This window comes from Halegenticoccus tardaugens (assembly GCF_004116405.1).
Lineage (GTDB): Archaea > Halobacteriota > Halobacteria > Halobacteriales > Haloferacaceae > Halegenticoccus > Halegenticoccus tardaugens.
The window spans coordinates 439,907-493,924 of the sequence record NZ_SDIC01000004.1 but is presented as its reverse complement, the minus strand read 5'-3'; the positions used below and the strand labels follow the sequence as shown (position 1 = coordinate 493,924).

General features: G+C 66.8%; 59 protein-coding genes, 3 tRNA genes and 1 other RNA gene (2 of these 63 only partly in view). 36 read left to right on the top strand and 27 right to left on the bottom strand.

Translation table 11 applies throughout. The features are described 5' to 3' along the window. The 4 genes in view from C3L37_RS13475 to C3L37_RS13460 are tightly spaced (at most 34 nt apart) and all read left to right on the top strand, a layout consistent with a single transcriptional unit that may run on beyond the window. On the top strand, positions 1-1,373 hold the 3' portion of the coding sequence (locus C3L37_RS13475; protein ID WP_129115124.1) for a chemotaxis protein CheA. Its footprint begins 568 nt before the window's first position; 1,373 of the gene's 1,941 nt are visible here — the last part of the coding sequence; its start codon lies off the left edge, out of view; the stop codon is at positions 1,371-1,373. Continuing rightward, entirely contained in the window at positions 1,370-2,200 is an 831-nt protein-coding gene (locus C3L37_RS13470; protein ID WP_129115123.1) for a CheR family methyltransferase, read from the top strand. Before C3L37_RS13475 ends, C3L37_RS13470 begins: the two co-directional genes overlap by 4 nt. Position 2,201: 1 nt before the next feature. Next, on the top strand, positions 2,202-3,428 hold the full coding sequence (locus tag C3L37_RS13465) for a HEAT repeat domain-containing protein (RefSeq protein WP_129115122.1): 1,227 nt from the start codon (positions 2,202-2,204) through the stop codon (positions 3,426-3,428). A gap of 34 nt (positions 3,429-3,462) precedes the next feature. Further along, the gene (locus C3L37_RS13460; RefSeq protein WP_129115121.1) at positions 3,463-4,326 is read left to right on the top strand and encodes a CheF family chemotaxis protein; all 864 of its coding nucleotides are present in this window, start codon (positions 3,463-3,465) and stop codon (positions 4,324-4,326) included. Positions 4,327-4,362: 36 nt separating this feature from the next. Here the strand turns inward: C3L37_RS13460 and C3L37_RS13455 are convergent, their stop codons facing one another. The 13 genes from C3L37_RS13455 to C3L37_RS13395 all read right to left on the bottom strand — a co-directional run bounded on the left by C3L37_RS13455 (position 4,363) and on the right by C3L37_RS13395 (position 16,028). Beyond that, positions 4,363-5,232 (bottom strand): CheF family chemotaxis protein, encoded by an 870-nt coding sequence (locus C3L37_RS13455; RefSeq protein ID WP_129115120.1) that lies wholly within the window; start codon positions 5,230-5,232, stop codon positions 4,363-4,365. A 194-nt stretch (positions 5,233-5,426) separates the two neighbouring features. Next, on the bottom strand, positions 5,427-7,172 hold the full coding sequence (flaJ, locus tag C3L37_RS13450) for an archaellar assembly protein FlaJ (protein ID WP_129115119.1): 1,746 nt from the start codon (positions 7,170-7,172) through the stop codon (positions 5,427-5,429). A gap of 4 nt (positions 7,173-7,176) precedes the next feature. Further along, positions 7,177-8,841 carry a type II/IV secretion system ATPase subunit gene (locus tag C3L37_RS13445; protein WP_129115118.1) on the bottom strand — a complete coding sequence of 555 codons (1,665 nt, stop codon included), beginning with the start codon at positions 8,839-8,841 and terminating at the stop codon, positions 7,177-7,179. A gap of 11 nt (positions 8,842-8,852) precedes the next feature. Then, positions 8,853-9,608 carry an ATPase domain-containing protein gene (locus C3L37_RS13440; RefSeq protein WP_129115117.1) on the bottom strand — a complete coding sequence of 252 codons (756 nt, stop codon included), beginning with the start codon at positions 9,606-9,608 and terminating at the stop codon, positions 8,853-8,855. Further along, positions 9,605-10,051, bottom strand: coding sequence for a flagellar protein G (locus C3L37_RS13435; RefSeq protein ID WP_129115116.1), 447 nt, complete (start codon positions 10,049-10,051; stop codon positions 9,605-9,607). Before C3L37_RS13435 ends, C3L37_RS13440 begins: the two co-directional genes overlap by 4 nt. After that, positions 10,052-10,483 carry a hypothetical protein gene (locus tag C3L37_RS13430; RefSeq protein ID WP_129115115.1) on the bottom strand — a complete coding sequence of 144 codons (432 nt, stop codon included), beginning with the start codon at positions 10,481-10,483 and terminating at the stop codon, positions 10,052-10,054. Continuing rightward, the gene (locus tag C3L37_RS13425; protein ID WP_129115114.1) at positions 10,473-11,861 is read right to left on the bottom strand and encodes a FlaD/FlaE family flagellar protein; all 1,389 of its coding nucleotides are present in this window, start codon (positions 11,859-11,861) and stop codon (positions 10,473-10,475) included. The genes C3L37_RS13430 and C3L37_RS13425 overlap by 11 nt, the downstream gene beginning before the upstream one ends. 84 nt (positions 11,862-11,945) lie before the next feature. Then, positions 11,946-12,443, bottom strand: a complete 498-nt coding sequence (locus C3L37_RS13420) for a chemotaxis protein CheD (RefSeq protein WP_129115113.1) — start codon at positions 12,441-12,443, stop codon at positions 11,946-11,948. Positions 12,444-12,451: 8 nt separating this feature from the next. Next, positions 12,452-13,672 (bottom strand): chemotaxis protein CheC, encoded by a 1,221-nt coding sequence (locus C3L37_RS13415; protein WP_129115112.1) that lies wholly within the window; start codon positions 13,670-13,672, stop codon positions 12,452-12,454. 3 nt (positions 13,673-13,675) lie between these two features. Continuing rightward, positions 13,676-14,038: a chemotaxis protein CheY gene (gene cheY, locus C3L37_RS13410; protein ID WP_129115111.1), complete on the bottom strand. Its 363-nt coding sequence runs from the start codon at positions 14,036-14,038 to the stop codon at positions 13,676-13,678. Positions 14,039-14,152: 114 nt separating this feature from the next. Continuing rightward, a complete protein-coding gene (locus C3L37_RS13405; RefSeq protein ID WP_129115110.1) occupies positions 14,153-14,761 on the bottom strand; it encodes a DUF7500 family protein in 609 nt (202 codons plus the stop codon). 102 nt (positions 14,762-14,863) lie between these two features. Continuing rightward, a complete protein-coding gene (locus tag C3L37_RS13400; protein ID WP_129115109.1) occupies positions 14,864-15,481 on the bottom strand; it encodes an archaellin/type IV pilin N-terminal domain-containing protein in 618 nt (205 codons plus the stop codon). Positions 15,482-15,746: 265 nt separating this feature from the next. Continuing rightward, on the bottom strand, positions 15,747-16,028 hold the full coding sequence (locus C3L37_RS13395; protein ID WP_228546226.1) for a DUF7521 family protein: 282 nt from the start codon (positions 16,026-16,028) through the stop codon (positions 15,747-15,749). A gap of 129 nt (positions 16,029-16,157) precedes the next feature. On the opposite strand from C3L37_RS13395, the gene C3L37_RS13390 reads away from it, so the two are divergent. Then, positions 16,158-16,493, top strand: coding sequence for a helix-turn-helix domain-containing protein (locus C3L37_RS13390; RefSeq protein ID WP_129115108.1), 336 nt, complete (start codon positions 16,158-16,160; stop codon positions 16,491-16,493). 6 nt (positions 16,494-16,499) lie between these two features. Here the strand turns inward: C3L37_RS13390 and C3L37_RS13385 are convergent, their stop codons facing one another. Together C3L37_RS13385 and C3L37_RS13380 are read right to left on the bottom strand one after the other, a co-directional pair. Next, the gene (locus tag C3L37_RS13385; RefSeq protein ID WP_129115107.1) at positions 16,500-17,225 is read right to left on the bottom strand and encodes an RAD55 family ATPase; all 726 of its coding nucleotides are present in this window, start codon (positions 17,223-17,225) and stop codon (positions 16,500-16,502) included. Positions 17,226-17,388: 163 nt separating this feature from the next. Beyond that, complete coding sequence (locus C3L37_RS13380) at positions 17,389-19,020, bottom strand: methyl-accepting chemotaxis protein (protein ID WP_129115106.1); 1,632 nt, start codon at positions 19,018-19,020, stop codon at positions 17,389-17,391. 271 nt (positions 19,021-19,291) lie between these two features. Between C3L37_RS13380 and C3L37_RS13375 the strand changes: the two genes are divergently transcribed. The 8 genes from C3L37_RS13375 to C3L37_RS13340 all read left to right on the top strand — a co-directional run bounded on the left by C3L37_RS13375 (position 19,292) and on the right by C3L37_RS13340 (position 26,514). Next, a complete protein-coding gene (locus tag C3L37_RS13375) occupies positions 19,292-19,858 on the top strand; it encodes a response regulator (RefSeq protein WP_129115105.1) in 567 nt (188 codons plus the stop codon). A gap of 124 nt (positions 19,859-19,982) precedes the next feature. Beyond that, positions 19,983-21,002 (top strand): NAD(P)/FAD-dependent oxidoreductase, encoded by a 1,020-nt coding sequence (locus C3L37_RS13370; protein WP_129115104.1) that lies wholly within the window; start codon positions 19,983-19,985, stop codon positions 21,000-21,002. Between the two features lie 174 nt (positions 21,003-21,176). After that, positions 21,177-21,247 (top strand) — tRNA-Gly (locus C3L37_RS13365). A 472-nt stretch (positions 21,248-21,719) separates the two neighbouring features. Then, positions 21,720-22,076 (top strand): winged helix-turn-helix domain-containing protein, encoded by a 357-nt coding sequence (locus C3L37_RS13360; RefSeq protein WP_129115103.1) that lies wholly within the window; start codon positions 21,720-21,722, stop codon positions 22,074-22,076. Continuing rightward, positions 22,076-22,672: a restriction endonuclease gene (locus tag C3L37_RS13355; protein ID WP_129115102.1), complete on the top strand. Its 597-nt coding sequence runs from the start codon at positions 22,076-22,078 to the stop codon at positions 22,670-22,672. The genes C3L37_RS13360 and C3L37_RS13355 overlap by 1 nt, the downstream gene beginning before the upstream one ends. Before the next feature lie 857 nt (positions 22,673-23,529). Beyond that, complete coding sequence (locus C3L37_RS13350) at positions 23,530-23,730, top strand: hypothetical protein (protein ID WP_129115101.1); 201 nt, start codon at positions 23,530-23,532, stop codon at positions 23,728-23,730. 172 nt (positions 23,731-23,902) lie between these two features. Further along, the gene (locus tag C3L37_RS13345; RefSeq protein WP_129115100.1) at positions 23,903-24,463 is read left to right on the top strand and encodes a hypothetical protein; all 561 of its coding nucleotides are present in this window, start codon (positions 23,903-23,905) and stop codon (positions 24,461-24,463) included. After that, on the top strand, positions 24,460-26,514 hold the full coding sequence (locus C3L37_RS13340) for a hypothetical protein (RefSeq protein WP_129115099.1): 2,055 nt from the start codon (positions 24,460-24,462) through the stop codon (positions 26,512-26,514). Before C3L37_RS13345 ends, C3L37_RS13340 begins: the two co-directional genes overlap by 4 nt. 38 nt (positions 26,515-26,552) lie before the next feature. Here C3L37_RS13340 and C3L37_RS13335 read toward each other — a convergent pair whose 3' ends face one another. The 3 genes from C3L37_RS13335 to C3L37_RS13325 form a co-directional block, all read right to left on the bottom strand. Next, positions 26,553-27,005, bottom strand: a complete 453-nt coding sequence (locus C3L37_RS13335) for a DUF488 family protein, N3 subclade (protein WP_129115098.1) — start codon at positions 27,003-27,005, stop codon at positions 26,553-26,555. 3 nt (positions 27,006-27,008) lie between these two features. Next, positions 27,009-27,815, bottom strand: a complete 807-nt coding sequence (locus C3L37_RS13330; protein WP_129115097.1) for an HD domain-containing protein — start codon at positions 27,813-27,815, stop codon at positions 27,009-27,011. 73 nt (positions 27,816-27,888) lie between these two features. Beyond that, entirely contained in the window at positions 27,889-28,365 is a 477-nt protein-coding gene (locus C3L37_RS13325; RefSeq protein ID WP_129115096.1) for a redoxin domain-containing protein, read from the bottom strand. Positions 28,366-28,560: 195 nt separating this feature from the next. Here C3L37_RS13325 and C3L37_RS13320 point away from each other — a divergent pair, with 195 nt between their 5' ends. Continuing rightward, positions 28,561-28,887: a Sec-independent protein translocase subunit TatA/TatB gene (locus tag C3L37_RS13320; RefSeq protein ID WP_129115095.1), complete on the top strand. Its 327-nt coding sequence runs from the start codon at positions 28,561-28,563 to the stop codon at positions 28,885-28,887. 81 nt (positions 28,888-28,968) lie between these two features. After that, positions 28,969-29,041: transfer RNA gene (locus C3L37_RS13315), tRNA-Arg, on the top strand. A gap of 304 nt (positions 29,042-29,345) precedes the next feature. On the opposite strand, the gene C3L37_RS13310 is transcribed toward C3L37_RS13315, so the two are convergent. Further along, on the bottom strand, positions 29,346-29,564 hold the full coding sequence (locus C3L37_RS13310; RefSeq protein WP_129115094.1) for a hypothetical protein: 219 nt from the start codon (positions 29,562-29,564) through the stop codon (positions 29,346-29,348). Between the two features lie 77 nt (positions 29,565-29,641). Then, positions 29,642-30,343, bottom strand: a complete 702-nt coding sequence (locus C3L37_RS13305; protein ID WP_129115093.1) for a DUF2270 domain-containing protein — start codon at positions 30,341-30,343, stop codon at positions 29,642-29,644. A 319-nt stretch (positions 30,344-30,662) separates the two neighbouring features. Between C3L37_RS13305 and C3L37_RS13300 the strand changes: the two genes are divergently transcribed. From C3L37_RS13300 to C3L37_RS13270, 7 genes are read left to right on the top strand one after another with little or no spacing between them, the layout of a single operon-like run. Then, on the top strand, positions 30,663-33,638 hold the full coding sequence (locus tag C3L37_RS13300; protein WP_129115092.1) for a type II/IV secretion system ATPase subunit: 2,976 nt from the start codon (positions 30,663-30,665) through the stop codon (positions 33,636-33,638). Then, positions 33,635-35,668, top strand: coding sequence for a type II secretion system F family protein (locus C3L37_RS13295; RefSeq protein WP_129115091.1), 2,034 nt, complete (start codon positions 33,635-33,637; stop codon positions 35,666-35,668). Before C3L37_RS13300 ends, C3L37_RS13295 begins: the two co-directional genes overlap by 4 nt. Beyond that, a complete protein-coding gene (locus C3L37_RS13290; protein ID WP_228546225.1) occupies positions 35,665-36,231 on the top strand; it encodes a DUF7287 family protein in 567 nt (188 codons plus the stop codon). Before C3L37_RS13295 ends, C3L37_RS13290 begins: the two co-directional genes overlap by 4 nt. A 1-nt stretch (position 36,232) precedes the next feature. Continuing rightward, entirely contained in the window at positions 36,233-36,829 is a 597-nt protein-coding gene (locus C3L37_RS13285; RefSeq protein ID WP_129115090.1) for a DUF7288 family protein, read from the top strand. Further along, on the top strand, positions 36,817-37,806 hold the full coding sequence (locus C3L37_RS13280) for a hypothetical protein (RefSeq protein ID WP_129115089.1): 990 nt from the start codon (positions 36,817-36,819) through the stop codon (positions 37,804-37,806). Before C3L37_RS13285 ends, C3L37_RS13280 begins: the two co-directional genes overlap by 13 nt. Further along, complete coding sequence (locus C3L37_RS13275) at positions 37,799-38,317, top strand: DUF7266 family protein (protein ID WP_129115088.1); 519 nt, start codon at positions 37,799-37,801, stop codon at positions 38,315-38,317. The genes C3L37_RS13280 and C3L37_RS13275 overlap by 8 nt, the downstream gene beginning before the upstream one ends. Continuing rightward, positions 38,314-39,054 (top strand): DUF7289 family protein, encoded by a 741-nt coding sequence (locus C3L37_RS13270; RefSeq protein WP_129115087.1) that lies wholly within the window; start codon positions 38,314-38,316, stop codon positions 39,052-39,054. Before C3L37_RS13275 ends, C3L37_RS13270 begins: the two co-directional genes overlap by 4 nt. Positions 39,055-39,098: 44 nt before the next feature. Here C3L37_RS13270 and C3L37_RS13265 read toward each other — a convergent pair whose 3' ends face one another. Together C3L37_RS13265 and C3L37_RS13260 are read right to left on the bottom strand one after the other, a co-directional pair. Then, positions 39,099-40,586: a DUF7289 family protein gene (locus C3L37_RS13265; protein WP_129115086.1), complete on the bottom strand. Its 1,488-nt coding sequence runs from the start codon at positions 40,584-40,586 to the stop codon at positions 39,099-39,101. Between the two features lie 201 nt (positions 40,587-40,787). Further along, the gene (locus C3L37_RS13260) at positions 40,788-40,982 is read right to left on the bottom strand and encodes a cold-shock protein (protein ID WP_129115085.1); all 195 of its coding nucleotides are present in this window, start codon (positions 40,980-40,982) and stop codon (positions 40,788-40,790) included. A 191-nt stretch (positions 40,983-41,173) separates the two neighbouring features. On the opposite strand from C3L37_RS13260, the gene C3L37_RS13255 reads away from it, so the two are divergent. From C3L37_RS13255 to C3L37_RS13225, 8 genes are all read left to right on the top strand, one after another. Then, the gene (locus C3L37_RS13255; protein WP_129115084.1) at positions 41,174-41,971 is read left to right on the top strand and encodes a TrmB family transcriptional regulator; all 798 of its coding nucleotides are present in this window, start codon (positions 41,174-41,176) and stop codon (positions 41,969-41,971) included. Positions 41,972-42,134: 163 nt separating this feature from the next. Then, entirely contained in the window at positions 42,135-42,341 is a 207-nt protein-coding gene (locus C3L37_RS24390) for a DUF7835 family putative zinc beta-ribbon protein (RefSeq protein ID WP_449267285.1), read from the top strand. Positions 42,342-43,060: 719 nt separating this feature from the next. Beyond that, positions 43,061-43,561 (top strand): hypothetical protein, encoded by a 501-nt coding sequence (locus C3L37_RS13250; RefSeq protein WP_129115083.1) that lies wholly within the window; start codon positions 43,061-43,063, stop codon positions 43,559-43,561. Between the two features lie 291 nt (positions 43,562-43,852). Next, on the top strand, positions 43,853-44,830 hold the full coding sequence (locus tag C3L37_RS13245) for a substrate-binding domain-containing protein (protein ID WP_129115082.1): 978 nt from the start codon (positions 43,853-43,855) through the stop codon (positions 44,828-44,830). Beyond that, positions 44,830-45,537, top strand: coding sequence for an ABC transporter permease (locus C3L37_RS13240; RefSeq protein ID WP_129115081.1), 708 nt, complete (start codon positions 44,830-44,832; stop codon positions 45,535-45,537). Before C3L37_RS13245 ends, C3L37_RS13240 begins: the two co-directional genes overlap by 1 nt. Further along, positions 45,534-46,307, top strand: a complete 774-nt coding sequence (locus C3L37_RS13235) for an amino acid ABC transporter ATP-binding protein (protein WP_129115080.1) — start codon at positions 45,534-45,536, stop codon at positions 46,305-46,307. Before C3L37_RS13240 ends, C3L37_RS13235 begins: the two co-directional genes overlap by 4 nt. 409 nt (positions 46,308-46,716) lie before the next feature. Then, the gene (locus C3L37_RS24855) at positions 46,717-47,073 is read left to right on the top strand and encodes a TOBE domain-containing protein (RefSeq protein ID WP_228546237.1); all 357 of its coding nucleotides are present in this window, start codon (positions 46,717-46,719) and stop codon (positions 47,071-47,073) included. Positions 47,074-47,289: 216 nt separating this feature from the next. Continuing rightward, positions 47,290-48,129 (top strand): lamin tail domain-containing protein, encoded by an 840-nt coding sequence (locus tag C3L37_RS13225; protein WP_129115078.1) that lies wholly within the window; start codon positions 47,290-47,292, stop codon positions 48,127-48,129. A 115-nt stretch (positions 48,130-48,244) separates the two neighbouring features. Here the strand turns inward: C3L37_RS13225 and C3L37_RS13220 are convergent. Further along, positions 48,245-48,316, bottom strand: a tRNA-Ala gene (locus tag C3L37_RS13220). Positions 48,317-48,451: 135 nt separating this feature from the next. Between C3L37_RS13220 and C3L37_RS13215 the strand changes: the two genes are divergently transcribed. The 5 genes from C3L37_RS13215 (at position 48,452) to C3L37_RS13195 (ending at position 51,688) form a co-directional block, all read left to right on the top strand. Then, positions 48,452-48,877, top strand: coding sequence for a GNAT family N-acetyltransferase (locus tag C3L37_RS13215; RefSeq protein ID WP_129115077.1), 426 nt, complete (start codon positions 48,452-48,454; stop codon positions 48,875-48,877). Positions 48,878-49,029: 152 nt separating this feature from the next. Then, positions 49,030-49,494: a 30S ribosomal protein S15 gene (locus C3L37_RS13210; RefSeq protein WP_129115076.1), complete on the top strand. Its 465-nt coding sequence runs from the start codon at positions 49,030-49,032 to the stop codon at positions 49,492-49,494. Between the two features lie 39 nt (positions 49,495-49,533). Further along, positions 49,534-50,808: an exonuclease RecJ gene (locus C3L37_RS13205; protein WP_129115075.1), complete on the top strand. Its 1,275-nt coding sequence runs from the start codon at positions 49,534-49,536 to the stop codon at positions 50,806-50,808. Then, positions 50,805-51,038: a KEOPS complex subunit Pcc1 gene (locus C3L37_RS13200; protein ID WP_129115074.1), complete on the top strand. Its 234-nt coding sequence runs from the start codon at positions 50,805-50,807 to the stop codon at positions 51,036-51,038. Before C3L37_RS13205 ends, C3L37_RS13200 begins: the two co-directional genes overlap by 4 nt. Further along, positions 51,035-51,688: a 30S ribosomal protein S3ae gene (locus C3L37_RS13195; RefSeq protein ID WP_129115073.1), complete on the top strand. Its 654-nt coding sequence runs from the start codon at positions 51,035-51,037 to the stop codon at positions 51,686-51,688. The genes C3L37_RS13200 and C3L37_RS13195 overlap by 4 nt, the downstream gene beginning before the upstream one ends. A gap of 113 nt (positions 51,689-51,801) precedes the next feature. Here the strand turns inward: C3L37_RS13195 and C3L37_RS13190 are convergent, their stop codons facing one another. Next, on the bottom strand, positions 51,802-52,221 hold the full coding sequence (locus tag C3L37_RS13190) for a cupredoxin domain-containing protein (protein WP_129115072.1): 420 nt from the start codon (positions 52,219-52,221) through the stop codon (positions 51,802-51,804). A gap of 94 nt (positions 52,222-52,315) precedes the next feature. Between C3L37_RS13190 and C3L37_RS13185 the strand changes: the two genes are divergently transcribed. Then, positions 52,316-53,005 (top strand): protein sorting system archaetidylserine synthase, encoded by a 690-nt coding sequence (locus C3L37_RS13185; RefSeq protein ID WP_129115071.1) that lies wholly within the window; start codon positions 52,316-52,318, stop codon positions 53,003-53,005. An 8-nt stretch (positions 53,006-53,013) separates the two neighbouring features. On the opposite strand, the gene C3L37_RS13180 is transcribed toward C3L37_RS13185, so the two are convergent. The 3 genes from C3L37_RS13180 to C3L37_RS13170 all read right to left on the bottom strand — a co-directional run. Continuing rightward, complete coding sequence (locus tag C3L37_RS13180; protein ID WP_129115070.1) at positions 53,014-53,298, bottom strand: DUF7111 family protein; 285 nt, start codon at positions 53,296-53,298, stop codon at positions 53,014-53,016. A 79-nt stretch (positions 53,299-53,377) separates the two neighbouring features. After that, positions 53,378-53,689, bottom strand: an RNA gene (gene ffs / locus C3L37_RS13175) — signal recognition particle sRNA. A gap of 138 nt (positions 53,690-53,827) precedes the next feature. Then, a protein-coding gene (locus C3L37_RS13170) for a DUF7548 family protein (RefSeq protein WP_129115069.1) crosses the window boundary here: on the bottom strand, positions 53,828-54,018 show its end. Its footprint extends 229 nt past the window's final position; the window shows 191 of its 420 coding nt (coding positions 230-420); its start codon lies off the right edge, out of view; it ends in the stop codon at positions 53,828-53,830.

The window sequence follows — 54,018 nt, the reverse complement described above, 5'->3', positions numbered from 1 at the left end:
GCGGCGTCGAGACCGTCCCCGACGCCGACGCGATCGAGGCGGGCGAGTACGACGGCGGGTTCGACCTGTTCGTCGTCGCCGACGACGACGCCGCGGTCGAGTCCGCCGTCGCCGGGGCGGGCCCCGTCGATTCGGTCGTCGTCGAGGACGTGACCGACGTCGAGGGCGACGGTGCGGACGGGGACGGGCCGGCGACCGCACCCGCCGCCCGAGCCGCGTCGAGGACCGCCGGGGGCAAGAGCGAAATCGCGTCGATCCGCGTCGACGTCGGCCAACTCGACACGCTGTACGGGCTGATCGAGCAGCTCGTCACGAGCCGGATCAAGCTCCGGCGGGAGCTGGCCGACGCGGGGGTGAAAAAGAGCGACAACCTCGACGAACTCGACAAGATCTCCTCGAACCTCCAGAACACGGTGATGGACATGCGCCTCATCCCGCTCTCGAAGGTCGTCGACAAGTTCCCGCGGCTCGTCCGCGACGTCGCCCGCGAGCAGGGAAAGCGGGTGAACTTCGTCGTCGACGGCGAGGACGTCGAACTCGACCGGACGATCCTCACCGAGATCCGCGATCCGCTGATGCACGTCCTCAGGAACGCGGTCGACCACGGCGTCGAGCCGCCCGGCGAGCGCGAGCGGGCGGGCAAGCCGGCGGCAGCGACGGTGTCCCTGACCGCGACCCGCGAGCGCGATCACGTCACCGTCGAGGTCGCCGACGACGGTCGGGGACTCGAACTCGACGCGATCCGCGAGAAGGACGCGGAGAAAGGGGTGAAAACGCGGTCGGAGCTCGACGCGATGTCCGATTCGGAGACGTACGACCTCGTGTTCCACCCCGGCTTTTCGACCGCCGAGGAGGTGACCGACATCAGCGGCCGCGGCGTCGGCATGGACGTGGTCCGCAGCACCGTGACGCGGCTGGACGGGACCGTGTCGGTCGACAGCGAGCCCGGCGGGGGGACGACCGTCCGGATCCGCCTGCCGGTCACCGTCGCCATCGTGAAGGTGATGTTCGTCCGCGTCGGCGACGCCGAGTACGGCATCCCCGTGAAGAACGTCGACGAGATCGCCCGACGGTACGACGTTCGCACCGTCAACGGGACCGAAGTGGTAGAGCACGACGACGAGGTCTACCCGATCGTCCGACTCGGCGACGCGCTCGACGAACCGGCCGCCTCGACGAACGGCGACGGGATGTTGCTTCGGATCCGTCCCGAGCGGCGCAGGGTCGCGCTCCACTGCGACGAGGTGCTCGATCAGGAGGAGGTGGTCGTGAAGCCGCTGGAGGGCGTGCTGAGCGGGATCCCGGGACTGAGCGGCACGGCCGTTCTCGGCGACGGGGACGTCGTGGCGATCCTCGACGTGGTGACGGTATGAACGGTCGAAACGCGCGGGACGGCGACGAGCCGGACCCGGGCTTCCGTCGGGTCGTCCGCCACGTCGAGGACGCGGTCGACTTCGAGCCGAGCTACTACAACGAGGCGTACCTCGCCCGCCGGATCACGGCGCGGATGCGGCGGCGGCGCGTCGAGAGCTACGACGAGTACCTCGACCTCCTCCGAGGGGACGAAGCGGAGCGGGCGGAGCTGCTCGACGCGCTCACGATCAACGTCACGAACTTCTTTCGAAACCCGGCGATGTGGGAGGCGCTCCGCGAGCCGCTGCGCGCGCTGGCCGCCGAGTCGAGGCGCGTCCGCGCGTGGAGCGCGCCCTGCGCCGACGGCCGGGAGCCGTACTCGCTCGCGATGCTCGCGCGCGACGACCCCGAGATCGACGCGGAGCGGATCGAGATCACCGCGACCGACATCGACGAGGATGCGCTCGCGGCCGCGCGCCGCGGGGCGTACGAGACGACCCGGACGACGGACGTCGGCTCGGAGCTTTCGCCCCTGTCGGAGCCGGAACGGTACGTCGAGCGGGACGGGAACCGTTACGAGATCCGCGAGCGCGTCAAACGGATGGTGCGCTTCGAGCGACACGACCTCATCCGCGACGGCCCGAAGGGGGGGTTCGACCTGCTCATGTGCCGGAACCTCCTGATCTACATCGACGCGGCGTACAAGCTCCCGATCTTCGAGACGATCGCGGCGTCGCTCCGACCGGGCGGCCACCTCGTCGTCGGGATGACCGAGTCGATTCCCCGCGAGTGCCGCGACGCGTTCGAGCCGGTCGAAAAGCGACGACGGATCTACCGGAGGGTGTGAGGTGTCGCTGTACCAGCTGGAACGCGAGGGCGACGTCGACGAGCTGCTTTCCCTCCTGTGGGAGAGCGACAGCCCCGCCGTCCGTCGACGCGCGGCGGAGGTGCTCGGCCGGACCGGAACCGACGAGAGCGCCGAACTCGTCCGCGGCGTCGTCAGGGCGGCCCGGACGGACGACGAGCCGGCCGTCCGCGCCGCGGCCATCGACGCGCTCGACGAACTCGGACCGTCCGCGATCGACCGGCTGCTCGTCGAGATGACCGGCGCGGAGGTCGGCGACGAGGCCGACTGGGTGACCGCAAGGCGGTACGTCCGCGCGCTGTCGGCGGACCCCCCGGAGCTTCGGATGGCGGCGGCGAACGCGCTGGGTCGGCTCGGCGACGAGCGGAACGTTTCGGGACTGGTCGACGCGCTCTGCGACGAGGACGCCCGCGTCAGGGCGCGCGCGGCCGACGCGCTGGGGCGGATCGGCGATCCCCGGGCGGTCGACGGACTCGTCGCCCTCCTCACGGATCCGGACGCCGAGGCGAGGCGGGCGGCGGCGGACGCGCTCGCGGGCGTCGGGACGGACCGGGCGCTCGCGGCCCTGCTCGGCCTGCTGGACGACGCGAGCGAGCCGCTGCGGGTGATCGCGGCGGGCGCGCTCGGCGACGCGGGCGACGAACGACCGGTGAGCCGCCTCGCCGCCGCGCTGGCGGACGAGAGCGACGCCGTCCGCCGGGCCGCCGCCCTGTCGCTGCTCGAACTGCTGTCGAACGCCCCGCGGGAGCGGAGCCACGCCGTCCGGGAGGCGGTCGTGGCCGAACTCGCCGACGCGGGCGACGAAGCCGTCGTCTCGCCGCTCGTCGACGTGCTCTCCGAGGGAACGCGTCGACCCCAGCGGCGGAACGCGGCGTGGCTCCTCGGACGCGTGGCCGTCGCGGACGACGTGGCCGAGCGGGTCGTCGACGCGCTCTGCGACGCGCTCGCCGACGAGGACGCCTCGACCGCCCAGTTCGCGGCGACGAGCCTGGCGACGCTCGGCGGCGACGCCGTCGAACGTCGGCTGCTCGGCGTCGTCGGCGACGCGAGCGCGCCCCCGACGGCCCGGTCGAAGGCCGCGTTCGTCCTCGGACGGATCGGCGGCGAGCGCTCGCGGGAGACGTTGGGGAAGGTACGGGACGAGGCGACGGACGAGGAGGTTCGACGGAGCGTGTTCGCCGCGCTCGCGAAGCTCGGAGGGCCGGCGTGAGGGCGAGCGCGCGCCGTTCGGGCGGTGACGGTTCGTGAGCGACGGCGAGTACAAGATCGCGGACGTGAGGGGCAAGTTCATGCAGGCGGTCCGCGATGGGCGGAAGCTAACCGACGCCGACTGGCAGACCGGCCGCATCGTGCTCTCGAACCGGCGGCTCGTGCTGGCCGGCAACGACGGCCGGCGGACGATCCCGCTCGCGTCGATCCGGCACCTCGACGGCCGCCACGACGTCAATCAGGCCGTGGCTCGCGTGTCGGGGTACGTCAGCCTCCGGTTCGACGACGACGTCGTGCTGGTCGCCGCGTCCGACCACGACGAGTTCGAGACGGCGGTGTATCGCGCGCTGCTCGACGGCCGGGTGCTCCTCGCGAAGCACCCGGCCGTCGCGGGCGGCGTCGTTCGGGACTCGAAGTGGGAGAAAGCGCGGCTCAAGGTCGGCGACGGGACGGTCAACCTCGCGCTCGAACGCGGCGCGTTCGTCCCGCTCGAACTCGCCGACGTCGGCACCGTGTCGGTCGCGGAGCGGACGGTCGGGGGCGAGAAGAAACCCGTCGTCGAGGTCGAACACACGGAAGAGGGAACGAGCGTCCAGACCCACCTCTCGGGGTCCGAGCGGCGCTGTGCGATCCTCGAGTCGCTGCTCCGGGCGGACGAGAACCGACGCACCGGGGAGCTCGAGCTCTCACAGTCCGAGCGTGAGGTGCTGATGGCGCTTTACACCGGGGTTTCGCCGTTCGAGATCCCGGGATTCCTCGGCGTCGAGGTGGACGAGATCGAGGAGATATTCGAACGCCTCGCGGAGTTGGAGGTCGTCGACGTCGTCAGGGTCCGACGCGAGGTCGCCCTGCGACCGCGCGGGCGAAACATCGCGAGCGAGGCGATGAACGACCAGTGAACGCCGCCGCCCTCCGTCGGTGACCGACGGCGACCGTCAGGCGTTGACGCGTTCGAGGTGCGCGCCCACCGCGATCCGCCCCCTCGGCGTCAGCGTCGTCTTCCCGTCGGCGTCGACGACGAGCCCGGCGTCGCGCAGCGAGTTCAGCACCATCGTGATCCGGGAGGGGTCGGCGTCGAGAACGGTTCCGAGGCGCGCGTCGCCGCCGGTCGAGTACAGCGCCACGAGCACCTCCAGCTCCGCCTCCGTGTGCGACAGCGCTTCGACCTCCTCGACGAGTCTGCCGTACTCGATTCGGACGTACCGGCCGAAGAGGTTCGTCCTCCGGTGCGCGTCGAAGCCGACGATCGACGTGAGCGCCGCGCCGCCGTCGAGGTGGGTGAGTTCGAGCATCCGCCGCCGCGCCCCCTCGACGTTCCGCACCCGTGGTTCGACCTTCGAGACTGCCCCGAGATCGACGGCGAAGGGGGTCGAACAGCCGGCGAACGCGACGGCCCGGTCGCGGAGCGAAAGCCGGGCGGATTCGGCCGACGCGTCGGTCACCCGTCCCCCGACCCGCGCCGGGTGGACGACCGTCGCCGACGCGCCGTTCAGGAGCGCCTTGAACAGGACGGTCGCGAACCGGTCGACGTTCCCCCCGTCACCCTCGACGACCGCCGCGCGCTTCTCCCCGCGCCGCTCGTACGCGATCGTCACCGTGTCGTTGAAGAAGTCCGTGAGGTCTGGCGGGACGAAGCCGACGGAGACGTCGAACACGGCCGAGAGCGGGATCGTCGTCTTCGTCCTCCGAGCGGCGAGAACCAGCCGCTTCCGGCTCAACAGGATGCGACCGCGTACCGGTCTCTCGCGGTCGAGGGCGTCCGCGTGAAAGCGACCGACGAAGTCGGCGACGATCGATTCGCTCATCGGGATCCCCGTTACCGAGGCGGACTCGCGGAACCGACATGACGCTTGCGTAAGGTATCAGGCGCGATAATCGGGGTCCGAGCCCGCTCGGGCCGAACCGGGCGAACCGGACCGAATTGGGCCGGGTCGAGTTGAACTGAACCGAACCGAGTCGAGTCGAGCCGAGGGCGCGGGCGCGGCGTCCGTCGACGCCGCTAGATGGTCAGGATCGCCGAGACGAGTTCCTTCGTCCCGACGGCGGTGAGGCAACCGAGCCACGTCAGCAGGACGAAGTGGAGGTAGGCGTTCGCCTTGTTGCCGCCGTCGATCGTCCGGATCATGATCGACGAGAGGAGGGCGTTAAAGAGGATGACGAGGAGGAGGAGGTACTCGATGAGCGGGATGTCGTAGACGCCCGCGTAGATGAGCTGGCCGAAGTCGAACTGGTCGACGGTCAGCTCCTCGGAGATGTCCGCGAGGATGGAGACGACCTGCAGCCCGATGAAGAAGGCGAACGTCGACGCGGCGGTGATCCCGTACAGGAGGCCGACGAGCGTGACCGTCGCCTGCCGGCGCTTCTCGCGGAGCTGATTCACCGTGTTCATGTTCGCGCTGATGAGCTCGCCGAGCTGCTTCGGGTCGCCGCCCATCCCCCGGCCGATCACGTACATCTCGCTGAACTTCTGGATCAGGTACGACCGCGAGTCGACGGCGAACAGCCGCCACGAGTCGACGGGCTCGATCCGGACGTTCAGCCGCCGGTACAGCCGGTCGATGTCCGGCGTGAGCGGTCCGAAGTCCTTCTCGCGGAGCGTCCGCAGCACCGCGGTCGTCGTGCTCTGTTTCGCGCTCTCCGTCGCGCCGAGCGCGCGGACGAAGCTCGGAAACTCCTCGTCGCGCGCGCCGATCATCCGCTCCTCCGCGCGGACCAGGACGCCCGAGACCGCGAGCGGCGTGACCGGCACCGCGAGGTACAGCGGCAGCGGGACCGGATCGACGAAGAACAGCAGGTCGTCGAGCCCGTACGGCGACAGCCCGAGCAGGCCGCCGGCGGCGAGACAGATCAGGCCGCCCGCGAGCAGCGCGCTCGCCCAGAGAGTCGCGCGGACCCGCCGGTCGGTCGGCGCGGTCCCGTCCTCGGGGTGGTACCAGACCGGATCGTACGGCGCGAGCGCCCGGACGACGAGGTAGAAGCCGAGCTGGACGAAGACGAACATGACGATGACCGCCGCGACCGTCGTCGTCGGGTCGTTTCCGGTGAGGATCGGCAGGACGATGGCGAACACGAGCGCGAACGTCATCGAGAGGATCATCGACATGTAGAGGTCCTTCATGACTTCGAGGTTGTCGAGCGCCCCCTCGTAGGCGGTGACGTAGCGTTCGAGCATCACGTGCTGTTCGGAGAGGAGGAAATCCGACAGCGCCTGCCCGGCACCGAGCGTGTACCCGAGGCGATCGAAGAAGTCCGACAGCGCTGGACTGGGGACCTCCTTCGCCCGCCGCCGACAGGCGTCGTCGAGGCTCTGGTTCCACGTGTCGACGAGGTGGACGACGTGGGCGATCTCCTCGGCGAGCGCGCCGTACTCCTCCTCGGCCCCGAGCGTCCGGAACACCTCCATCCGGTCGATGTTCGTCGTCGAGAGCACCGTCATGTGCGTCATCGCGAGGTGCAACTGCCGCTCGATGGCCGCCCGGCGCTGGCTCAGATAGAGCTTCGGGTACAACACGGCGCTCGCGAGCGTCAGCGCGCCGAGCAGCGGCACCGGCACCCGAACCGAAAGCGGGAGCGGTGCCGTCCACGCGACGCCGATCGTCAGGGCGAAAAACAGCGCGGACGGAACCAGGATGGAGAGGACGTACCGTTGCTTCGAGACGTGGATCCGGTCGTACGACTCCGCGAGCGACCCGAGAAAGCGAATCGACGTCGAGACGGCCCCGCCGAGAGATTGCGCTGCGGCCATGCGTTCACCGGTGCACGTCGAACGGCAGCCCCTCGACGCCGTCCCGCTGGAACGCGTCGATCGTCTCGTTCACGTCGTGGTAGCCAACGAGCCCCTCCTGGATCATCCGCTCCGTGAGGTCGGCGCGAAAGCGCAGGTCGTCGTAGATCTCCCGGGTGTCCGCGTAGCCCAGCAGGGTCGCGATCTGCTCTTCGAGGACGTAGGAGTTGTTCATCCCCTGGAAGACGATCTCGTCGTCGACGGGGTCCCAGTTGAACACCTCGCGGGTGACGACGCCGTCCATCTCCTTCGAGTACCCCTCGATCTCCTGGACGCTCGTGACCCGCCGGAGCACGTCTTCTCCCCGCTTGACCCGGTTTTGAAACAGCGCCACGTCCGCGTTGTCCATGAACGTCTCCGGGACGTTGATCGGATCGCCGGTGAACCGCTGGATCATCGAGACGATGTCGCTCGCGTGGAAGGTGAGCATCACGGGGTGGCCGGTCTGGGCCGCCTGGAACGCCATCCGTCCCTCCGCGCCGCGGACCTCCCCGACGATGATGTAGTCGGGGCGCGACCGGAGCGCGGCGGCGACGAGGTCGAACATGTCCACGTCGGTGGTACCCCCGCCCCGTCCCTCGCGCGTCAGAAGCTGCTGCCACGTGTCGTGCGGCGGCAACACCTCGGCGGTGTCCTCCGCGGTGTAGATCTTCGAGTCCCGGGGGACGTACGAGAGGATGGAGTTGAGCGTCGTCGTCTTCCCGGACGCGGTCTCGCCGACGACGAACACCGTCTGCTCGTTCTCCAGGCAGAGCCACAGGTACGCCGCCAGTTCGGGGCTGAGCGTGCCCCAGTTCGTGATCTGGTTGACAGAAAGCGGCGTCTCGACGCCCTGTCGGATGGTGAGGCTCGATCCCTTGACGCTCACGTCGTCGGAGTAGATGATGTTGATGCGCGACCCGTCCGGCAGGGTCGAGTCGACGATGGGTTGCGAGTCACTCACGGGATCGCCGATACGCTCGCCCATGTTCCGCAGCCAACTGTCGAACTGCTGGGGCGTCCCGAAGTCGACCGTCGTTTCGAGCATCCCGTACACCTCGTGGTCGACGTGACACTCGTGGGGGCCGATGACGTGGATGTCCTCGTTCGCCGGATCACGCATCACCGGTTCCAGCGGCCCGAAACCGATGATGTCGCGGTTCAGCCGGTAGCGGACGCTCTCGTACGTCTCCCTCGTCACCTCGATCGTGCCGACGTTCCACAGCCGCGAGAGCCGATCGAACGTCCCGCGGACGCCGTCCCTGATGCGGGTCGTCTCCTCCAGCAGCTCCTCGATGAGGTCGTCGTACTCCGATTCCTCGGTCGGCGCGCGCCTGTGTCCGCTCTTCGAGAGGAGCTTCCCCTTGATCTTTTCGAGGACGGCGGTCTGGGCGGGCGAGAGCGTCGGCTCGATGGCGTAGTACTTCGTCGCCCGCCCGAGGTCGCCGTAGACGTGACAGAAGATCGGGCCGCCCACCGGGTAGATGACGTTCGGCCGCCGGGACTCGTACTCGTCCGACGCCTCCTCGACGAGCAGCGGAAACTCCCCGGTGATCTGCTTGAACTTCCGCAGGTGGTCGAGCAGGTGCGGCAGCTTCGCGGCGACGCGGCGGAGTTCGGCGGACGGCTTCGCGGTTCCGTGGTCGGTCATTCGGTGGTGGATCAGGCGACGCTTCTGCTCTCGACGACGATTCCGATGCCCGAGCGGACGGAGTAACCGACGACGTCGCCGACCTGTCCGCCCATGCCGGCGAACCGTTTGACGGAGATCTGTCGGCGGACGTCGCTCCCCACCTCGATCATTTCGAGCTGGAGGAACACGTCGGCGATGGCCCGAAACGGGCCGATCGCCTCGTCGTCCACCGCCGACGGGTCGACCGTGAGGACGATCACCTTCCCCCGCGAGACGACGTCGCGGAAGAAGGAGATGATCTCCAGCGCCGCCTGTCGCTCCTCGTTCTGCCGAACGAGCGCCTCGAACGTCGGGTCGTTGCGGAGGATCGCGTCGAAGGTGTCGATGACGATCACGTCGGGCCGCCACATGGCCTCGGCTTCCATCAACCGCCTGAGCAGTTCCTTCCGCTCCGTCTCCTCTTCGGCTCCCCGGAACGTGCTCCCGGCGTCGAGGTCGGCGTGCAAAAAGAGCAGCCGTTCGTCGAGGATCGGGTCGACCACGTCGTACGACAGCGAGTGCATCTGGTCGATGAAGCCGCGGACGGTGAGTTCCGTCGAGAGGTACGTGACCGTCGTCCCGCCCCGAGTGAACCCGTAGGCGAACCGCTGCGACATGGCGCTCTTTCCGGCGCCGTAGTCGCCCTCGACGAGTACGATGCTCCCGCGGGGGATGCCGCCGCCGAGTTCCGTGTTCAGCCGGTCGTGGTCTTCCAGTCCGAGCGAGAGGAGGTTCGTGGCGCTCATACCCGGAAGCGGAACACCTCCTCGTCTTCGGTCACGATCAGCTTCGCCCGGTGGTCGCCGTCTGCGAGCGCGCCGGCGTCCACGTGGACGCGAGCGACGTCGTCCGGGCCCCAGTCGTCGCCGATCGGTTCGACCCAGACGTCCGTCTGGTACTCGCCGTCGATCAGCACGTCGAGGCCGGTGCCGTCCGTCGGGAGCGTCCGCGACCCGGTGTTCTTCACGAGCAGCGTGACGTTCTCGTCGCCTTCGCGGTCGTACACTGGACTTCCGGCATCGCTCACGATCTCGACGTCCGTCCGCAGCTGCGTGCTCACGTCGTGACTCTCGTCGCTCAGCGCGCCGTTCAGCCGGTCGACGCCGCTCGTGACGGTCCCCGCGACGCTCGCGGCGACGAGGAGGCTCGCGATGAAGAGGATCAAATGGGAGACGGAGACGCTCGCCACTCAGATCGCCTCCGACCTGCTCACGCCGTGCGCCGACACGACCGTGACGCGGTCCGGTTCCTCCCCGGTCGAGATCTCCGCGCGCAGCGACTCGTCCGGAAGCCACAGATCCGTCTCCGCGTCTCCGTCGACCGTTCGAGCGTCGAACGCCGTCCGATACTCGCCGTCGATCAGCACGTCGGTGTCGTTCACCGCGAGTTCGGTCGCGCCGGTGTTCTCGGCGACCACCGTGAGCGTCCCGTTATCCGAGTCGTACTCGGCGTCCGTGATCTCGAAGTCGGTGTTCTTGAGGCCGAGTTCCCGGTCGCTAGCGTCGGCTCTTGCGTCGTCGACCCGCTCGAACCCGTTCGAAACCGCCGGGTACAGTATTCCGAGCGAGATGAACATGCCCGCGAAGACGATCGCGGCCGAGCCGCTGACGCTAAATCCCATCGTCACCCTCCGGCGGTTCCGTCCACCGATCGAGCACGGCGGATTCGACGGTCGCGTCGGCGAGTTGCGTGACGTACCGCAGGCTCCGCGCGTGGTGCGTGAGCGTCAGCCGCTCCGTCCCCTCGCGGTCGATCTCGTTCCTGTCGACGTCGCCGAGCCCCTCCAAAAGCGCGCGGAGGCGCGCCGCGACCGAATCGTCGATCCAGCCGATCGCCTCGTAGTAGCGGACCGCGCGAACCGCGTCGGTCGCGTCCGACCGCTCGACGAGGTAGTCGACCCACTCCAGGACGAGAAAGTCCGCGACGAACCCGTCGGGCAGCGAGCCGAGGTACGGCTTCGAGCGGGCGTCGAGCGCCCGCGGATCGACGAACTCGAACTCGTCTTCGTCCGTTTCGGATCCTTCGATCTCGCGTCCGTCGATCTCGCGTCCGTCGATCTCGCGTCCGGCGGCTCCGTCGGCGAGGAATCCCTCCTCGTCGGCGGTCTCCTCGCCGAGGGCGGGCGAACCGATCGCGTCCGGATCGGTGGCGGAGCCGTCGTCCGTCCAGTCGGCCTCGCCCGCGTCGTACTCGGCCTTCAGTTCGTCGAACGACTTTCCCCCGCCGTCGTCGACTTCCGTCTCCACGCCGTCGTCCGCGATCGCCGGATCGCCGAACGCGTCGTCCGCGATGCTGACCGTCCCGTCCTCGTCGGCGTCGACGCCCTCCTCGTCCGGTTCGAGCAGCTCCTCGTCGAAAAAGCCCTCCGCGTCGGCGTCGGCGATCTCCTCGTCGAGCCCGTCGTCCCCGTCGGTCCCCTCGTCGTCGAACAGCCCGAGAGCGCCGCCGCCCGGCGCGTCGACCCCACCGGCGGCCGGCTCGTCGACGAACGGGTTGATCCCGCGGGTGACCATCTCGTAGATGTCGAGGAGCTTGCGGACGTTCTCGCCGACGTCGTCGACCGTCTCGCTTATTTCGGCGTTCTCGCTCCTGACGGTCCCGACCGTCGAAGAGAGGCTCCCCAGTTCGTCTTCGAGTTCCTCGATCCGGCGTTCGAGTTCCGCCACGGATCCTTCCGACTCCTCGTCGCCGAACATGGAGTCGTCCCAGTCGTCCATCCCGTCGAGTCCGTCCAGCGAACCGCCGTCGTCGAGGGCGACCTCGCCGCCGAGCGGATCGCCGCCGAGCGGATCGTCGCTGCCACCGTCCGCCTCTCCGTCCCTGTCGAGAAACCGATCGAGGATGGCGCTCCCGACGAGACCGACGGAGAGTACGAGCGCGGCGGCGGAGCCCGGACCGCCGACCGCAGACGCGGCCGCCCCCCAGCGGAGGAGAGAACCCGACAGCTCCGTCAATCCTCCGCCCGTCAAAACGAACAGCGGAGGAACGATGAGGTCCATTGGTAGTGACCGTCCGACGCGATCGACTTCAACGCATCCCTCAAAATATCAAACGTGATAGTTCGAGAGGGGGCGTCCCAGCGCTCACACCGTCCGTTCGCCGCGGTGGGCCGTCTTGATGACGAGCGCGCCGGTGGTCGCGTCGAACTGGATCGATCGCCCGTGGCCGCCGCCGACGTCCGCGGCGCGGATCGGAACGCCGGCGTCGCCGAGGACTTCCCGCGCCGTCTCGACGTTTCGGGCGCCGACGCTCTCCGCGACCGAGAGGTCCAACATCTCGCTACCGCCCGCGAGCTTGGCCGCGATTCGCCGCGGGTGGGCGCCGCGTTCTTCCATCGCGCCGAGCGTCCGCGCGATGCCGGCGTCGACGTACTTCGCGGGCAAACTGTCGCTCGCTCCGGCGGTCGGGAGCATCGCGTGCAACAGGCCCGCGACTTCGGCGTCGGCGTCGTGGAGGGCGACTCCGAGACAGGAGCCGAGCCCGCTCGTCGTGAGGAGCGCGTCGCCCTCCGCGACGGCGTACTCCGAGACGCCCACCCTGATTCGGCGAGGGTCGTCCGGATCGCGTGCGCTGCCGACCACGGGCGGTCTCAAAAGAGCTGGTCCGCGTCCGCGGGCGTCCGGTCGAGTCGGTCGGCCGAGAGCACGGAGAGCGCGCGCCGGAGTTCGCGCTCGTTCGGCAGCGCGTAGATGTCGCACGCGAACTCCCGCCCCGCCGCCCTGATGGTCGAGTCGACGACGAAGACGAAATCCTGCGTTCGCCCCAGCTGACCGACGACGGGGCTCATGACCGTCGATCCCATGTCGTGGACGAACTCCGGGGGCGTGTGATCGATCGTCGTCCCCAGCACGTTCGCCCAGCCGTCGATGAAGCCGCTCGTCATCACGTTACCGACCTCCTTGATCGCGCTCTCGCCCATCTCTCCCAGCCCGTCGTCGGCCGACGCGCCCGGGACCAGCGCGTCGACGACGCGCGAGGCCGAGTCCTCGTCGAGAAGAAAGAGCAGGTAGCCGCTCGGCAGCCCGTCGAATCCGATGACGACGCCGACGGTCGGCTCGTCGCCGACGCGCCGCGGCGCCTCCTCGATCGGGACGAAGGTGACGCGGCTGACGTCGACCGCGGTCTCGACGCCGGTCATCGTCGAGAGGTTCTCCGCCGCGCGTTCGGCCCCCCGCTTCGTCATCCGGTTGAACACCGACAGCTTGTCCACGGGGATCGCCTCGTCGTCGTTCCCGTGATCGGCCATCAGCGACGCGAAAGCGCCGTACGCCGGCAGCAGGTAGACGGAGAAGCTCACGTCGCCGTCCGCGGTTTCGAGCTGGTTCTCGAAGAGGAACGCCTCCTCGCGGCCGCCCGCGTCGAGGGGCTCCAGCGGAAGGAGTTCCCGCCCGTCGGATTCGACGTAGGTCGGCGGTTCGACGTCGATCGCCGTTTCCAGGTAGTCCGCCCAGCCGTCGACGAACCCGCTCGTCACGATGTTGCCGACCTCCTCCACCCCGCTGCGGGCGAGGTCGTCCATCCCCTCCCGCTCGGCGTCGGGGAGCAGGAGGTCGAGCAGCGCCGCGACGCACTCGCGCTCGAAGAGGAGGACCGCGTCGCCCTCGAATCGCCCCTCGAAGCCGACCCGGACGCCGACGAACTCGCGGTCGCCGAACGCGTCTTCGAGGTCCTCGCGGGCCGCGAGCGCGACGTCGGTCACCTCGACGAAGACGTCGGTGCCGGTCAACCGCGAGAGCGACCGGGCCGCCTGTCGTGATCCCTCGCGAGCGAGTCGGCTGAAAAGCCCGAGCGACCGGATGTCGACGTTCATGCGCTATGCGGGCACCACGTCGTCGATCGCTTCGAGCACGTTCGGCTTCTGGAACGGTTTCGTGATGTACCCCCGCGCGCCCGCCTCGATCGCCGCCTTCATCTTCTCCTCCTGGCCGACGCTCGTGCACATGATCACCCTCGCGTCGGGGTTCGACGACGTGATCTCGGTCGTCGCCTCGATGCCGCTTCTGATCGGCATCACGATATCCATCATCACGAGGTCGGGGTCCGTCTCCTCGTACAGCTGGACCGCCTCGACGCCGTTTTCCGCCTCGCCGGCGATCTCGTAGTCGGATTCGAGGATCTCCCGGAGGAGGTTCCGCATGAACTCCGAGTCGTCCGCGATGAGCACGCTGGTTGCCATGGCTTCGTTCGCCTGACCTACCGGAAACGGGGACATAAACGCTTGCGTGAAATTATCAGGTTTGATTCTAAAATCGAGCGACGCCGGCCGCGTCGACGGCGTCGCAAAAGGCGTTCACCCGTCGTCTCCGACCGCCGCGAGGAGGTCCGCGATCGGGTCGTCGCGATCGAGTCCGTAGTGCCGGAGCACGGCGTGAAGTGCGCGCGGCGGGAGCGCGATCGGCAGGTCGGACTCCGCGAGCAGAATGCCGAGTACTTTCTCCGGCGGGGTGTCGTCCCCGACCTGTCGCGCGTACCACAGCAGCAACGTCTCGAAGGTGGCGGCGACGTCGTTCGAAACCAGCCGGTGGCGGCTGATCGACCCGTCGACCTTGAGCGTCGCGTCGAACCCGTAGGCGAAGCCGTCGTGCGACAGCGACCCCGCGAGCCACCGGCCGACGGCCGCGGCGTCGACGTCGCCCGTCTCGTCGGCGTCGGACACCGCGCCGAACTCGAATCCGGGGTCGGTCTCTCCCCGCCCCGCGTCGGGCGGCGCGTCGTCGGATTCGGCGTCGGCGTCCCGGGAACCGGATCCGCCATCGGATTCAGCCGGGTCGCCGTCTCCCGTCGGGATGAGATAGCGGCCCTCGTCGAGTTCGACGATGCGGTCGCTCTCGTCGATGTCGAGGTCGTCCGGCGAGAGGACAGGTCCCTCCCGCTCGTCGTCGGTGGGGTCGGGGGGCATACGACGGGTTCACTCAGTATGACGGGTCGACGTATAAGAACGTTGAGGGTGCCTCCGCTCTCCGATCGGCGGGTTCCGACGTGAAAAAATCCGATCGATCGCTTAGAGTTCGACGGAGCTCTTCCCGGAGAGCGACTGCGGGACGTTGACGCGGATGATCGTCGTCGATCCGCTCTCGGTGTTGAGACGCAGCGTCGCCTCGTCGGCCGATTCGAGCGCGCGGTCCTCGTCGAAGTCGGTTAGATTGAGCGTCAGGACGACGCGATCCTCGCGGCTGTTGAGAATGTAGTCGCCGTTGGACTCGTCGATCGACCCGTCGTCGTCTTTGAGGACTTCGAAGTCGAACTTGTCCGAGTCGTCGCCGCTCTCGTTCAGGTCGATGCGCTCGACCCCGTCCGGCCCGAGGAATTCGAGCGTGGTCGATCCGAGGTCGATGTCCTCAGCGCCCGGCGACTTCTGGAGCACAAGATCGACTTCGTTCACCGTCTCGGGATCCGTGGTGTCGTCCACGTTCCCGGTCTTGGCCACCGGTTCGAGCCGATCCGTGACCTTCGCGCTGCTCTGTTGGCCCGTCTGTTCTGATTTCGTCTGGAGGAAGCCGGCGGTGTTGATCAACACGCCCGCCGCGATCGCTGCGACGAGAACCATCGCGATGAACACGATGAGCGTCCCGATCCCGACCTGACCCCGGTCCTCCGATTTGTTTTCGGATGTGAACATGATTTCGTCGGTTCCGTCTGCGACTCGGCTGGGGCGTCATCGCCGTCAGACTCTGTCAGTCCAGTTTCGAAATCGGGTATTAAAATTACTCTCCAAAATATCAAACGTAATAATGGTGATTTTCGGCGTTTCGACGCCCCTATCCGCCAAATTTCGATCGGACGTTTCGATCCGGCTCCCGAAGGAGCGAACCGGGAGTATCACGCGCGATAATCGGCGATCACCGGATCGAGCGCGACCGTCGAAGGGAGACGAACGTCCGGGGTCACTCGTACGAGACGAGGCTGTAGACGACGAACGCGTACCCGATCGTCGTGAAACCGCTGTTTACGACCAGCAGCGACCGAACGTTCTCGAAGTCGGTCAAAAACGCGCTGATCGTCGTCGAAGCGGCGGCGGCCACGACGAGCACGAATCCGAGCGCCAGGTGGATCATCGCCCGCCGTTCAGTCTGCAGGTACGCCCGCGTCGCGAGCGCGACCATGAGGAGACCGACGGCGACCAGCGCGGCGCTCGACGCGAGGTAGAGTCCTTCGATCACGTACATCCCACCGGTGGGCGTGGCCCCGGCAGTCGGTTAAACCTACGCGTCAAAATATCACCGCTGATATCGAGAAGTCAGAAAACTGATTTATCCGATAGAATTAATATCTGCGGGAATCAGTTCTGATAACGAATGGCGTCGGACGAGATCATCGAAGTGCTCGGAAACAAGTACAACGCCGAGATACTGAGCGCGGCGTCCGAGCCGCTGTCGGCACAGGAACTCAGCGACAGGCTGGGGGTTCCGATCGCGACCTGCTATCGGCGGATAAACGAACTCACCGAGACGGACCTCCTCGAACTGCACGACCAGCCGCTCTCCGACGAGCACCGACGCATCAAGGTGTACCGTCGGAACGTCGACGCGGTTCACGTCACGTTCGAGCACGGACTCGCGGTGGAACTGGAGGAGCGGTCCGAGGTGAAGAACAAACTCGACGAGGTGTGGCGGACGATCGCCGACGGTTGATCGCGCTCAGAGCACGGGGCCGTTCCGCCCCATCATCGAGAATCCACCCGCGCGCTCGTGGACGGTGATGCCTCCCTCGCCGATCTCCATCGGGAAGATGTCGGTGTCGATGTCCTGCTTTCGCATCTTCGCGACCCAGATGTACCGGTTGACGCCGGAATCCGTGGGCGTCTGGATGAAGTAGACGTTGCCGTCCGTGAGGAAGTTTTCCAGGCCGATCTCCGTCTCGGGAAACACCGCGCCCTGTTCGTTTATGAGAAGCGACGTCAGTCCGTTTTCCTTCAGGATGTCGACGAACTTCAGGAGGTACGTCCGCTTTTCGCGCTCGTCGTCGAAGAACAGCTGAAACATCGTCAGCGAATCGATGACGATCCGCCCGTAGGATTCGTCACTCAGATCGTCGAGCAGCCCGTCGATGGCATCGGTGAAGTCGCCGCCGCGGAGCATCTCCCGCTTGTCGTACACCCTGATGTCGCCGCGCTCCGAGAGAGCGTCCCACTCGTCGAAGCCGACCGACGCCGCCGCCTCCCCGATGTCCGATCCGCTCTCCTCGAAGGAGACGTAGATGCCCTTCTCGCCGTACCGACGCACCCCCTCGTAGAGGAACTGGATGCCGAAGATGCTCTTTCCGGTCCCCGGGTTCCCGCTCACGAGCACGGCGGAGTTCGCGGCTATCCCCCCGTTCAGTATCGAATCGAGCCCCTCGACGCCGGTTTTGATCAGGTTCTGCATGCGTGTTTCAGCCCGCCACAGACACCACTGTCGGAAGTGAGGATAAAATCCCTTCGTTCGCGCTGTCGACACGTCGCGTCCGGTCGTCGGCCTCGGTCCGATCGCCGGCGGTCGGATCGATGGCCGGCTTCGATTCGATCCCGGGCGTCGATGCCGACGCCGCTCACGTCGACCCGTCGAGTTCGCCGACCCGGGTCGCGAGTTCGGTCACCGTCCGCTCCTGTTCGTGCGTGGTTTCCGTCACGCCGTCGACCATCTCCTGCACCCGCTCTGCGCTCGTCTCGACGGTCTCCGCCAGCGACGTGACCTCCTCGACGGTGGCCGCCTGCTCGTCGTTCGCGCTCGCGACCTCCTCGATGCCGTGCGCGACGCCGTCGACGGCCTCCGCGATCTCGGAGAGCGCGGAGAGCGCCGTCTCGATCTGCTCGCTCGCCTCGTGGATCCGGTCGTTCGACGAGTCGACCGCCGAGACGGTTTCTTCGGTCTTCGCTTGCACCGCCGCGATCTGATCGCTGATCTCCTCCGTGTGCGCGCGCGTCTCCTCCGCGAGCGTCTTCACCTCGTCGGCGACGACCTCGAAGCCGGCACCGGACTCGCCGACGCGGGCGGCCTCGATGTTCGCGTTCAGCGCCAGCAGGTTCGTCTGGTCGGCGACGTCCGCGATGACGTCGACGACGTCGACGATCTCCTCGACGTGGGATTCGAGCGCGGTGATCCGCTCGACGAGGCGCTCGCCGGCCTCGGTCATCTCCGCCGTGGCCTCGCCCGCCCGCGTTCCCGACTCTCGACCGGTCTCCGCGGCCGCCGTCGCCTGCCGGGCGGCCGAGGACACCTCCTGCGCGCTGGCGGCGACCTCCTCCATGTTGGCGCTGAGCGTACCCATCTCGTCGACGACCCGGCCGACGTCGGACCGCTGATCGGCCGCCGTCGCGCCGATCTCCGTCGCCCGCTCGGCCGTGTCCTCGATCTGCGACACCAGCTCCTCCGTGCGCCGCTGGACCCCCTCGACGATCGATTCGAGGTTCGCCGCCGTCTCGTTTATCCGATCGACCACGTCGAGCAGCTCGGGTTCGAGCACGCCCGCCTCGTCTTCGAACGACGCGCGCGCGGAGAGATCCCCGTCGCGGATGGCGGCCAGCGTCCGGTTCGCCTCGGCGACGAGCCCCTCCGCCGCCTTCCGCCGTCGGACGAGATCGCTCCGGTCCTGAACCATCTCGACGACGCCGAGGAACTCGTCGCCGTCGTACACGGGCGTCGCGGTGAACCAGATGTCGATCTCCTCCCCCGCCGCGTTCAACATCCGGCTCGCGTCCTCGTACCTCGTGTAGGAGACGTCCGTCGACCGGTCGACCCCGAAGACGGCGTCGGCCCGCTCCGGCGACTCCGCGACCTTGTCTGCGAGCGTCTTCGCTCGCCGACCGTCCTGATAGAACGCCACGCTCACCTGATCCGTGCCCAGGACGTCTTCGCGGGGCGTTCCGGTGAGCGTTTCGGCCGCGCGGTTCCAGCAGATCACCCGCCCGTCGGGATCCAGCGCGAACACCGCGAGCGGGATCGCGTCGGCGAGGAGCTCGTTTGTGAACAGTTCGATCCCAACGGACGCCGGTTCGCGTTCGCTCGGCGGCTCGCCGCGCTCCGACTCAGTCGTCGGCGCAGCCGGCCCGCCGTCCCCCGTCGCGCTCCGCGTTTCGTCCGATTCGTCGGTGAGATCGCCGGTCCGGGCCGTCTCGTCGGCGACGACTGTCACGCCGAGAACGCTCGCGAGCGCCCGTAGGATGCCACCTGATAGCGTCATGGTCCTTTCGTCGCACCACTCGAATCGGAATGAAGTACCTGTCGACCAAAATATCAATGTTGATTATACCGGCGGCCGATGGGAGCGGTTTTCCCGTGGGCGCGGCCGCTCGATCGAACGGAGGACGACCGCGATCGAAGGCGATACGTTGGACAACGTTTAATATCCAGTATCTGACATACATCGGTAGGCGCGGCGGAGGGATCGGCGATCGGGACGGCGGCTCCGTTACTCCGCCGAACCGCGGTCGCCGGGCCGTCGGGAGGGAGATATGAAGGGGGACACGACAGTCTTACTCGTCGAGGAGCGGCGGGAGGTCGCGGAGCGACACGGCAGGTTTCTGGACGGGTACGCCGTTCGAACCGCTCGAACCGTCGCGGGGGCGCTCGAACGAGTCGACGACGACGTCGACGTCGCGCTGCTCGATCGGCGGCTACCCGACGGGTCGGGGATCGAAGTGCTCGCGGAGATCCGACGGCGGCGGTTGGCCTGCCGCGTCGCCGTCGTCACCGCCGTCCCCCTCGGCTTCGACGCGATCGAGGTGGGGTTCGACGGCTGGGTGTCCGCGGGAGCCGGCCGAAAGGAGCTCCGCGAAGTCGTCGAGGCGCTCCTCGATCGGGAGGCGTTCGACGCCAAGCTACGCGAATCGGCCGCGCCGGTTCTGAGACGAGCGTACCTCGAATCGACGCGGGGCGACACCGCGCTCGACGCGAGCGAGGCCGACGCGGAGTTGACCGAGCGGATCGACCGCCTCCACGACGAGATCGACGACCTCTCGCGGCGATTCAGTTCGACGGACTACCGCGCCGTGTTTCGGGACCTCGGGAGCGGTCGGTAGCCGGCGGCGGAGGACGCGCTGGAACGTCGGGACGCGGCGGTCCGCGGTCGCGACGGCCCGGGTGCGGCTTCGGCGCACGTCTGCTGTGCACTTATACCGGGGGAGCCGCAAGTGACGGACAGCTATGACGGAGGAAGTCCTCGAATACGAGGTGGCGGTCGTCGGGGGCGGTCCGGCGGGGTTGACCGCCGCGCTGTACACGACTCGACTCGGTCACGACACGGCGCTGATCGACCGCGGCGGCGGGCGGGCGGCGATGATGCTCGACACGCACAACGTCATCGGCGTCACCGAAGACGTCTCCGGGAACGAATTCCTGCGGACGGCGCGCGAGCAGGTGTCGTCGTACGGGGCGGACGTCGTCTCCGACTACGTCACCGGGATCGAGCGGCTTGACGGCGACCGCTTCCGGCTCCGAACCGACGGCGGGGGAGCGTACCTGGCCGATCGGGTCGTCCTCGCGATGGGTTTCTCGGACGCGCGGCCGGACCCGCCGCTCCCCCGAACCGGCCGGGGGTTGCACTACTGTCTGCACTGCGACGCCTACATGTTCATCGACGAGCCGGTGTACGTGATGGGACACGGCGACAGCGCCGCCTACGTCGCGATGATCATGCTCAATTTCACGGACGAGGTGGACCTCTTCCTCCGCGGCCGCGACCCCGAGTGGAGCGAGGAGACCGACGCGCTCTTGCGCGCGCACCCGATCGACGTGATCGACGCGGAGATCACCGGCACGAACCGCGGCGAGGACGGCTGGCTCGAAAGCTTCGAGTTCGAGGACGGGACCGTCCGCGAGTACCGCGGCGGGTTCCCGATGTACGGCTCGAACTACAACGCGGATCTCGCCGAGGGGCTGGGTTGCGAACGCAACGACGACGGCACGGTCGTCGTCGACGACGACGGGCGGACGACCGTCGACGGGGTGTTCGCCGTCGGCGACCTCACCCCCGGGCACAACCAGATCCCGGTCGCGATGGGAGAGGGGGCCGACGCCGGAATCGCGATTCACACGGAACTCCGGGAGTTCCCGAAGTCGCTCTCGGAGATCGAAGCCGAGGGGCCGATCGGGACAGAGGACGTGCCGGGGGTCTCGACGAAGCTTCGGGAGGCCGCGCGGGCGTTCGGCGTCGGCGACGACTAGCCCGAAAGAGTAACACCCTTATTGGCGTGTCGTGAAAGGAGGGATGAAGCCCCCGTCGCGTCGCACGGTCGGCGCGTGTGAGACGTTCGGTGAACGTCGAACCTCGGGGCGAACGAAGAGGGCGCCGGTGGTGAGAAATTCGTCGAATTTCGATCCTCGGCGCGAACGAAGTGAGCGCCGGTGGTCTAGTGGCAGGACCTGAGCCTTCCAAGCTCATGGCCCGGGTTCGAATCCCGGCCGGCGCATTCTGCGAGGAACGGACGTGACGAGCGAATGCGTCACACCGGCGATTCGTAGCCCTGCAAGTCGCAGCGCGCGAACGAAGTGAGCGCGACCGTCTTGCTCCGGTTCGAATCCCGGCCGGCGCACTCCCTCCGGTCGCGCGCCGCCCGACCCTCGCAGACCTTCGGTCTGCTCGGTCCCGGCCGGCACATTTTCCGAACGCTCCGCTCGGAGCGACCGCTTTACGTGTCGCTCGTACACCGCGTGAGGAAAGTGGTTCCGCGGGATTCGAAGCACGGAACGAGTAAGCGTCAGCGAGCGAAGTTCAGTCACCGCACGTCGTCAGAGGTAGACGTGCCTGCCCAGGAAGTGTCGTAATTCTTTCTGGCATAGCGTTATTTCACCCTTCGTTTCAAACATCGGTATCGGAATCGTGTGCCGAATCGGTCGGAATATTTATAATATGGAAATGATATGATCGGATAAGGACCATTCATGGCTAAAAAGACCGAGCTTCAACGCAGGATCCTTCTTGCGGCATACAACAACCCGAGGTTATCACAATCACAGATCGCCAGCCGTGTTGGATGTTCGTCCTCCTACGTAAGTCAAGTTCTCAATCGATTTGATAGCCTTGACGCAATGGAGGCGGACATCGAACAATTGAATATAGAACTCGGATTCGATCCCTACGCAGACCTCCACGACGATTGGACGCTCGACGGAGATCCCGATTGGTACGCCGGTGAGGACTTTAACGCTGACATCGACAAAGCCATCCGCGATGGTGTAGAGGGCTTGAAAGTCCTGACGAAGAAAACGAAGATTCTAATTCGTAAACTTCGCGACTGATGGCCGCTACCAGTGCACATCATGAGCGATTACGGACCTTAGACCCGTACGAATTCGAATTATTCATTGCTGAGTTGTGGAGTCGTCGCGGATGGGAAACTGAAGTATCCCAACGTTCCGTCGACAGGGGAATCGACGTGATCGCCACGAGGTCTAATCCGTTTAGAGAGAAGCAGGTTATTCAAGCGAAGCGTTACGGCGAGGGTAACAACGTCGGTTCGAGTGAGATCCAACAGTACAGTAGTCTCCGGCATCAAGAAAACGGTGTAGACACCGTCGTCGTCGTGACTACGAGTGGGTTCACCACTCAAGCAGAGGAGTTGGCAGGTGACCTCAACGTGAAACTGTTAGACGGTGAGTCACTTTCTGCGGTGGTTGAGCGGACGAAGGCGACAGATTTAGTCGAGAAATACGCTAGTGCTGTCACCGAATCCTCCGCCCCATCTTCGTCATCAACGTCACAAGAGACCAGTTCAGTAGACACCGACAGCAAAGAGATGGGGACAGGAGAGGCTATCATCTCCGTAATACAATTATTGTTGATAGCTGGACTACTGATTTATGCGATTTTCGAACTACTGACGAATTTATTGTAATATCTCATACTTATTTCCATCAATTAACACAAATATTCTCGTCATGAGATACACAGCGTAGGTGCTCACAGAATCTCGGAGTGCTTTGCTACAAGATGGATGGCGGAGAATCTCGCCCACCGTCGAGATTTCCACCGGGATGGATGGGTTTGGACGCTTTCGGCCGTAGAAATCGTCCGAGTACATTGGCACTTCGCAGTACGGTGGGCAAATGTACGTTTGTATCCCGAATAAATAAACGTATCGCGGACTCGGTCGCCGACGGCCACCGAAGGCTGAGCGTCGTTCGATCGCGGACGTCTCGGATCGCCCCGGATCGTCCGACCCCGACGCGGTGCCGGAACGCGTCGCGGCTTCCGGCCGCATCGTCGCGGTGTCGCGATTTACCGTCGACGCGCCGTGCGTCGACCCGCGAACGAAGACACGAGCCGCGGGAATCGTCGTACGCCCGACGAAGACGAAACGTTCGCCCTCGTGACCGACAGCGGGGATACGGCGCGTCGCGCTCCGCCGTGACCCGAACGCTCCGCGCCGATGCGGCGGGGGCACCCCACACGAGGCTCCGGACGACGGTCGTATCATTTTACGTGTACTTCTCTCGGACCTGAAATTAGCTGAACGATCAAATTACACTCCCGAAGATAGAGATCATATGGTACAATGAGGTATTTCGTACGGAAATGGAAAGTTTCGTATGGCCCCTCGTCTATCCCTACCCGAATGGTTCAGACACGTTCCTCGGGAACGGCAGCGAGTCCCGTAACGCCCGCCGGCGCTTCCCACGTCCGACCGGGCGCGCCGGGCGCGAATCGTGAGACGTTCGGCGCGAACGCTCCGACGAAGGGGGTGAGCGCCGAATGACGGACGACGCGAGCGCCGACGCGCTGCTCGAAACCGAGACCGGCCGCGTCTGCGAGCGGACCTGCATCGAGATGGACGAGCTATTCGCGGACGTCGCGTACGACATGGGCTTTCTCCCCGATTCGCTGACGATCGAGGACATGTCCGCCGACGGAACCCGACTCTACATCGAGTACAGCGGGAAGAAGTTCGAGTAGCGCCGACGCGCGCCCGGAGAGCGAAGAATAGTGCCTACGATCCGAGTTTAGCCGCCCTCCCCTCGCGCGCCGATCCGCTACATCGGCGACTCTCCGGGGTTCTATCGGCGCCGATGATTCTCCCCCGCTACCAGTCCGAAAGTATATGTTTCCGATGTCGAATACCTGATGCATGTTGGATTACGGGTGGGCGCTCGCGACCTTCACCGTGGCGTTCGTCGCGATCGTCTCCATCGCGGCGGGGCCGCTTTTCGGGTCGGTCGGTCTCGCGGCGGAGTCGGACGCGCCGCCGGGGAGCGGCACCGCCGCCGTCGACGTGCGTTCCGTTCCCGAGACCGACGTCGCGCTCGAACGCGGGCGGTTCGGCGCGGAGACGTACCACCTCGCAGCGCCCGACGCGGTCGTCGCCGTGGACGGCGTCCGCGGAAACCCGACGATTCGATACGCGATCGACGTTCCGGGGCTCTGGTTCTCGGACGTCAGAACCTACGAGGCGCGGGACGCGGACGGTCGGGAGTTGCGGATGAACTTCCGGCCGGCGGAGATCAACCCGAGCCGGGTGACGGAGGACCGGTACGAGGGGACGCTGGCGATCTGGCTGCACGAACGGGACGACGAGTACACGCTCGTCTACGAGCGGACGATCGTGATCGAGGCGAGGAGATCGAATCGACCAATCGTCGAGACGGTCGACGAACCGAAGCACCGCCGTCCCGAGGGACTCGTCAGATGATCCCCCGCGTCCCCTTCGCCGATCGAATTCCGTTCGAGCCCTCCCTCGACGCCGAAGATCTCGGCGAGTTCCCGCTCCGGGGGATCTTCGGCGATCGGACGGGGCTCGCGATCTTCCTCGCGTCGGTGACGCTCGTCGGTCTCTACTGGCGGATCGGCTTCTTCTCGAACGACAACTACGCGCTCGTGAACGGCCTCGGGGCGCTCTCAGAGGGGCACGTCGCGATCGAGCGAATCGCGCACGGACCGTCTTCGGGCGCGACGCCCGGCACGGTGACCGCGAACGGGAACGTGTACGCGCGCAGTTACGGACTGCTCGCCGCGGCGGTGCCGTTCGTCTGGACGCTACGGGCGGTGAGTCTGGTCGCGGAACCGGCCCTGGTTCTCGCGGGCGGCTGGTGCGTCTGCGTCCTGGGACTCGTCGCGATTCTCGGAACCCGGATCGGACGGGGACGGGAGACGCTGGCGCTCGGGTCGGTCCTCTCGCTCGCGCTGTTCGTCGCAAGCGTCCCCCTCGCTCGACCGCTGTCGCCGCGCTGGTTCCCGCTCGTCGCGATCCAGATCGTCGGCGTGGTGGCCGCGGCCCTCACCGCCGTGTTCGTCTACCGACTGCTCTTTCGGCTGCACGGCGAGCGCGTCGGGATCGCCGCCGGGTGCGGTTCGATCCTCGCGACCCCGGTCGGTTTCTGGGCGAGCCTCCCGAAGCGACACAGCCTGATGGCGCTCCTCACCGTCCTCGTACTCTACAGCTTCTACCGGAGTCGCGAGGCCGAACGCGAGCGAACGGGGACGACGTTCAGGGCGCTCTCGTACGTCTGGATCGGACTAACCGCGTGGGTGCTGTCGGCGAACGCGCTCGTCCTCCTCGTCGTGCTCCTCCCGATCGATCTACTCACGGCGCGCGCGAACCGACCGCGGCAGCTGGCGGTCGTCGCGGGTGCGTTCTGGCTCTCCCTCGTGCCGTTTTTCGTCACCAACGCGCTGATCGCCGGGAATCCGTTCGAACCGCCTCGCATGCTCCCGCGGTACGAGGGGGGACTCCTGCCGCCCGACGCGTCGGGCGGGACGGATAGCGCTCCGGTCGACCACGGCGGAAGTCCGGGCGGTGAGGGTTCGGGCGGATCCGGCGGCGAAAGCGGTTCGAGCGACCGTTCGGGCGGCGAGAACGGCGTCGGTTTGCGGGGCGGTGTCGCGGCTCTGTCGGGTTTCGTCGCCGCGTTCTTCGATCGGCTCGGGGCGGTCGTCGACGCGGCCGCTCTCGCCGTCGGACAGCTCGTCGGACCGCTCTCCGAGGGGTGGCGGATACTGCTCGACGAGCCCGGACGCGTCGGACAGGTGCTCGTCCGAAGCGGCTACGTCGACGGTCTCGACCCCGACAACGACGCGCCTGTGAACCTCTCGGTCGTCGAGTCGATGCCGCTTTTCGGCGCGCTGGCCGCGACGCCGGCCGTTCTGTGGCGACGCGCGCGCGCCGGAGCGGACGACGGATGCGTTCGCGGCTGGAGGGAGCGCGGCTGGACCGGAAGGGCTGCGCGTCGCCCCGAACGGCCGACGGACGCGTTCGCGATCGCGACCGTCGCCCTGCTCGTCCTCTTTTACCTCCCTCGACTGCCGCTGCATCACATGCTGACGGTCAGGTACCTCCACCCGGTGTACCCCCTCGGCCTCTACCTCGTCGCGCGGCTTCGACCCGTCCGGCGCGTCGTCGACGGGGAGTGGGCGCTCCTCTCGCGGTCGTACGTCGTCGCGGTCGCGGTCGGAACCGTCGGCTACGCGTGGGCGCTCGCCGCGCTGAACGCGGTGCAGGGCGAAGCGGTCCAGTTGTACGCGCTCTGGGCGCTCGCGATGGCGGGCCTCCTCGGCGCGTGGGCGCTCGCGGCCGAACGATCGGACGGATTCGACCGGACGGGCGCGCTCGTCCTCGGAATCACCGCGGCCGCGACGACGACGTACCTGCTCGTCTCCGGGCTGACGTTTTTCGCCCCGACGGATCGGTTCCTGCTCCCGCTGTCGCGGGTCGTCTCGGAAGCGCTCAGTCCCGTCGCGTGGTAAGGTCGAGATCGTCCGCTCGGAACCGGTCGACCGCCGCGCTACGCGGTTCCGTCCGCGGGTCCGTCGCCCGCGACTATCTCGCGCAGGGTCGTCCGGTGGCACCGCTTCTTCGCGGTGTTCTCGTAGCAGACGAGGGCGACCGTCGCGCCGTCGTCGAGTTCGTTCCGAATTCGACGGATCGCGGCCGTCGCCTCGGGGCTCCCGTCGAGGTGCGAACGGTACCGGCGTTCGAAGTCGGTCTCATCCCACGCGGCGTTGTGCGCGCCCTCGTCGCACATCCCCCGCATCTTCAGGTCGTCGCGGCGCTCCGCGAACTCGTCCAGCAGGTCCGGCGGCGGCGCGACCGCCGCCTCGTTCTCGTCGACGACGGCGGAGAACCACCGCGTCGGCCGTCTCACCACCCCGAGCACGAGATCCGCGTCCGACACGTCGACCAGCTCGTGCTGTATCGCGGCGGCGTACGTGTCGCGGAGGTCGTCGTTCGAGCGCATGGTTCAGAGCTCGATCCGCTCGACGAGTTGATCTTCCGCCTTCGTGTTGACCGCGACGATTCTGATGAGGTCTTCCAGGCGGGATCCGTCGAGCTTCGCCTTGAGCAGGTTGTCGACCTGGTAGACGCCCGCGGCGTTGACCATCTCGATCTCGACGAGGACGGGCACGCCGTCTCCCTCCTTGAGCGAGACGCTGCTGATCGCCTGGCTGGAGAGGGTGTTGATGCCGCGCCCGCCCTTCTCGTAGGGGATGCGCGACCGACCGCGCTCCATGTCGAGCGCGTCCGCGACGCGAATGACGCCGGCCTCGCGCGTGAGCGGGTCCTCCTCGGTGTGGTGACAGAGGATCGCGTGGAGGATCTCCGCTTTCACCCGGACGACCCCCTCCGTGTCGTAAAAGCGCGGGAGGAAGCGGTCCAGCAGGTCGGCGGCCAGTGGGATGGAGTAGTACGCGTGGTCGTCGCGGTGGACGACGTGGCCGATGTCGTGGATCGTCGCCGCGAGCGCGACGATGACGGGTTCGTCGGCCTCCTCCAGCCCCTGTTGAAGCGCGCCGTTGAACTCGACGCCGCCGCGCTTGAGCAGGTCGTACAGCCGGAGCGCGCGGTTCCGAACGATCTCGATGTGTTTCGGCCCGTGGTCGTTGAACCCCTTCCGCGTCACCGCGTTGACGTTCTGCGCCTTGAGGTACGCCGTGATCTCCGGGTCCTCGAGGACGGCCGGGAGGATCTCGTTCAGCTTCTCGTCGGGGAACGAGTGCTCCGCGTTCGGTTCGTACTCCCGGGGACTACTCTCGGTGTCGCTGGCCATACCTCGGATATCACGACGGCGCGAGAAAAAAGTGCGTCGGACCGACCGCCGCGACCGAATCGTCGAAATCCGATTACGCAGCCGCCTCGGCCGCCTCCGCGACCGCTTCGTAGTCGGGTTCCCGTCCGGGGTCGTCGCTGACCCACCGGTATGCGACCTCGCCGTCGGCGTCCACGACGAAGACCGCCCGCTTCGCGACGTCGCTGACGCCGAGCGAGTCGAAGTCCATCGACACGTCGTACAGGTCGATGATCTCCCGGTCGTTGTCGCTCACGAGCGCGAAGTTTAGTTCGTGCTGCGCCCTGAACTCGTTGAGCGCGAACGGGAGGTCGACGCTCACCCTGTACACCGACGCGTCGAGCGCTTCGAATCTCGCCATCCGATCGCGGAAGGTGCACATCTCGGTCGTGCAGGTTCCGGTGAACGCCGCGGGGAAGAACGCCAGCACGATCGGCGCTTCGTCGAGGCGCTCCGAGAGGGTGAACGAGTCGACGTCGCCGTCGGCGAGCGGTGCGGTGAAGTCGGGGGCGTCGTCTCCGGCGGCGATCATACCGGATCGTTCGACCCCGAGTAGATCACCCTTGCGGTCGAGATCGTCGGGTCGGGCGGAACGTCCGCGGGAAGTCGCGCTCGATCGCGGCGTTCGACGGACGATCCGGCATCGCCCGCGCGACGTATCAGCGCTGGTGAGTGGCCGGTTCGAGCAAAAAGCCTATAATCGACACCCGGTTACGCAGGAGTAGAGATGTTCGACACCGTGATGCCACTGTTCGGTCCGATCCCGGGCGGTCCGGAGCTGCTCATCATCCTGCTCGTGCTGGTGTTGCTGTTCGGCGCGAACAAGATACCGAAACTCGCGCGCTCGACGGGGCAGGCGATGGGGGAGTTCCAGAAGGGTCGCGAAGAGGTCGAAGAGGAACTCCAGCAGATGCGGGACGACGGCGAACGGTCCGTGACGGGCGAAGGATCGACCGAGGACGAGGACGATTCGACGCCGGCCGCGACGGCCGACGAGACGGCGACGACCGACGAGACGACGACGGAAGAAGCGACCGAGAGAAGCGGCAACTGAGCAGTTCTGTCCGACGGGATCGGGCCGACTTCCGCGACCGAGAAGCGCACGCTTTTTGTCCGGGCTTTCGTACCTCGACCGGGGCGCGTGGCCTAGCGGATAGGGCGAGAGGTTCCTAACCTCTCGATCGCGGGTTCGAATCCCGCCGCGCCCGTTTTCCGGCGAGCGTCAGCGAACCGTGAAAACGGCACCGAGGGATTCGAATCAGAGAACACGCAGCCCGCGAGCGAAGCGAGCGGGACCGTGTGACCGAGGTTCGAATCCCGCCGCGCCCGTGCAGCGAGCCGGAGGCGAGCGAACCGGCACGGTGGGATCTAATCACGAGAGTCGCAGCGCCGAGCGGAGCGAGGCGACCGTCTCTCGGAGGTTCGAATCCCGCCGCGGCCGTCTCGCGTTGCTCGACGGCCGCGGCGACGTTCGCGAACGCTTTGCGTTCGCTCACTCCCGCCGCACCCGTTTTATTTCCGCCAGTTCGCTCCGAGTTTCCCCTCCGCGTAGCCGTACCGAAGCCCCGCGACGGCCGCTCGAAGGACCTGAATCGCCAGCGCGATGGCCATGGCGAAAAGAACCAGCGGCAGGATCGAAAAGCCCGTGATCACGACGAGGACGAGGAGCGTAAGCAGCAGAAACCGGGTGACGTGCTCGTCGGAAAACCACTCCTCGTTGAACAGTTTCATGCGAGCGGACGGTGGTCCTGCCGACGTATAGCTGTCGCGGGTTCGACCGGTCCGGCGACCGGCGACCGACGATCCGGCTACGACTTCTTCCACGCGCCGGGTTCCTGTCCGCGGAACTCCCCCTTGGCCTGTCGCTTGTGCGGCCAGAACGTGATCGAGACGAGCGCCGCGTAGAAGACTCCCACGGCGGCGACGACGAACTCGCCGGGAACCCCGGGCACCGCCGCCGACTGGAAGAACGACGGGCCCGGAGCGAAGACGGAGATCCGAAACAGCCACGCGACCCCGAGGAGGACGAAAAGCGGGAAGTACACGCGCGCGAGTCGACGAGACAGCGCCTCTCGGTACGAGACCTTGAGCTGAGGGTTCCGGAGGTCCTCGCCGATCTCCTCCCGCCAGTCCTCCATCGGAACGTCCTTCGGGTCGAACGTGTTCGCGAACACGTTCTCCTCGATGAGACGGACGCGCGCTCGGACCGCGTCGTAGGTGCGGTACCGCCGGATGTCGAACCAGAGGAACATCACCATGGCGATCATGCCGATGAGAAGCAGGTGCGACGACCGCCCGGTGCTCTCGAAGGCGAGCGCGAGCACGGCCGTGACGACCGCGATCGCCCAGTCGACCGTCAGGTCCAGGCGATCGAGGAACGTCGCCGACTGCGACATCTCGCCGCGGTAGTACTGCTGTACGAGCGAGAAGAACTCGGAGTTGTCCGTCGCCGCCTCCGCCGCGGCTTCGCGGGCCTCCCGGCTTTCGGGGTCGAAATCGTTCGTGGTCATCCCTCCTCCGGGGAGGGATACGCCGGCCGCCGTCCTTACCCTGTCTTCGTTTTCACAACCACGTTTTCGGCGGGCGCGAAGGGCGTCCGAGGCGGAGCCGAGAGATCGACGTCCCCGGTGAGCGTTCGTGGCAGATTAATTATGTGAAAAATGAAATCTCCCATATGTGATCGGGGGTGGATGATCGAGGTAGATCGATGATGAGCCTCGTAAGTCCCCCATACACGATTTCTGAGCACCCTCTCGGCACATACTCCCAAATCTCAATTAGTTAAATTGAGGAGAAGACTTTTTCAATAACGAGAACATTTCTGCCACAATGGCTGTTGACGACGCCGGCGATTCCAACTCCGGGCGAGTGGAGGGTGGGGCAGCCACGGAGGCGCACCGGGAGGACGCGGGGGCGGCCGTCGGCGAGTACACCTGGGAGGATTACCTGGCCGAGTACGGCCCGTCGGGGGCCGCCGCCGACCTGTCTCAGCGTATGCGGCGCGACTCGGAAGGCGATCGGCGAGGAGGAGACGGCGGACCGCGGACGCCCGACGCGGAGGACTGGCAGCGCGTGGGCGTCGATCCGACGGCGTTTCTGGGGTTTCACCCGGACGACCTCAGCGACCGCGTCGGCGGCGGTGGACTCGCGGCGACGCGGCTCCACGAGCGGTTCGAGGCGTTCTGCGATCCGGAGACCACGCCGGTCGTCAAGGACGCGTGGCTGTGGGAACACTACAAGCGCGAGTACTACTACGACGAGGCGGGCGACGCGCCGCGCGACGGCGACGGCGAGACGGTGCCGTTCGACCCCGCCGCGGCGCTCGGATTCGACCCCGACCGGATCGAGAACGTCGTCTCGCACCTCGGCGACCGGGCCGACGCGCTGGACGAAGTGATCGCCGAGCGAACCGTGAACGTCGACGCGGACCTCGACGAGGACGCCTTCTTCTCGACGACGCGGGGGGCGACGACCGTCGCGAACCGCTACGATCTGGAGAAGGCGGTTCCGATGGCGAAGAAGGCGCACTTCCGGGAGGTCGAGCGGTACTGGGTGAAAAAGCCCCACGCCTTCGTCGTCGTCTTCCACTCCGAAAAGGAGAACGAGAAGAAGTACTACCTCGTCGAACCGTACCGAAACCGCGTCGAGGCGGACCTGACGGAGTTCCTGACGGGGAAGCTTCGAACCTCGATCAAGTACGCCGACGACGAGGTCGTCGTCTCGGGGGAGGACGACCGCCGGGACGTCATCGAACGCGAGACGCACCGCCTGCTCGACCGGTACGACCTGTACGCGCGAGGATCGAATACGGGCCTCGCGAACGCGCTGGGCGAGCGCCTCGGCGTCGACGGCGACGGCGACGGAATCGCCGGCCGCGTGCTCCGGCGGCTCGGGTGGCGGGGAGCGAACGTCGACGACGGGAATCTCGACGGCATCGCGGCCCGCCCGGAGCCCGCGGTGCTGGCGGAGGACGCCGCCGAACTCACCGAGTACCAGGTCGAAAAGCTCCTGTACTACCTCGCGCGCGACTTCATCGGGTACGAGCGGATCGACGGCATCAAACACGACATCAACGTCGAGGACATCTCCTGCGACGGGTACGACTCCCCCGTGTTCGTCTACCACGGCGACTACGAACAGATCATCACGAACGTCTACCACGGGGAGGCGGAACTCGACGACTTCGTCGTCAAACTCGCCCAGCGTTCGGGGAAGGGGATCAGCAAGCGGAAGCCGCAGGTCGACGCGACGCTCCCGGACGGCTCGCGCGCCCAGTTGACGCTCGGCCGCGAGGTGTCCGACCACGGGACGAACTACACCATCCGACAGTTCAAGGACGTCCCCTTCACGCCGATCGACCTCATCAACTGGCGGACGTTCTCGCTGGACGAGATGGCGTTCCTCTGGCTCTGTATCGAGAACAACAAGTCGCTCATCTTCGCCGGCGGGACAGCGTCCGGGAAGACGACGAGCCTCAACGCCGTCTCGCTTTTCATCCCGTCGAACACGAAGATCGTCTCCATCGAGGACACCCGCGAGGTCGAACTCCCCCAGCGCAACTGGATCGCCTCCGTCACCCGACCGTCCTTCTCGGACGACGACAAGGGCGACGTGGACGAGTTCGACCTCCTCGAAGCCGCGCTCCGACAGCGTCCCGACTACATCGTGATGGGCGAGATCCGCGGCGAGGAGGGGAGGACCCTGTTCCAGGTCATGTCCACAGGCCACACCACGTACACCACCTTCCACGCCGACAGCGTCGGCGAGGTGCTGAAGCGGTTCACCACGGATCCGATCAACGTCTCGAAGACGATGTTCACGGCGCTCGATCTCGTCTCGATCCAGACGTCGACGCGCGTGCAGGGTACCAAGGTCCGCCGGAACAAGTCGATCACGGAGATCAACCACTACGACGCCGAGAACGACGAGATCAACGTTCGCGACGTGTACCAGTGGCAGGCCGAAACGGACGAGTTCCTGGAGATGGGCGCGTCGAACACCCTCTCGGAGATCACCTTCGACCGCGGGTGGTCCCGCGAGACGCTGGACGAGGAGCTCTTCGAGCGACGGGTCGTCCTCGCGTACCTGATCGAAAACGGGTTGAACACGTACACGCAGGTCGCGGCGACGTTTCAGGCGTTCATCAACGACCCGGACACCATCCTGACGCTCATGGCGAACGGCGGGCTGGAGCGCAGCCTCGAAGACCTCCGGGAGATGGAGTCGGTGCTCATCGACATCGACCCCGAAAAGGAGGAGATGGTCCCCAGGCCCGACCCGGACGCGGCGCAGTTGGCCGAAGCCGAGTCCATCCTCGAACGGGCGGAGGAGGAGCTGTTCGAGGCGTACCGCGGCGAGCCGGCCGAGAGCGTCGCGAACGCGCTGACCGGCATGCGCGACGCGCCGGACGTGACGGCAGGTCCGACGGAGACGCGACGCGACGACGCGCCGGCGAATGACTCGTCGGCGGACGACGCTTCGACGGCGGACGACGCACCCGCGGCCGCTCCGGACCGGGACGCCGAGTCGGCGGCCGACGAGGTCGCCGCGATCGACGGCGACGGCTGGGACCCGGCGACGTTCGAACCGGCCGACGGGACCGACAACGCCGCGCCCGGATTCCACGTCGACGGAGAAGCCGACGGCGGGGGGAATGGCGACCCAGAGAATGGAGACGGAGAAACCGTCGACGGGAGGGACGACGACGAGGAAGACGAAGCGGGGGGGGACGACGCGTCGGAATCCGACGCGATCGACGAGTGGGGGTTCGGCGAGTTCGAAGACGACGACGGTGAGCGCACATGAGCCTCGACGCGAGCGGCGGTTTCCGGGGCGGGGACGTCCTCGGCGACGCCTTCTACCCCCTCTTTCGGTGGCTCTTCGACCCGGAGGGCGATTTCGTCGCCGACGTCGAACGGAAGCTCGCGCAGGCGCGGATGGCGGTCACGGTCGAGCTGTACCTCTCGCGCGCGCTGGCCGTCGGCGCGCTCGTCGGCCTCTGTCTCTGGGCCCTCGGGACGCTCCTCGGGTACGGGCTGTTCGCGCTGGGGTTCGTCACGGCGGAGTCGCTCTCGCTCGGCGCGCGCATCCCGAACGAGACCCTGCTCGAACTCGTTCTGGCGGCGAAGGTTCCCGCGGCGATAGCCCTCACCGGCGTCGTCCTCGGGACGCTCGGATTCGCGGGGGGGTTCGGCGCGCTCGTCGCGATCCCGTACTCGCGGGCGTCGGCGCGAAAGCGCGAGATCAACATGCTCCTCTCGGACGCCGTGTCGTTCATGTACGCCCTCTCGGTCGGCGGGCTGAATCAGCTCGAAATCCTCGAAGCGATGGCGAAAGCCGAGGACACCTACGGCGAGGTCGCCCGGGAGTTCCAGAGCGTCGTCCAGGAGACGGAGTACTTCGGGACCGACTACCGAACCGCGATCCGAAACCAGGCGATGGAGACGCCGAGCGACGAACTCTCGCAGTTTCTGACGGACATGCTCTCCATCATCAACTCCGGGGGGGACCTGGAGCGCTTTCTCGACGACAAGAAGGACAAACACATGCGGACGGCCAAACAGCAACAGGAGTTGACGCTGGAGACGCTGGAGCTGTTCGGCGAGATGTACATGACGCTGTCGCTGTTTCCGCTCCTTCTCATCATCATCCTCGTCATCATGAGCATGCTCGGCGACGCCGACGAGATGCTCCTGTACGGCACCGTGTACGGGTTGATCCCGCTGACCGGCGCGGGCTTTCTCGTGCTCGTTTCGACGGTGAAGCAGGACGAACCGGGCGACGGGTTCCTCTCGCCCTCGGATTCGAGCGCCCGCCTCGAAGAGACGAGAAAGGAAGGGCTGTTCCACCTCGGGTTCGTCGAGCGCTTCGTCGGCGAGTTCAGCGCGTTCGATCGGATCAAGAGCCGCGAGGGAACGTACCGGACGAAGGTCCTCCTTCGCCGTCCCCACCTGTTCTTCCGGGACAACCCCCTCCACACGCTCGCGCTCTCCGTCCCGGCGGCGGTCGTCCTCGTCGCCGTCGCCGTCGCGAGCGGCTCCGCGCCGCTGTCGTGGGACGGGATGGTCGATCAGCCGATCTGGGGGACGTTCGTCTGGGTGTACGTGCCGGCGTACGTCGTCGGCGTCCCCCTCGCCGCGTTCCACACGTGGAACGTCCGCTCCCGGGGCGCGGTCGTCGGCAAGCTCTCGGACACGCTCCGAAAGCTGTCGAGCGCGAACGACACCGGACTCACGCTGCTCGAATCGGTCCGAACCGTCGCCGACACGTCGTCCGGGAAGCTCGCGGACGAGTTCGACGTCATGTACGGCAAGGTGAACTACGGGATGAGCCTCAGGGAGGCGCTGGTCGAGTTCAACAACAAGTACCACATCCCGCGGCTGGCCCGGACGGTGAAGCTCATCACGAAGGCGCAGGAGGCGTCGAGCCAGATCACGGACGTGCTGACCACGGCGGCGCAGGCGAGCGAGAACCAGGACGACATCGACCGCGAGCGGACGTCGCGCACGCGCATGCAGATCGTCATCATCCTCATGACCTACCTCACGCTGCTCGCGGTGATGGCCATCCTGAAGACGCAGTTTCTCGACGTGATGGCCGGTCTGACGGAACAGACGGGTTCCGGCGGCGGGAGCGACGTCGGCGGGGGACCGGACTTCGGCGGCGGCGTCGACTCGGACCTCCTGTCCGTGCTCTTCTTCCACGCGGTGACGCTGCAGGCGATCCTCTCGGGATTCATCTCGGGGTACATTCGCGACGCCGACATCGTTTCGGGCGTGAAGTTCTCCGTGGTGCTGCTTACGGTCGCGCTCGGGACGTGGATGGTGGTCGGATGACCGGAACCCGAAGCCGGCGGCGGGTGCGACGATCGACGGCCGACGGCGGACGTCCGGCGGGTCGCCGACGACCGACCGGCGGCGATAGGTCGGCGGCCGACCGGCCACGAACCGTCCGCCGGTCGGCCGATCGACGGGGACAGACGACGCTGGATTTCGCGGTCGGGGCCGGCGTGTTTCTGCTCGCGGTGGCGTTCGTCTTCGCGTTCGTGCCCGCGATGCTCGATCCGTTCACCGCGGCGGGCGGCAGCGCGCTGATCGTCGCCGACGGGACGGCCTCGCACCTCGCGGAGGACGCGCTCGCGGAGACGCCGAGGCGGCCGAACGTCCTCGACGAGAGCGCGACGAAAGCGTTCTTCGACGCCGACGAGTGCGAACTGGACGGCGATCCGATCGACGAGGCGCTGGCGGACGGCGACCGGATCGACGTGACGCTCGTCCCGCTCGACGAGGGGGACGAAGAGTCCTGCGGCTCGGGGGGACCGGCTGACGACGTCGCGGTCGCCCAGAGACTGGTGACGCTCGACGGCGACCAGTACCGGCTGACGGTGAGGGTGTGGTGAGATGCCGAGGGCGCAGGCGCACACGGTCGAGGCGTTCGTCGCGGCGTTGCTCCTCGTCGGCGGCCTCCTCTTCGCGATGCAGTCGACGGCCGTGACGCCCCTGTCGGCCAGCACGTCGAACCAGCACATCGAGAACCAACAGCGCGAGTCGGCGTCGAGCCTCCTGGCGACGGCGGACGAGCGGGGCGACCTGCGCGAGGCGGTTCTGTACTGGAACCCCGACGACGAACGGTTCACGAACGCGTCCGAGGAGGGGTACTACGCCGACGGCGGACCGCCGAACCGATTCGGCGAGGCGCTCGACGCGGCGTTCGCCGACCGGCAGATCGCGTTCAACGTCCACGTTCTGTATCACCGTCCGGACGGGTCGGTCAGTTCGAAGCGGATGGTGTACATGGGGTCGTCGAGCGACAACGCCGTGAGCGCCGCGCGGACCGTCGCGCTCACGGACGACTCGCGGCTGTCGAGTTCGGCCTCCGACGCCACGCTCGAAGCGATCGAAGACGACGAGGACGAGGAGTTCTACGCGGACGACGCGGACGCGGACGGGAAGCTGTACAACCTCGTGGAGGTGCGCCTCACCGTATGGCGGATGTGACGACCGCCCGGCGCGACGCGGGGGGCGACCGGCGGGACAGAGCCCAGTTCTTCGCGGTCGCCGGCCTCACGCTCGCGATCGTCTTCGTGGTGCTTGTCCTGCTTCTCAACACGGCGATCTTCACGCAGAACCTCGCCACCCGGAGCGCGGGCTCCGACGGCGGCGAGGCGATCGAGTTCCGCGCGACCGTCGTCGACGCGGTCGGCGAAGTCGTCGAGGCGGAGAACCGCAGACCGCACGGCGACTACGCCGGCGTCGACGACGCCGTCGAGGCGGGGATCGGGGAGATCGACAACCGGACGAGCGCCCGGTTCGCCGGACGCGGCGTCGCGGTCGGCGTCGAGAACGGATCGGTCGCGACGACGGCGGGGACGCTAGTGTACCAGGACGAAGACGGCGAGTTCGTCTACGACGACGGCGAGGAGGAGACGGACTGGACGCTCGTCGAGGACGCCGACGAGACCAGAGCCTTCACACTGGACTTCGACGCGGACGACCTGTCGGAGACGAGCGCGCCCGAGGACGACGCGTTCCGCGTCGCGTTCGACGACGGAGGCGACGAGCGCTACGTCTACGCCTACCGCGACGGCGACGACGTCGTGGTCGCGGCGGCGGACGACCCGGACGCGCCGCCGGGCGACCCGGTCTGTGCGGTCGAACCGAACGGCGACGGCGCCGTGACGCTCGACCTGACCGGCGAGCGCCTCGTCGGGGCGGACGACGCCGACTGCGACGGCCTCTGGCCGTCGATGAGCGGCTACGACGTCCGCTACGAGCGCGGCGACGAGGCCGCGGGACGCTACGAACTGACCGTCGCCGGCGAGGAGGGCGATCGGGTCGCGTTCGACGACGAGGCCGACGCCGGCGTCGACGCCGTCCCCGCGGCGTACGACGCGACGGTGCCCGTTCGGTACGAGTCCGCGGACGTTCGGTTCGAGACCACGGTTCGGGTCGCCCCGGGTGAGCCCGATGCGTGACGAACGCCGAACGGGCGACGAGAGTCGAACGCACGACGGAACCCGGCTCCGCGGCGACGACCGCGCGGTGTCGTTCAGCGTCGGCTACGCGTTGAACCTCGCGGTCGCGGCGATCGTGCTCGCCGGACTCCTCGTCGCGGCCGGCGGGGTCGTCGAGACGCAGCGGGAGACCGTCGTCCGGGAGGAACTCGACGTGCTCGGCCACCAGCTCGCCGTGGGGACGATGGAGACCGACCGCCTCGCGCGGGTCGGAACGAGCGACGAGGACGAAACCGGGGAATCCCCGCGGGCCGACGTTCGGGTGTCGCTCCCGTCGACCGTCGCGGGGACGGGCTACTCGATAACCGTCCGGGCGGACGAACTCGAACTCGAAGCGGACGATCCCGCCGTGAGCGTCACGGTGCCGCTGGTCGTGGAGACGGACGTGACGGAGACGACGGTTCGAGGCGGGCCGCTCGACGTCGAGTACGACGGGAGCGGAGACGGGTCGCTGGTGGTGTCCGAATCGTGACGGGGGATCGCGCCGTCAGCGAGTCGCTCGGGTTCGTCCTCGTGTTCGCGCTCGTCGTCACGACCACGACCGCCGTGTTCGTGCTGGGGATGGGAGGGTTCGAGGATCGACAGCGCGCGGAGCGGACCGCGAACGTCGAGCGCGCCTTCGACGTGCTCGCCGACAACCTCGGCGACGTCAGGCGGTACGAGGATCCGAGCCGAGCGACCGAGATTCGGCTCTCCGGCGGGACGCTCGCGCTCGGCGACGAGGTCACCGTCAGGGTGGGCGTGTACGACGGCGGGTACGTGGACGAGCGCGAGTTCACCCTGCGTCCGATCGTCTACCGCGCCGACGGAACCGAGATCGCGTACGAGGGAGGTGCGGTCGTCAGAACCGACCGAGGATCGGGGATCGTCGTGAGCGGCCCGGCGTTCGTCGACGGCGACGTCGTGCTCCCGTTCGTCGCGACCTACGCCGACGAGGGATCGACGAGCGTGGGCGGACGAGACACGGTGCTCGTCGCCGCGGAGCGCGGCGCGCGGGCGTCGCCGGAGACGTTCGAACCGGATGCCGGCGAGGAGGTCCGCGTCGAGATCGAATCGCCGCGGGCGGACGCGTGGGCCGACTACTTCGAGGACGACGACGGGTTCGCGGACGTGGAGTCGTCGGGCGACGAGGTCGCCGCGACGGTCGAGACGACGGGCGACGATCGCGTGACGCTCACGCGGTCGTACGTCGCCGTCGAGTTCAGGTGATCGTGATTCGCCGCCGGGTTCGGACGAGCGCGGTCGTCGGGGCGTCAGTGCAACTCGACTTCGATCTCGTTCTCGCTGACGTGCAGGTACGTGATCGTGGCGTCCGTGCCGGTCAGGTCGACCTCGACGCCTTCGAGGGAGTCGTCGTACTCCACCTCCGCGTTGCCGCCGAGGTCGAGCGAGTTCGCGGCGATCGCGCCGCGGAACGCGGGGTTGCCCTTCGTCTCGATGTCCGCGTCGGGGGCGTAGATGACGGCGTCGAACTCGACGCTCCCGTCGCCCGGCGAATCGTCGAGCACCCCGTCGGCGACGTAGAAGACGTTCCTGTCGGCCTCCGTCTCGGACGAGGTCGTGCCGACGCGCGCGTCCCCTTGCGCGTCGAGCGATCCGTTGACGTAGTACGTCACGCCGTTATCCGAGCCGTCGGTGACGAGAAGGTCCTCGTCCCGGATGTCGAAGTCGCCGTCGACGACGAGTTCGACGTCGCCCTCGGAGGTGTCGAAGTCGACGCCGTCGTCGAGCGCGACGTCGTCGTCGAGGTAGTACGTTCCCGCGTCGAGTTCGCAGTCCGCAGAGAGGCTGGATCCGTCGACGTCGCAGGATCCAGCGTCGTCGTTGTCGTTATCGCCCCTCGCCTCCGTGACCTTCGCGTCGATAGTCGAACGCGCCGACGGGTGGTTGACGTCCTCCTCCACGTCCTCCTGGGACGGCGCGTTCTTTCCCTTCCCCGGCGGCGGGGAGTAGCCGCCTTCCGAGACGAGCGAGATCGGCTCGGCGAACTTGACCTCCTGCGGGACGGTCAGCTCCGAGACGACGGTGTCGTCCGCGTCGCACGATTCGGTTTCGCCGGCGGCGCGCCCGCTGAGGAAGTCGTACCAGCCCTCGCAGTAGTCGCTCTGGATCTTCACGACGATCGTCCCGCCGGTGAGTGGGTTCCCCGGCATCCCCTCGATGGACTGGTCGACACCGTTCTGTCTCACCTCGCCGCCCACCGAGCCGGAGGCCGAACCGTCCCCGCGGACCCGGACGATTGGGAACGTGAGCGTGTTCTTTCGGTAGTGGTACTCGGGCGGGGAGACCATCCGGCTGCCGTCTCCCTCCGTTCGCCAGACGCCGCCGCCCTGATACGCGATCTCGCGGGGACCGTCCGAGTAGACGACCGCGCCGAGAGAGCCGGTGTAGAGTTCGTCCTCGGTGCCGTTGTGCTCGTGGACGATCGTTATCGTGCCGGCGTCCTCCGCGACCTCGAACGCGCCGTCCGAGACTCGCCCCAGATCGAACCGCTGGGACGCCGACTCCCCGAGCGCGACGAGGCTCGCCTTCGAACTCATGTGCGACATGGCGTTTTCCACACTCGACGCCTCGGCGTCGGCGGACGCGTCGGCGAGCGCCACCGAGCCGACCGCGACCGAACCGGTCACGACGGCGAGCGAGAGGCCCAGTACGAGCACGACGCCGAGCGTCTCCGTCTGGCCCCTCCTCTCACCGGCGAACCGCGTCGAACGCGACGCGCGAGGACCGGATTCGCTCATCACATCACTCGTTGGACGTGTTAGTATAAAAACTCATCCCAAACGGACACGTCGGGGCGGAGGACGAACGGTCCGGCGGAGTGGAAGCCGGAGTGAAGCCGCGGTTCACCGGAAGCGAGGCTCACCGTCGAGCGTCGGACCGTCCGAAAAGATGGAAAAACCGTTGTCGTGCGCCGGTTCCGATGCCGGGTACGGAAACCCTTACAGCCGCTCGAGGTTCGCCGCGCGCGGACCCTTCGGGGACTGCTGAATCTCGAATTCGACTTCCTGTCCCTCTTCGAGGTCCGGACCGCCAACGTCCTCCATGTGGAAGAACACGTCGTCGTCCGCGTCGTCAGTGTCGATGAAACCGTAGCCGCCAGTGTCGTTGAAGAAATCAACTTTGCCTTTCGCCATTGCCTCTGAAGTGAGGCGGTACACGCTCATAAGGCTTGTGCGACTCACGCTACCACGGTGCGTCGGTCCGAGCGATTTCGCGGTCGCTTTCACGGTGCCCGCGTCCGGCGGGGGACGGATCGCGCGACGACGTCGTTTTCGAGCAACAGTTTCCCTCGACCTATATCCGGTTGAAGCCCGTCTGTCGGCGCATGTCAGACGGAAGCGAGGCGATAGAGACGCTTCAGGAACTCGGATTGACGGAGTACGAGTCCAAGTGCTTCGTCGCGCTTACCCACCGTCCGCAGGCGACGGCCAGGGATCTGAGCCGGGTCGCGGACGTCCCGCGGTCGCGAATCTACGGGGCGATGGATCGGCTCCACCGGAAGGGTCTGGTCGACGTGCAGCGCTCGGAGCCGAAGGTCTACCGGGCGGTCGAGATCGACACCGCCCTTCGGATCCTCCGAAAGCGGTACGACGCGTACTTCGAATCCGTCGAAACGTCCCTTCGCGACATCGAGCCGACGTACAAGGAAGTCGACCGCGGCGTCTGGGCGATCGAGGGCTACGAGAACGTCACCGCGCGAACGCTGGCGATGATCGAGGGGGCGGAGGACGAGGTGGTGCTGTTGCTCCTTCACGAAAACGTTCTCGACGAGGAAGTGGCCGCCCGACTCCGGGAGGCGATCGAAAACGGCGTGGACGTCCACGTCGGAACGGTGATCGACGGGATCCGGGCCGAGATCGAAGAGCGCGCGCCGGGCGCGACCGTGTTCGGTTCGGAGCTGATCGAGTGGCTGAGCACTACGGCCGAGTCCCAGGCCATCGGACGACTCCTCATGGTCGACGACGACGCGGTCCTCACGAGCGCCGTCTTCCGGGAGGTGATCCCCGGGTATCCCGAGGAGACGGCGGCGTGGAGCACCGGAATCGATCACGGGTTCGCGATCTTCGTCCGGGAGATACTCCGGCGGGAGGCGAAACGGTCCGCCGCCGAGGCGACGAAGTGACAGTTTCTTCTGGTGTTCCGCCCGCAACACCGGGGGTGGAGGATTCGAACCCTCCTCGCCCGGTTAAATAGACGCCGCGCATCCCTTCACGGTACCGCGGTCGGACCACCCCGCGAAGAGCGCGTATACGTCGCCGGGGACGGCCGGCCAAGCAACGCGTACCATGAATCGCGAAAACTCACCGTCGGACCAACGCGTGTCTTACTGTTCACGTTGCGACCGCGAGACGATCCACCGGATCGAACTCGCGGTGAAAGAGCGGATCGAGCGGGACGAAGTCACGGCCGAGAACGCGAAACACGGACGGAGGCCGGCGCGGATCGTCGTCTGTTCGATATGTGAAACGGAGTCGCACGACTCGTGGGCGTAGGCGAGAACCGACGAACTGATCGGTCACGAAATCGCTGTGACGCGTAGCGGTCGGCTCAGACGAAATCCGGCGTAACTAACGATAGCGGTGAGCGCACTCGGGAGGTGGGTGACCCGAGCCGCCCCCGATACGGTTAGGAGTCATGAACTGTCAGAGGCACCGAAGCCGCCACCCAGTAGATCGGAAGGGGCTTCGTCCCACCTACGGTGCCGTTCTAGAAGTACACTCATAGGTGTTGTACTTGGATTGGCAAGCATCGGTACTACGCCGACCGATTTCGAGGATATATCGACGGCTATCGCGAGAGAAATCCGTCTCGATGGGTGCATCGCGGCAAAATGCGGAGACGTGGGCACGCCCGCTCAGATGGATCGGAAGGGACACACGGCAGACACACCCCGGGCGAGCAGTTTTCCTTTCTGAAGCGGGACCGCCTCCGGCACGTGAATAGATACCGCGCCCCCGCCTTAGCCCCGGTGCTTGTAGTCACAAGCATCCGGTCGAGTCCGGTTCGTCGGCCTCCACCCGTTCCGGCGACGTCGCGGTCGGTGTGCCGGTCGTCACGGCGAAAACACCGCTCGGACGCGTCCGTCCTCCTCGTGTTTGAACAGAACGGTTCGGAACCCCGAGTGTCCGTCAGCGGACGAGATTGCTCATCGTCGAAGGCGACGGTATCTACCGGCTCAACCCTTTTTTCGATCGGGAGCCGAAGTCGAACCATGACGACCCACGTGAGCGTCGACCAGGTCCGCTGGTGGCTCGACGAGAAGGCCATCACGGACGTAACGTCCCACTCTCGGGAGGAGACGGAGTTCAACCTGCAAGTGACCCTCTCGAGGCTGCCGATACACCTCATCAAGGAAGAAAAGCGCGGGCCGATCCGGGTCGTCGGGCGCAGCGCGTTCGACACCGAGCGGGCCAGACGTCTCATCCGCGACGACGAGTCGCGCACGGAGCTACTGGGTCTGATCGGGCCGGTGCTCGCGACGACGCCGGGGTTCTACACGTTCCTCGACGAGGAGGACCGCGCCTGCGAACTCCGGGACGCCGAGACGATCCAGCTGGAACACCGGATCTATCCGGACGGAGCGACCCAACAGGCGCTGATGGACAGCGTGATGGCCGTCGCCACCGCGATGCGCTACATCCAGAACCTGTTGGGCGCGACGTTCCCCGCGGTTCCGCCCGAATCGGACGAACTCGACGACGAGGACGTCTGAACACCGCCCACGGCTTTCTCTGGCGCGCTGGCCGGATCGGGATGGCCCATCGGGAGTATCCACGTCACAGAAACATATCGGACAGGCGAGGAAACTATAATCGGTTACGCAAGACGTCGCGCCGAACACCCCCATCATCGCCACCTTTCCGGTATTTTTGGCTGAGGACGAGGTTCGACCCGTGACAAATTTTTTGCGTGTTCTCTCGAGGGTAGAGGGAGTAACGAATATCGGTAACGCTGACGGCGCTCTTCAGCAACGTTTAAGATCGGGGCGACAGACGCTGTGTCCATGACGATACAACGGCGCGAATTCCTCGCGATCGTGAGCGGAGGGGCGGCGGCGGGACTAGCCGGATGTACGGGGTTCGCTTCGAACGAAGGGGAGGGGGGCGACGCAGATGGCGGCGAATCGAGCGCCGGTATCGAGAACGAGGAGCTGGTACTGACGACGACGACCAGTACCTACGACACGGGACTGCTCGACGAGATCAACACCGGCTTCGAGGACCGCTTCGGCGCGCCGGTGAAGGCGATTTCGCAGGGAACGGGTGCGGCGCTCGAAACGGCACGCAACGGCGACGCGGACGTGGTCATGGTCCACGCCCGCGGTCAGGAGGACGAGTTCCTGAACGACGGTCACGGGATCAACCGCCGGGACCTGATGTTCAACGATTTCGTGATCGTCGGTCCCGCGGACGATCCGGCGGGCATCAAAGGGACGAAAGACGCCGCGGAGGCGTTCGCGACGATCGCCGAATCCGAGGAGCTGTTCGCCTCGCGCGGCGACGACTCGGGGACCCACTCCGCCGAACTCGAGATCTGGGAGGCGTCGGAGGCCGACCCCGGCGGCGAGTGGTACATCGAAACCGGCCAGGGCATGGGCGATACGCTCAATCAAGCGAGCCAGCAGGGCGGGTACGCCCTCGCGGACCGGGGGACGTTCATCTCACAACAGGACGAGATCGAACTCGAAATCCTCGTTCAGGGGCCGATCGAAGGCGGCCCCGAGATCCTCGCGAATCCCTACGGGATCATCGCGGCCAACCCGGCGATCCACGAGAACCGCAACTACGACCTCGCGATGGCGTATATCGGCTTCGTTACCGGTCAAGAGGGGCAGGAGATCATCGAGAACTACACGCTCGACGGCAAACAGCTGTTCTTCCCGCAGGCGCTCTCGGAGGATCCGAATTACCAGCAGTACGTCCCCGAGGGCTGGCAGCCCGACGGAAATACGACCGGGGGCGACGCCGATACTGACGCGTGATGGCCACCGAGGCTCTCGCACTCGCGCTCGTCGAACTCCCCTTCGAGAGTCAGTACATCACGAGTATCGTCCGCGTCTCGCTGTACGTGAGCCTGATCGCCGTGGCGCTGTCGACGGTTTTTAGCCTCCCCGTCGCGATAGTCATCGGGTTCAAGGAGTTTCCCGGCAAAGGCCTCGTGACCGCGCTCATCAACACCGGAATGGGTTTTCCGAGCGTGGTCGTCGGCCTTCTCGTGCTCTTTCTGGTGTCGAATCAGGGCCCTCTCGGCTCTCTCGATCTCGTCTTCACGCCCGAAGCGATGATCATGTCCCAGTTCGTGCTCGCAACCCCCGTCATCACCGGCGTGAGCCTCGCGGCCGTCACGAGCGTCGAACAGAACGTCCGAGACGCCGCGTACGTCATGGGCGGCACGAGAGTTGACGTCGCGCTCGTCGTGATCAAGGAGGCTCGATTCGGGATCGCGACCGCGGTTCTCGCGGGGTTCGGGCGGGCGATAAGCGAAGTCGGATCGGTGCTGATCGTCGGGGGCAACATCGCCTACGCCGACGGCGAAGCGTACACCCGGAACATCACGACGGCGATCCAGCTCGAGGCGCGGCAGGGCCGCTTCGAAACCGCACTGTTCCTCGGGGCGATTCTCGTCGCGCTCGTGTTGCTCGTCAATTGGCTCGTCGGCCGTCTCGGCGGAGGTGGACGAACGCGATGACGTCGGTTCTCGACGTCGAAGGGCTCTGGCACGCCTACGACGAGCCGGTGTTCGACGACGTGTCACTGGACGTCGATCGCGGGGAGATCCTCTCGATCATCGGTCCCTCCGGGGTCGGAAAGTCCACGCTGCTTCGACTGCTCGCCCTGTTCGAGCAGCCGGACGGGGGGACGATCAGATACGGCGGAACCGACGTCTGGAGCCTATCGGAAAGCCGACGGCTCTCGATGCGCCGAAACGTCGGCATGGTGTTTCAAGAGCCGAGTCTGTTCGACGCATCGGTGCAGCAGAACGCCGAATACGGACTCCGCGTCCGCCAGTCGTGGGCCGACCGCCTCAAACGAAACGCCGCCGAACTCGTCGGCACGCGAAACGGGACGAGCGACGCCGCCCGCAGGGCGCTCGGTGTGGTTGGTCTCGACGGAAAAGAACAGCAGAATGCGCGGTCGCTGTCGGGCGGCGAGGCACAGCGGGTCGCCTTCGCCCGCGCGCTCGCATACGATCCCGACGTCCTCTTACTCGACGAACCGTCATCGGACCTCGATCCGCGTAACACGGCCGTCCTCGAGAACGCGATCACGGAGGCGCGGGATCGAAATATCGGAATCGTCATCGCGACCCACGACATGAATCAAGCGGAGCGGATCGCCGACCGGGTGGCGGTGCTCCTCGGGCAGCGGACCATCGAAGTTGGACCGACCGACAGGGTCTTCACACGTCCGCGGGACGAGCGCACTCGGAAATTCATCGACGGTGAATTGATCTACTAGGTCGTCGACGGCGAATTGATCGAAGAGGATAATTGATCTACGAGGGGGGATCAATGGCCCGTAGAGAGAACCCGGATTTGGATCGTCCACCGACACAGTTCCCATGACCGACGACAGTAACGTTCAGGATTCATTCGAGACGAAATTAGCTGCCGGTGATCTCGCTGTTACGGCACGTGATGCGGAGCTTCTTCGGGCGATCAGCGCTCACGGATCTATTTATTCTGCAGCAGGGTCACTGAATAGATCATACGCTCACGCGCAACGTCGCGTCGTCGAACTCGAGGATGCGATCGGACCGCTGGTTGAGAGACGGCGCGGTGGCGTAGAGGGAGGCGGGAGCACGCTCACCCCGACCGCGCGAGAGCTTCTTCGTCGATTTAACCGGTTAGAGACCGCTTTTTCGGGATTGACGGACGCAGCGGTGACCGTTCTCGACGGGAAGGTCGTCGAACGGAGGGGCGAGCTCGGCGTCGTCGAAACGGCCGCCGGGCGGTTTCTGGCGCTCGTCGTTTCCGAAACCGACGCTGTCGAGGTCGCGATCCGCGCGGACGCGATCACACTCACCGCGCCTGAGGACGCACCACCGGCGGACGAAACGAGCGCACAAAACCACGCTTCGGGGGTCATCCGGGACGTCGAAACCGGTGAATCCATCGTTCAGGTGACTCTCGATATCGGGGCGGAAGCGCCGCTTAGAGCGACGATCACCAGTTCGAGTTACGAGCGGCTCGGGCTCGCGCCCGGTCGAGAAACGGTGGCGTAGTTCAAGGCGACGGCGACGCGCGCAACGCCGAGAGACATCGATCCGACGCGGTAGGGTACTCGACTTTAGCTATCAGCAGTGGCTGGATCACAAGCGCATCTTCTTGTTCACACCGACCACAGAATATCCATATGTAACATGTTGATATTCAGTGTTTTAATACCTGAAATAACATAAAAAGAACTAATATTCTATTGGGAATCTGATAGTCGTAGTATGCAGAGCAATCGCAGACGTTTCATGATCGGTGTAGGGGCAGCAACGCTAGGTATCGCGGGTCTCGGTGCGGGCAGCACGGTAATCGCATCGGACCACTCAGGGCTCGCCTTTGCAGAAGTGAACGCAGAAGATGAGTATGTCGTGCTTAAGAACTTCACCGAAGGTGAGTTCGACCTGACGGGCTACGTGATTGATTTCGAGGCGAACGGTGAGAACGAACAGGATCGATCATTCCCGGACGGAACCGTGATCGGCGCAGGTGAGACGCTGACGGTCGCGACGGGCTACAAGGATGTCGACGCCGACGTCGATTTTGGCTCGGACGGAGGCCTCATTCGCGACGATGGGAGTGACGTGATCTCGATCCTTGCCCCCGACGGCGAGGAGATCCTCCGCAGCGACGACGAGAGTCACTGGGCCGACGACTCGGATAAGGAGGAAGAACAGGACGAGAGCGGCCCCGAGGAGTACGACATCACGATCACCGTCGTCGATCGGGAGGGAAAGCCGTTACAGGGGAAAATCACGCTTATCGGAACCGAGGCCGAGATCCTTGGCGAACGAGAACTCGGCGAGGACGGGCAGGCGTCGTGGGTCGTCAGCGAGGAGGGGCGGTACGCTTACAACGTCTACGAGGTCGATGGATACGAACCCTCCTCTGACGATTCTTCGTTCGAGGTTGATGAGGATACGGAACTTACCGTCGAAATGACGGAGGTTGACGAAACTGACGAGGAACAGGACGACAGTTCAGAGCGTGACGACAACGGCGAGCAGAACGAGGAAGAATCTGACGACGGAACGGAGGAGGAAAACGCGGCTGACGAGGACTGCTAAGGCGATTATCTAACCATATTGTAGAACCCGCTGGACTCGCCGGGACTGAGCGAACGCTCCGCGTTCGCGAAGGTCGGCGAGTTCATGACTGACCGAACGCAGTGAGGGAAGGAAGTGGACTCGCCGGGATTTGAACCCGGGGCCTCTCCCATGCCAAGGGAGTGATCTACCTCTGATCTACGAGCCCTCGAACGCGTTTTCTCGTACCCCGGTGTAGATAATAAGGCCTTCGACTTGTTTAGCCCGACCGACCGACGCTCGCCGAGTCAGGCCGTCGCACGCGACGAACAGGATTATGCCCCCCGCCAGTCTCCGACCGGCCATGACCTACGAACTCCGGGAGGAGCTCCCCGCGCCGGAGACGTTCGTCGCCCTCCGCGAGGCGGCGGGGATGGCGCCGCGGGGTCTGGAGGCGGTGAGGCGAGGCCTGCCGAACAGCGTCTACGGCGTGACGGCCGTCCGCGACGGCGAGACCGTCGGGATGGGTCGGATCGTCGGCGACGGCGGGTCAGTCTACCAGCTCGTCGACGTGGCGGTCCGCCCCGACCACCAGGGGCGGGGGCTCGGAACCGAGATCGTGGCGGCGCTGATGGCGTACCTCCGCGAGAACGCGCCCGAGTCGGCGTACGTGAACCTCATGGCCGACGTCGACGGCTTCTACGAGCGGTTCGGGTTCGAATACACCGCGCCGGCGTCGAAGGGGATGTACCTGCGGATCGAGAGGTCGGAGGAAGCCGAAACGGTTTAGTCCGCCACGGGGCGAGAGTCACGCGGGAACAGCACGGCCGCAAATCTGACTCGTCCGCGCGACGCGGACTCGGGATTGCGGTAGTGCCCCGCGGCGACCGCCATCGCCGTCGGGTACGCTATCCTGCGGTCTGTGCGTTCCAATTCGAAACCATGGCACGAATGCACACCCGCCGTCGAGGGCAGTCCGGATCGGACCGCCCCGCGGCAGACGAACCGCCGGAGTGGAGCGACGTGGACGCAGAGGAGATCGAATCGCGCGTCGTCGAGCTCGCGGAGCAGGGTCACGACCCGAGCGTCATCGGCCTGAAGCTCCGCGACGAGGGCGTGAAGGGCACGCCGATCCCGAACGTGAAGCTCGCGACCGGCAAGAAGGTCACCGAGATTCTGGAGGACAACGATGCCGAGCCGGAGCTTCCGGAGGACCTCCGGAAGCTGATGGAGCGGGCGCTCCGCCTGCGCGATCACGCCGAGCGCAACCCGCAGGACAACCAGAACCGACGCGCCCTGCAGAACACCGAGTCGAAGATCCGCCGTCTCGTGAAGTACTACCGCGGCGACAGGCTCGAAGCGGACTTCACGTACCGGTACGACGAGGCGCGGGAACTCCTCGAATAGCCGAAAACGCGGCTCATCACGACCCACGCACTCACCGAAATGTCGACAGCACGTTCCGCAGGGGACGACGCCCCCGCCGCAGAGATCGCCGCCGCGCTCCGCGACGCGCCGTTCGTTCGGGTCGCCGCGCGCGCCGACGGCGACTCGCTCGCGGCCAGTGGCATCCTCGCGCGGGCGCTCCGGGACGTCCGCGTCCCGTTCCACGTCCGCGCGTCGCCCGAGGACGTCTCCATCCCCGGCGGCGACGCGGCGGGCGTGGACCTCGTCGTCGGCTCGTCGCCCGCCGTCGGGGCGGACGGTCGCCTCGATGGCGACGGGAGCGACGGCGGCGACGAAGACGACGGCGACGATCGCGGCCCGAAGCGCGTCGCCGCCGGCGCGTCCCGCCCGGCGAGCGTCGTCGCCTTCGAGATCGCGCGGGAACTCGGGACCGATCCGGATCCCGCGCTCGGTCTCGCGGGCGTCGTCGCGTCGGGGGGGACCGTCGACGGCGACGGGAGCGCGCCGATCCTCGACGCGGCCGACCGCGCCGGGGTCGTCGAACGCCGACCCGGCGTCGCCGTCCCCACCGCGGACGTCGCCGACGGCGTCGCGCACACGACGCTCGTCCACGCGCCCGTCTCGGGACAGCCGGAGCGGGTCCGCGCGGCGCTCGCCGAGCTCGGCCTCCCGGCGGAGTTGGACGAGGACGCACACCGTCGGATCGCCTCGCTCGTGGCCGTGGAGGCCACCGCGGTCGAGGACGCGACGCCGCGAGCCTCGGAGGCGATCGAGCGCGCGCTCCGGCCGCACGCGACGCCCGACGGGCCGTTCGAGACGGTGGGCGGTTACGCCGACGTGCTCGACGCGGTCGCGCGCGAGCGGCCCGGCGTCGGCGTCGCGCTGGCGCTCGGCCACGACGCCGAGGGGACGAACGCGAGCGTTCGAACCGCCGCCCTCGACGCGTGGCGCGACCACGCGCGGGCGGCGCACGCGGCGCTCCGCGGCGCGACGACCGCCCGGTACGACGGCGTGTTCGTCGCCCGCCCGCCGGCCGACGCACCCCCGTCCGCGCTCGGCACAGTCGCCCGGTTGCTCCGCGACTTCCGATCTCCGGAGCCGGTCGCCCTCGTCGTCGTCGACGGGGCTGCGGCCGCCGCGAGCGTCGAACCGCTCGATCTCGGAGCCGTCGTGGCGACGGCGGTCGAGCGACTCGCCGAAAGCGGAGTCGGAACGAAACCGACCGCGGTCGGGAACGGAACCGCCACGCGCGGCGACGCGCGGTTCGACGGGACGGCAGAAGAGTTCGTCGCGGCGTTCCGGGAGGCGCTATGAGGCGCGCGCGGATCGAAACCGGACACGAGCGCGCGGCGCTCGTCGCGGCCGCGATCGTCCCCGACAACACCGACTCGATGCGGACGAGCGTCGACGGCGACGCCGTCGTCACGGAGATCGCGCGGGAGACGACCGGCGGCCTGCAGTCGACGGTGGACGATTACGTGGTGAACCTGACGGTCGCGGAGACCGTCGTACAGTTAGCGAACGAAGACGACACACAATCATGAGCGAACGATCAGTATCCAGACAGAAGCGAGGAAAGCGATGGTACGCCGTGCTCGCGCCCGAGCAGTTCGACCGGGCGGAGCTCGGCCAGACCGTCGCCGACGAACCGGAGAAAGTACAGGGAAGAACCATCGAGGTCACGCTCGGCGAGCTCACCAACGACGCCGGGGCGAACAACACGAAACTCACGTTCAAGGTGACGGACGTCGGCAGCGACGCCGCGTACACCGAGTTCGTAAAGCACGAACTGACGCGCGATTACCTGCGCAGCCTCGTGCGCCGCGGCGCGTCGAAGGTCGAGGCGAACATCACCGTGCTGACGACGGACGACTACCGGGTGCAGATCCAGCCGGTCGCGTTCACCACGAAGAAGGCCGACCGGAGCCAAGAGCAGGCCATCCGACGGGTCATGATCGACCTCGTCGAGGACGCCGCGGACGACCGCACGTTCGAGCAGCTCGTCGACAGCGTCGTCAACGGCCGCCTCTCGTCGGCCATCTACGGCGAGGCCAAGTCGATCTACCCGCTTCGCCGCGTCGAGGTGCAGAAGCTGACGCTCGAAGCGCACCCCGAGGAGGTCGAAGAGGAAGCTGAGACCGCAGTCGACGTCGACGAGTCCGACGTCGCGGTCGAGGAAGCAGAAGGGGAGTAACTCGGCGCGTCGCCGGGGGACGTCGGTTTCGCATCGCGTTTTTTGACGGGTCGTTCTCGACGACGCTCGACGCTCCGACCGCGAGCGACGCGACCCGATCCCGACCGGGGCGATCAGCCCTCTTCGACGACGACCGTGCCGACCATCCCCGCCATCTCGTGGGGGACGCAGACGTACTCGTAGCGCCCGGGCGCGTCGAAGGTGTGGCTGAACGTCTCGCCGTTGTCGAGCGCGCCGCCCCCCTGCCGCCACGCCTCGCGGGCGGCGCGCTCCGAATCGAAGCCGCCGCTCGCGAAGTACTCGGCCTCCTCGGGGATGGCGTTCTCGTACGCGGTCACCGTGTGCGCGCGCGAGCTGGTGTTCATCCACACCACCTCGTCGCCGACGGAGACGGTGAGTTCGGCCGGGTCGAACGTCTCGGCGGTCATGCCGACGTCGAAGTCCCGATTTCCGCCGAACTGGAGCGCGGCGCAGCCCGCGAGCCCTGCGACCCCCGCGAGCCCGGCGCTCGCGAGAAACGTCCGCCTGTTCATGCTCGACCCTCGAACCCCGACGGGTAAAGGCGGCGTGGTTCGCGCGCCGAAGCCGATGTAAAAGCGTATACCACCGGTCGCCCACAGCCGAGGTATGTCACGGTTCGTCCGGTTCGTCGGCCGGCTCGGCCTCGCCGACGCCGTGACGGTGACGAACGCCGCGCTGGGCTTTCTCGCGGCCGTCGCGGCGGCCGTCGATCCGTCGCTGTCGGCCCGTCTCATCCTCCTCGCGGCGATGGCGGACGGGCTGGACGGCGTCATCGCCCGTCGGCTGGGGGGAACGCCGGCCGGCGAGTACCTCGACTCGCTCGCCGACGTCGCCTCTTTCGGCGTCGCGCCCGCGATCCTCGTCGCGGCCGTCGTCCGGGAGTCGTGGACCCTCGGGTCGGAGCCGGTCTGGTTCGTCGCCGGCGTCGGCTTCCCGGCGATCTTCGTCGCCATGGCGGTCGTTCGGCTGGGCTTGTACACCGCCTACGACGGCGACGCGGACTCGACGGAGGGCGTCCAGACCACCCTCGCCGCGACGATCCTGGCCGCTGGCGTGCTCGCCGGGTGGCTCGTCAGCCCGACGGCGCTCGTCGGGTTGACGGCGCTGCTCGCGATACTCATGGTGACGACGGTGAACTACCCGGACCTCCATCCTCAGGACGCGACCGTGATGGGCGTCGTTCAGGGGCTCGCCATCGTCCTTCCCGGTTTCCCCGGCGAGGTGTTCGCGTTCGGCCTCCTGTTTCTCGCGCTCGCGTACCTGACCCTCGGCCCGCGGTTTTACTGGCGCACGTAGTCGCGTCCTCAGTCGCGGGTCGCGGACAGCCCCATGTCCGACGCCTCGTCCGGAACCGGCAGGTCCCGCGGCGACGCCCGGAGCAGTTCCGCGGCGTGGTCGAGCGCCATGTCGAACCCGTAGTACCGCTCCAGCTCGTCGCCGTCGGGCGACGACCGAACGGCCAGCATCGCGTACCCCTCGCGGTTCTGCGCGACGACCGCGGTCCGACCGTCGGCGACGAACTCCACGATCCGCTCCGCGTCGGTCTCGTAGTACCTGGCGTCGATCTCGTCCGCGTTCGCGTCGCTCATGACGGGGCGTTGGAACGGACGGAAGTCGAAGCTACCGATTGCGCCTGCGACTCCCGCCACGCTACGATGAAAGTATGAGTGCGGACGGGCCGGGATTGCCCGGCGTTCCGGCGCGGGTAATCCCGGTTGCCTCCTCCACCCCGTGACCCTACGAGCGACGCACGTCCGACGGTCCGCTGCTCGCTTCCGCGCCTGACGGGGTGTCGTCGGCGAACCGCGACGCACCGCCCCTGCGGGCGGCTGCCGCGGACCGCTGTCCCCGTAGGACGAGGCTTCGACGTTGGCTCCCGGGGCCCGCACCGGTCTGACCGGACGCCCCCGGCGTTCGGTCCCCGCTAAAGACTCTATTGCGGGTGAGGAGCAGGGCCTAACTGCCCGACCTAGTCCAGTACCACGTACCCGCTTCCCTCTTAAGGGCCTTTCGACTCGCCCGCGGAAAACGAACCGACGGCGCGGCGGTTCGACGCCTCCGTCGACGCGCCGCACGCGTGCGGCGCGGCATCGGCCGCGAGACGTCGGCGTTCGTACCTCAGGCGGATAGCGCCGCCCGCGAGTAGACGACCGCCGCGAGCGCGACGAACGCGGATGCGGCGACGGTCACCCAGCGGTGGGACTCGATCCACGCGTCCGCCGCCGGGAAGCTGAAGATCACCGCCTGCTCCACGGAGAGCGCCCACAGGGTCGCGAGACCGAACGCCGAAAGGCCGAGCACGAGCGCGA

What these genes read in the sequence shown, in the direction of transcription:
- C3L37_RS13330 (WP_129115097.1), bottom strand. Translation starts at nt 27,815, where the DNA reads ATGGCCAGCGACACCGAGAGTAGTCCCCGGGAGTACGAACCGAACGCG.
- C3L37_RS13470 (WP_129115123.1), top strand. Translation starts at nt 1,370, where the DNA reads ATGAACGGTCGAAACGCGCGGGACGGCGACGAGCCGGACCCGGGCTTC.
- C3L37_RS13455 (WP_129115120.1), bottom strand. Translation starts at nt 5,232, where the DNA reads ATGAGCGAATCGATCGTCGCCGACTTCGTCGGTCGCTTTCACGCGGAC.
- C3L37_RS13185 (WP_129115071.1), top strand. Translation starts at nt 52,316, where the DNA reads ATGTCACGGTTCGTCCGGTTCGTCGGCCGGCTCGGCCTCGCCGACGCC.
- C3L37_RS13210 (WP_129115076.1), top strand. Translation starts at nt 49,030, where the DNA reads ATGGCACGAATGCACACCCGCCGTCGAGGGCAGTCCGGATCGGACCGC.
- C3L37_RS13400 (WP_129115109.1), bottom strand. Translation starts at nt 15,481, where the DNA reads ATGTTCACATCCGAAAACAAATCGGAGGACCGGGGTCAGGTCGGGATC.
- C3L37_RS13245 (WP_129115082.1), top strand. Translation starts at nt 43,853, where the DNA reads ATGACGATACAACGGCGCGAATTCCTCGCGATCGTGAGCGGAGGGGCG.
- C3L37_RS13375 (WP_129115105.1), top strand. Translation starts at nt 19,292, where the DNA reads ATGAAGGGGGACACGACAGTCTTACTCGTCGAGGAGCGGCGGGAGGTC.
- C3L37_RS13180 (WP_129115070.1), bottom strand. Translation starts at nt 53,298, where the DNA reads ATGAGCGACGCGAACGCGGACGAGATCGACGCCAGGTACTACGAGACC.
- C3L37_RS13385 (WP_129115107.1), bottom strand. Translation starts at nt 17,225, where the DNA reads ATGCAGAACCTGATCAAAACCGGCGTCGAGGGGCTCGATTCGATACTG.
- C3L37_RS13290 (WP_228546225.1), top strand. Translation starts at nt 35,665, where the DNA reads ATGACCGGAACCCGAAGCCGGCGGCGGGTGCGACGATCGACGGCCGAC.
- C3L37_RS13200 (WP_129115074.1), top strand. Translation starts at nt 50,805, where the DNA reads ATGAGGCGCGCGCGGATCGAAACCGGACACGAGCGCGCGGCGCTCGTC.
- C3L37_RS13250 (WP_129115083.1), top strand. Translation starts at nt 43,061, where the DNA reads ATGACGACCCACGTGAGCGTCGACCAGGTCCGCTGGTGGCTCGACGAG.
- C3L37_RS13310 (WP_129115094.1), bottom strand. Translation starts at nt 29,564, where the DNA reads ATGAAACTGTTCAACGAGGAGTGGTTTTCCGACGAGCACGTCACCCGG.
- C3L37_RS13370 (WP_129115104.1), top strand. Translation starts at nt 19,983, where the DNA reads ATGACGGAGGAAGTCCTCGAATACGAGGTGGCGGTCGTCGGGGGCGGT.
- C3L37_RS13355 (WP_129115102.1), top strand. Translation starts at nt 22,076, where the DNA reads ATGGCCGCTACCAGTGCACATCATGAGCGATTACGGACCTTAGACCCG.
- C3L37_RS13445 (WP_129115118.1), bottom strand. Translation starts at nt 8,841, where the DNA reads ATGACCGACCACGGAACCGCGAAGCCGTCCGCCGAACTCCGCCGCGTC.
- C3L37_RS13350 (WP_129115101.1), top strand. Translation starts at nt 23,530, where the DNA reads ATGACGGACGACGCGAGCGCCGACGCGCTGCTCGAAACCGAGACCGGC.
- C3L37_RS13260 (WP_129115085.1), bottom strand. Translation starts at nt 40,982, where the DNA reads ATGGCGAAAGGCAAAGTTGATTTCTTCAACGACACTGGCGGCTACGGT.
- cheY (WP_129115111.1), bottom strand. Translation starts at nt 14,038, where the DNA reads ATGGCAACCAGCGTGCTCATCGCGGACGACTCGGAGTTCATGCGGAAC.
- C3L37_RS13255 (WP_129115084.1), top strand. Translation starts at nt 41,174, where the DNA reads ATGTCAGACGGAAGCGAGGCGATAGAGACGCTTCAGGAACTCGGATTG.
- C3L37_RS13325 (WP_129115096.1), bottom strand. Translation starts at nt 28,365, where the DNA reads ATGATCGCCGCCGGAGACGACGCCCCCGACTTCACCGCACCGCTCGCC.
- C3L37_RS13360 (WP_129115103.1), top strand. Translation starts at nt 21,720, where the DNA reads ATGGCTAAAAAGACCGAGCTTCAACGCAGGATCCTTCTTGCGGCATAC.
- C3L37_RS13425 (WP_129115114.1), bottom strand. Translation starts at nt 11,861, where the DNA reads ATGGACCTCATCGTTCCTCCGCTGTTCGTTTTGACGGGCGGAGGATTG.
- C3L37_RS13280 (WP_129115089.1), top strand. Translation starts at nt 36,817, where the DNA reads ATGGCGGATGTGACGACCGCCCGGCGCGACGCGGGGGGCGACCGGCGG.
- C3L37_RS13440 (WP_129115117.1), bottom strand. Translation starts at nt 9,608, where the DNA reads ATGAGCGCCACGAACCTCCTCTCGCTCGGACTGGAAGACCACGACCGG.
- C3L37_RS13190 (WP_129115072.1), bottom strand. Translation starts at nt 52,221, where the DNA reads ATGAACAGGCGGACGTTTCTCGCGAGCGCCGGGCTCGCGGGGGTCGCA.
- C3L37_RS13235 (WP_129115080.1), top strand. Translation starts at nt 45,534, where the DNA reads ATGACGTCGGTTCTCGACGTCGAAGGGCTCTGGCACGCCTACGACGAG.
- flaJ (WP_129115119.1), bottom strand. Translation starts at nt 7,172, where the DNA reads ATGGCCGCAGCGCAATCTCTCGGCGGGGCCGTCTCGACGTCGATTCGC.
- C3L37_RS13240 (WP_129115081.1), top strand. Translation starts at nt 44,830, where the DNA reads ATGGCCACCGAGGCTCTCGCACTCGCGCTCGTCGAACTCCCCTTCGAG.
- C3L37_RS13305 (WP_129115093.1), bottom strand. Translation starts at nt 30,343, where the DNA reads ATGACCACGAACGATTTCGACCCCGAAAGCCGGGAGGCCCGCGAAGCC.
- C3L37_RS13285 (WP_129115090.1), top strand. Translation starts at nt 36,233, where the DNA reads ATGCCGAGGGCGCAGGCGCACACGGTCGAGGCGTTCGTCGCGGCGTTG.
- C3L37_RS13390 (WP_129115108.1), top strand. Translation starts at nt 16,158, where the DNA reads ATGGCGTCGGACGAGATCATCGAAGTGCTCGGAAACAAGTACAACGCC.
- C3L37_RS13340 (WP_129115099.1), top strand. Translation starts at nt 24,460, where the DNA reads ATGATCCCCCGCGTCCCCTTCGCCGATCGAATTCCGTTCGAGCCCTCC.
- C3L37_RS13405 (WP_129115110.1), bottom strand. Translation starts at nt 14,761, where the DNA reads ATGCCCCCCGACCCCACCGACGACGAGCGGGAGGGACCTGTCCTCTCG.
- C3L37_RS13415 (WP_129115112.1), bottom strand. Translation starts at nt 13,672, where the DNA reads ATGAACGTCGACATCCGGTCGCTCGGGCTTTTCAGCCGACTCGCTCGC.
- C3L37_RS13430 (WP_129115115.1), bottom strand. Translation starts at nt 10,483, where the DNA reads ATGGGATTTAGCGTCAGCGGCTCGGCCGCGATCGTCTTCGCGGGCATG.
- C3L37_RS13195 (WP_129115073.1), top strand. Translation starts at nt 51,035, where the DNA reads ATGAGCGAACGATCAGTATCCAGACAGAAGCGAGGAAAGCGATGGTAC.
- C3L37_RS13225 (WP_129115078.1), top strand. Translation starts at nt 47,290, where the DNA reads ATGCAGAGCAATCGCAGACGTTTCATGATCGGTGTAGGGGCAGCAACG.
- C3L37_RS13300 (WP_129115092.1), top strand. Translation starts at nt 30,663, where the DNA reads ATGGCTGTTGACGACGCCGGCGATTCCAACTCCGGGCGAGTGGAGGGT.
- C3L37_RS24390 (WP_449267285.1), top strand. Translation starts at nt 42,135, where the DNA reads ATGAATCGCGAAAACTCACCGTCGGACCAACGCGTGTCTTACTGTTCA.
- C3L37_RS13395 (WP_228546226.1), bottom strand. Translation starts at nt 16,028, where the DNA reads ATGTACGTGATCGAAGGACTCTACCTCGCGTCGAGCGCCGCGCTGGTC.
- C3L37_RS13265 (WP_129115086.1), bottom strand. Translation starts at nt 40,586, where the DNA reads ATGAGCGAATCCGGTCCTCGCGCGTCGCGTTCGACGCGGTTCGCCGGT.
- C3L37_RS13320 (WP_129115095.1), top strand. Translation starts at nt 28,561, where the DNA reads ATGTTCGACACCGTGATGCCACTGTTCGGTCCGATCCCGGGCGGTCCG.
- C3L37_RS13335 (WP_129115098.1), bottom strand. Translation starts at nt 27,005, where the DNA reads ATGCGCTCGAACGACGACCTCCGCGACACGTACGCCGCCGCGATACAG.
- C3L37_RS13205 (WP_129115075.1), top strand. Translation starts at nt 49,534, where the DNA reads ATGTCGACAGCACGTTCCGCAGGGGACGACGCCCCCGCCGCAGAGATC.
- C3L37_RS13215 (WP_129115077.1), top strand. Translation starts at nt 48,452, where the DNA reads ATGACCTACGAACTCCGGGAGGAGCTCCCCGCGCCGGAGACGTTCGTC.
- C3L37_RS13275 (WP_129115088.1), top strand. Translation starts at nt 37,799, where the DNA reads ATGCGTGACGAACGCCGAACGGGCGACGAGAGTCGAACGCACGACGGA.
- C3L37_RS13295 (WP_129115091.1), top strand. Translation starts at nt 33,635, where the DNA reads ATGAGCCTCGACGCGAGCGGCGGTTTCCGGGGCGGGGACGTCCTCGGC.
- C3L37_RS13345 (WP_129115100.1), top strand. Translation starts at nt 23,903, where the DNA reads ATGTTGGATTACGGGTGGGCGCTCGCGACCTTCACCGTGGCGTTCGTC.
- C3L37_RS13380 (WP_129115106.1), bottom strand. Translation starts at nt 19,020, where the DNA reads ATGACGCTATCAGGTGGCATCCTACGGGCGCTCGCGAGCGTTCTCGGC.